This window comes from Chryseobacterium sp. PMSZPI, from assembly GCF_002835665.1.
In the GTDB taxonomy this organism is placed as follows: Bacteria; Bacteroidota; Bacteroidia; order Flavobacteriales; family Weeksellaceae; genus Chryseobacterium.
Genome location: NZ_PIZV01000070.1, coordinates 115,344 through 173,014 on the forward strand (window position 1 = coordinate 115,344; position 57,671 = coordinate 173,014).

At 34.4% G+C, this 57,671-nt stretch carries 54 protein-coding genes and 1 riboswitch (2 of these 55 cut by a window edge); of the genes, 29 read left to right on the forward strand and 25 right to left on the reverse strand.

The window, feature by feature from the left end; genetic code table 11:
* The 5 genes from CW752_RS14160 to CW752_RS14180 all read left to right on the forward strand — a co-directional run.
* A protein-coding gene (locus CW752_RS14160; RefSeq protein ID WP_133121694.1) for a helix-turn-helix domain-containing protein crosses the window boundary here: on the forward strand, positions 1-1,723 show its 3' portion. It extends 38 nt beyond the left edge of the window; 1,723 of the gene's 1,761 nt are visible here — the last part of the coding sequence; its start codon lies off the left edge, out of view; the stop codon is at positions 1,721-1,723.
* Positions 1,724-2,021: 298 nt separating this feature from the next.
* A complete protein-coding gene (locus CW752_RS16955) occupies positions 2,022-2,165 on the forward strand; it encodes a hypothetical protein (RefSeq protein WP_185117635.1) in 144 nt (47 codons plus the stop codon).
* A gap of 701 nt (positions 2,166-2,866) precedes the next feature.
* Complete coding sequence (locus CW752_RS14170) at positions 2,867-3,511, forward strand: hypothetical protein (protein ID WP_101240354.1); 645 nt, start codon at positions 2,867-2,869, stop codon at positions 3,509-3,511.
* A 1-nt stretch (position 3,512) separates the two neighbouring features.
* Positions 3,513-4,040 (forward strand): TlpA family protein disulfide reductase, encoded by a 528-nt coding sequence (locus CW752_RS14175; RefSeq protein WP_185117636.1) that lies wholly within the window; start codon positions 3,513-3,515, stop codon positions 4,038-4,040.
* Positions 4,027-6,150, forward strand: coding sequence for a peptidase domain-containing ABC transporter (locus CW752_RS14180; protein ID WP_101240356.1), 2,124 nt, complete (start codon positions 4,027-4,029; stop codon positions 6,148-6,150). Before CW752_RS14175 ends, CW752_RS14180 begins: the two co-directional genes overlap by 14 nt.
* A gap of 291 nt (positions 6,151-6,441) precedes the next feature.
* Here CW752_RS14180 and CW752_RS14185 read toward each other — a convergent pair whose 3' ends face one another.
* The 5 genes from CW752_RS14185 to CW752_RS14205 form a co-directional block, all read right to left on the reverse strand.
* Positions 6,442-7,146 (reverse strand): class I SAM-dependent methyltransferase, encoded by a 705-nt coding sequence (locus CW752_RS14185; RefSeq protein ID WP_101240357.1) that lies wholly within the window; start codon positions 7,144-7,146, stop codon positions 6,442-6,444.
* 186 nt (positions 7,147-7,332) lie between these two features.
* Positions 7,333-8,925 (reverse strand): MFS transporter, encoded by a 1,593-nt coding sequence (locus CW752_RS14190; protein WP_101240358.1) that lies wholly within the window; start codon positions 8,923-8,925, stop codon positions 7,333-7,335.
* 100 nt (positions 8,926-9,025) lie between these two features.
* Positions 9,026-10,144 carry an HlyD family secretion protein gene (locus CW752_RS14195; protein ID WP_101240359.1) on the reverse strand — a complete coding sequence of 373 codons (1,119 nt, stop codon included), beginning with the start codon at positions 10,142-10,144 and terminating at the stop codon, positions 9,026-9,028.
* 25 nt (positions 10,145-10,169) lie between these two features.
* Positions 10,170-11,480, reverse strand: coding sequence for a TolC family protein (locus CW752_RS14200; RefSeq protein ID WP_101240360.1), 1,311 nt, complete (start codon positions 11,478-11,480; stop codon positions 10,170-10,172).
* Positions 11,481-11,569: 89 nt separating this feature from the next.
* Complete coding sequence (locus tag CW752_RS14205; protein ID WP_101240361.1) at positions 11,570-12,415, reverse strand: helix-turn-helix domain-containing protein; 846 nt, start codon at positions 12,413-12,415, stop codon at positions 11,570-11,572.
* A gap of 72 nt (positions 12,416-12,487) precedes the next feature.
* Here CW752_RS14205 and CW752_RS14210 point away from each other — a divergent pair, with 72 nt between their 5' ends.
* Positions 12,488-12,961: a DUF962 domain-containing protein gene (locus tag CW752_RS14210; RefSeq protein ID WP_101240362.1), complete on the forward strand. Its 474-nt coding sequence runs from the start codon at positions 12,488-12,490 to the stop codon at positions 12,959-12,961.
* 85 nt (positions 12,962-13,046) lie between these two features.
* The gene (locus CW752_RS14215; protein WP_101240363.1) at positions 13,047-13,922 is read left to right on the forward strand and encodes a DUF4349 domain-containing protein; all 876 of its coding nucleotides are present in this window, start codon (positions 13,047-13,049) and stop codon (positions 13,920-13,922) included.
* A 502-nt stretch (positions 13,923-14,424) separates the two neighbouring features.
* Here CW752_RS14215 and CW752_RS14220 read toward each other — a convergent pair.
* From CW752_RS14220 to dnaA, 3 genes are all read right to left on the reverse strand, one after another.
* Complete coding sequence (locus CW752_RS14220; protein WP_101240364.1) at positions 14,425-15,123, reverse strand: SAM-dependent methyltransferase; 699 nt, start codon at positions 15,121-15,123, stop codon at positions 14,425-14,427.
* Between the two features lie 24 nt (positions 15,124-15,147).
* Positions 15,148-15,606 carry a low molecular weight protein-tyrosine-phosphatase gene (locus CW752_RS14225; RefSeq protein WP_101240365.1) on the reverse strand — a complete coding sequence of 153 codons (459 nt, stop codon included), beginning with the start codon at positions 15,604-15,606 and terminating at the stop codon, positions 15,148-15,150.
* Positions 15,607-15,743: 137 nt separating this feature from the next.
* Positions 15,744-17,198, reverse strand: a complete 1,455-nt coding sequence (gene dnaA / locus CW752_RS14230; protein WP_101240366.1) for a chromosomal replication initiator protein DnaA — start codon at positions 17,196-17,198, stop codon at positions 15,744-15,746.
* Between the two features lie 136 nt (positions 17,199-17,334).
* Between dnaA and CW752_RS14235 the strand changes: the two genes are divergently transcribed.
* From CW752_RS14235 to CW752_RS14260, 6 genes are all read left to right on the forward strand, one after another.
* Positions 17,335-17,742 (forward strand): acyl-CoA thioesterase, encoded by a 408-nt coding sequence (locus tag CW752_RS14235; RefSeq protein WP_101240414.1) that lies wholly within the window; start codon positions 17,335-17,337, stop codon positions 17,740-17,742.
* Between the two features lie 135 nt (positions 17,743-17,877).
* Positions 17,878-18,726 (forward strand): prephenate dehydratase, encoded by an 849-nt coding sequence (gene pheA, locus CW752_RS14240; RefSeq protein ID WP_101240367.1) that lies wholly within the window; start codon positions 17,878-17,880, stop codon positions 18,724-18,726.
* Positions 18,727-19,008: 282 nt separating this feature from the next.
* Complete coding sequence (locus tag CW752_RS14245; RefSeq protein WP_101240368.1) at positions 19,009-19,716, forward strand: hypothetical protein; 708 nt, start codon at positions 19,009-19,011, stop codon at positions 19,714-19,716.
* A gap of 546 nt (positions 19,717-20,262) precedes the next feature.
* Positions 20,263-20,970 (forward strand): hypothetical protein, encoded by a 708-nt coding sequence (locus CW752_RS14250; RefSeq protein ID WP_101240369.1) that lies wholly within the window; start codon positions 20,263-20,265, stop codon positions 20,968-20,970.
* 100 nt (positions 20,971-21,070) lie between these two features.
* Entirely contained in the window at positions 21,071-23,314 is a 2,244-nt protein-coding gene (locus CW752_RS14255) for a DUF2339 domain-containing protein (protein WP_101240370.1), read from the forward strand.
* Between the two features lie 113 nt (positions 23,315-23,427).
* Positions 23,428-23,859 (forward strand): hypothetical protein, encoded by a 432-nt coding sequence (locus tag CW752_RS14260; RefSeq protein WP_101240371.1) that lies wholly within the window; start codon positions 23,428-23,430, stop codon positions 23,857-23,859.
* Between the two features lie 46 nt (positions 23,860-23,905).
* Here the strand turns inward: CW752_RS14260 and CW752_RS14265 are convergent, their stop codons facing one another.
* Entirely contained in the window at positions 23,906-25,183 is a 1,278-nt protein-coding gene (locus CW752_RS14265; RefSeq protein WP_101240372.1) for a replication-associated recombination protein A, read from the reverse strand.
* A gap of 102 nt (positions 25,184-25,285) precedes the next feature.
* Between CW752_RS14265 and yidD the strand changes: the two genes are divergently transcribed.
* Entirely contained in the window at positions 25,286-25,537 is a 252-nt protein-coding gene (gene yidD / locus CW752_RS14270; protein WP_185117637.1) for a membrane protein insertion efficiency factor YidD, read from the forward strand.
* A gap of 423 nt (positions 25,538-25,960) precedes the next feature.
* On the forward strand, positions 25,961-26,833 hold the full coding sequence (gene lgt / locus CW752_RS14275) for a prolipoprotein diacylglyceryl transferase (RefSeq protein WP_101240416.1): 873 nt from the start codon (positions 25,961-25,963) through the stop codon (positions 26,831-26,833).
* Positions 26,834-26,927: 94 nt separating this feature from the next.
* Here the strand turns inward: lgt and CW752_RS14280 are convergent, their stop codons facing one another.
* The gene (locus CW752_RS14280; protein ID WP_101240373.1) at positions 26,928-28,445 is read right to left on the reverse strand and encodes an NAD(P)H-hydrate dehydratase; all 1,518 of its coding nucleotides are present in this window, start codon (positions 28,443-28,445) and stop codon (positions 26,928-26,930) included.
* Positions 28,446-28,693: 248 nt separating this feature from the next.
* Here CW752_RS14280 and mscL point away from each other — a divergent pair, with 248 nt between their 5' ends.
* Positions 28,694-29,071 (forward strand): large conductance mechanosensitive channel protein MscL, encoded by a 378-nt coding sequence (gene mscL / locus CW752_RS14285; RefSeq protein ID WP_101240374.1) that lies wholly within the window; start codon positions 28,694-28,696, stop codon positions 29,069-29,071.
* A gap of 83 nt (positions 29,072-29,154) precedes the next feature.
* Here the strand turns inward: mscL and CW752_RS14290 are convergent, their stop codons facing one another.
* Positions 29,155-30,114, reverse strand: coding sequence for a D-2-hydroxyacid dehydrogenase (locus CW752_RS14290; RefSeq protein ID WP_101240375.1), 960 nt, complete (start codon positions 30,112-30,114; stop codon positions 29,155-29,157).
* Between the two features lie 80 nt (positions 30,115-30,194).
* Positions 30,195-30,605 (reverse strand): phosphoheptose isomerase, encoded by a 411-nt coding sequence (locus tag CW752_RS14295; protein ID WP_101240376.1) that lies wholly within the window; start codon positions 30,603-30,605, stop codon positions 30,195-30,197.
* A 258-nt stretch (positions 30,606-30,863) separates the two neighbouring features.
* Here CW752_RS14295 and idi point away from each other — a divergent pair, with 258 nt between their 5' ends.
* The 4 genes from idi to CW752_RS14315 all read left to right on the forward strand — a co-directional run bounded on the left by idi (position 30,864) and on the right by CW752_RS14315 (position 33,757).
* A complete protein-coding gene (gene idi / locus CW752_RS14300) occupies positions 30,864-31,373 on the forward strand; it encodes an isopentenyl-diphosphate Delta-isomerase (RefSeq protein WP_101240417.1) in 510 nt (169 codons plus the stop codon).
* A 2-nt stretch (positions 31,374-31,375) separates the two neighbouring features.
* Entirely contained in the window at positions 31,376-31,846 is a 471-nt protein-coding gene (locus CW752_RS14305) for a hypothetical protein (RefSeq protein WP_101240377.1), read from the forward strand.
* Between the two features lie 9 nt (positions 31,847-31,855).
* Positions 31,856-32,932 (forward strand): glycine cleavage system aminomethyltransferase GcvT, encoded by a 1,077-nt coding sequence (gcvT, locus tag CW752_RS14310; protein WP_101240378.1) that lies wholly within the window; start codon positions 31,856-31,858, stop codon positions 32,930-32,932.
* A gap of 207 nt (positions 32,933-33,139) precedes the next feature.
* Positions 33,140-33,757 (forward strand): hypothetical protein, encoded by a 618-nt coding sequence (locus CW752_RS14315; protein ID WP_101240379.1) that lies wholly within the window; start codon positions 33,140-33,142, stop codon positions 33,755-33,757.
* Positions 33,758-34,116: 359 nt separating this feature from the next.
* On the opposite strand, the gene CW752_RS14320 is transcribed toward CW752_RS14315, so the two are convergent.
* Both CW752_RS14320 and CW752_RS14325 read right to left on the reverse strand, forming a co-directional pair.
* On the reverse strand, positions 34,117-34,488 hold the full coding sequence (locus tag CW752_RS14320) for a hypothetical protein (RefSeq protein ID WP_101240380.1): 372 nt from the start codon (positions 34,486-34,488) through the stop codon (positions 34,117-34,119).
* Between the two features lie 100 nt (positions 34,489-34,588).
* Positions 34,589-34,942, reverse strand: a complete 354-nt coding sequence (locus CW752_RS14325; RefSeq protein ID WP_101240381.1) for an arsenate reductase family protein — start codon at positions 34,940-34,942, stop codon at positions 34,589-34,591.
* A 114-nt stretch (positions 34,943-35,056) separates the two neighbouring features.
* Here CW752_RS14325 and CW752_RS14330 point away from each other — a divergent pair, with 114 nt between their 5' ends.
* The 5 genes from CW752_RS14330 (at position 35,057) to CW752_RS14350 (ending at position 40,400) form a co-directional block, all read left to right on the forward strand.
* Entirely contained in the window at positions 35,057-35,524 is a 468-nt protein-coding gene (locus CW752_RS14330) for an acyl-CoA thioesterase (RefSeq protein ID WP_101240382.1), read from the forward strand.
* A 157-nt stretch (positions 35,525-35,681) separates the two neighbouring features.
* The gene (locus CW752_RS14335; RefSeq protein ID WP_101240383.1) at positions 35,682-36,518 is read left to right on the forward strand and encodes a GLPGLI family protein; all 837 of its coding nucleotides are present in this window, start codon (positions 35,682-35,684) and stop codon (positions 36,516-36,518) included.
* Positions 36,519-36,717: 199 nt separating this feature from the next.
* Positions 36,718-36,785, forward strand: a riboswitch (Fluoride riboswitch).
* A gap of 32 nt (positions 36,786-36,817) precedes the next feature.
* Positions 36,818-38,125 (forward strand): voltage-gated chloride channel family protein, encoded by a 1,308-nt coding sequence (locus CW752_RS14340; RefSeq protein ID WP_185117639.1) that lies wholly within the window; start codon positions 36,818-36,820, stop codon positions 38,123-38,125.
* A 151-nt stretch (positions 38,126-38,276) separates the two neighbouring features.
* Positions 38,277-39,152, forward strand: coding sequence for a LysR family transcriptional regulator (locus tag CW752_RS14345; RefSeq protein ID WP_101240384.1), 876 nt, complete (start codon positions 38,277-38,279; stop codon positions 39,150-39,152).
* Between the two features lie 312 nt (positions 39,153-39,464).
* Complete coding sequence (locus CW752_RS14350) at positions 39,465-40,400, forward strand: YeiH family protein (protein ID WP_101240385.1); 936 nt, start codon at positions 39,465-39,467, stop codon at positions 40,398-40,400.
* 81 nt (positions 40,401-40,481) lie between these two features.
* Here the strand turns inward: CW752_RS14350 and CW752_RS14355 are convergent, their stop codons facing one another.
* From CW752_RS14355 to CW752_RS14390, 8 genes are all read right to left on the reverse strand, one after another.
* Complete coding sequence (locus CW752_RS14355) at positions 40,482-40,661, reverse strand: hypothetical protein (protein ID WP_101240386.1); 180 nt, start codon at positions 40,659-40,661, stop codon at positions 40,482-40,484.
* 178 nt (positions 40,662-40,839) lie between these two features.
* Positions 40,840-42,081: an MFS transporter gene (locus tag CW752_RS14360; protein WP_101240387.1), complete on the reverse strand. Its 1,242-nt coding sequence runs from the start codon at positions 42,079-42,081 to the stop codon at positions 40,840-40,842.
* Between the two features lie 73 nt (positions 42,082-42,154).
* On the reverse strand, positions 42,155-43,720 hold the full coding sequence (gene rny, locus CW752_RS14365) for a ribonuclease Y (RefSeq protein WP_185117640.1): 1,566 nt from the start codon (positions 43,718-43,720) through the stop codon (positions 42,155-42,157).
* A gap of 237 nt (positions 43,721-43,957) precedes the next feature.
* On the reverse strand, positions 43,958-44,245 hold the full coding sequence (locus CW752_RS14370; protein WP_101240389.1) for a cell division protein ZapA: 288 nt from the start codon (positions 44,243-44,245) through the stop codon (positions 43,958-43,960).
* On the reverse strand, positions 44,245-44,547 hold the full coding sequence (locus CW752_RS14375; protein ID WP_101240390.1) for a hypothetical protein: 303 nt from the start codon (positions 44,545-44,547) through the stop codon (positions 44,245-44,247). The genes CW752_RS14370 and CW752_RS14375 overlap by 1 nt, the downstream gene beginning before the upstream one ends.
* A gap of 138 nt (positions 44,548-44,685) precedes the next feature.
* Positions 44,686-45,468 carry a porin family protein gene (locus CW752_RS14380; protein WP_101240391.1) on the reverse strand — a complete coding sequence of 261 codons (783 nt, stop codon included), beginning with the start codon at positions 45,466-45,468 and terminating at the stop codon, positions 44,686-44,688.
* A gap of 3 nt (positions 45,469-45,471) precedes the next feature.
* Positions 45,472-46,203, reverse strand: coding sequence for a bifunctional demethylmenaquinone methyltransferase/2-methoxy-6-polyprenyl-1,4-benzoquinol methylase UbiE (gene ubiE / locus CW752_RS14385; protein ID WP_101240392.1), 732 nt, complete (start codon positions 46,201-46,203; stop codon positions 45,472-45,474).
* 3 nt (positions 46,204-46,206) lie between these two features.
* Positions 46,207-46,776, reverse strand: a complete 570-nt coding sequence (locus CW752_RS14390) for a hypothetical protein (protein WP_101240393.1) — start codon at positions 46,774-46,776, stop codon at positions 46,207-46,209.
* A 101-nt stretch (positions 46,777-46,877) separates the two neighbouring features.
* Between CW752_RS14390 and CW752_RS14395 the strand changes: the two genes are divergently transcribed.
* Together CW752_RS14395 and CW752_RS14400 are read left to right on the forward strand one after the other, a co-directional pair.
* Positions 46,878-47,945: a 3-oxoacyl-ACP synthase III family protein gene (locus CW752_RS14395; RefSeq protein WP_101240394.1), complete on the forward strand. Its 1,068-nt coding sequence runs from the start codon at positions 46,878-46,880 to the stop codon at positions 47,943-47,945.
* 72 nt (positions 47,946-48,017) lie between these two features.
* Positions 48,018-49,223 (forward strand): metallophosphoesterase, encoded by a 1,206-nt coding sequence (locus CW752_RS14400; protein WP_101240395.1) that lies wholly within the window; start codon positions 48,018-48,020, stop codon positions 49,221-49,223.
* A gap of 337 nt (positions 49,224-49,560) precedes the next feature.
* On the opposite strand, the gene CW752_RS14405 is transcribed toward CW752_RS14400, so the two are convergent.
* The 3 genes from CW752_RS14405 to CW752_RS14415 form a co-directional block, all read right to left on the reverse strand.
* The gene (locus CW752_RS14405; RefSeq protein ID WP_101240396.1) at positions 49,561-50,313 is read right to left on the reverse strand and encodes a polysaccharide deacetylase family protein; all 753 of its coding nucleotides are present in this window, start codon (positions 50,311-50,313) and stop codon (positions 49,561-49,563) included.
* A gap of 85 nt (positions 50,314-50,398) precedes the next feature.
* Entirely contained in the window at positions 50,399-51,364 is a 966-nt protein-coding gene (locus tag CW752_RS14410) for an NAD-dependent epimerase/dehydratase family protein (RefSeq protein ID WP_101240397.1), read from the reverse strand.
* Between the two features lie 164 nt (positions 51,365-51,528).
* Positions 51,529-54,381: a TonB-dependent receptor plug domain-containing protein gene (locus CW752_RS14415; RefSeq protein ID WP_101240398.1), complete on the reverse strand. Its 2,853-nt coding sequence runs from the start codon at positions 54,379-54,381 to the stop codon at positions 51,529-51,531.
* 230 nt (positions 54,382-54,611) lie between these two features.
* Between CW752_RS14415 and ggt the strand changes: the two genes are divergently transcribed.
* Together ggt and CW752_RS14425 are read left to right on the forward strand one after the other, a co-directional pair.
* Positions 54,612-56,300: a gamma-glutamyltransferase gene (gene ggt, locus CW752_RS14420; RefSeq protein ID WP_101240399.1), complete on the forward strand. Its 1,689-nt coding sequence runs from the start codon at positions 54,612-54,614 to the stop codon at positions 56,298-56,300.
* Positions 56,301-56,446: 146 nt separating this feature from the next.
* Positions 56,447-57,671 carry the 5' portion of a dicarboxylate/amino acid:cation symporter gene (locus tag CW752_RS14425; RefSeq protein ID WP_101240400.1) on the forward strand. The gene runs 65 nt beyond the window's last position, so the window shows 1,225 of its 1,290 coding nt (coding positions 1-1,225); the start codon lies at positions 56,447-56,449; its stop codon lies beyond the right edge, outside the window.

Here is a 57,671-nt window from a genome sequence, read left to right on the forward strand (position 1 = left end):
AATGATGAAATTAATATCCATAATTATAATAGTTTTATTCAGCAATTTAGCGAATGCCCAAAAACATAAAATTGATAGTTTATCTGAGCTTAAATATTCAGAGCTTAAAAATAAGTTTTACGATTATTATGATCATATTAAAATTCCACAATCTGAACACATAGCTAAATATTATCTTCAAAAAGCTAAAAAAGAAAAAAATTCGATCGAAATAGCAGAAGGCTATAACCTTATGCATTTTAATAAGGATTTCTCTACAGCCATAAAATATACTGATAGTCTAACTATAATTACAAAAAATATAAAAGGTAATTTATACCCTGCCAGAACCTATCTTATAAAAGGTAATCTATATTACAAGAACGATAATTTGAAATTAGCCCTGGATAATTATATTCTGGGACTAAAATATGCTAAAGAGCAAAACGACGAAAAACAAACCGCCTATGCCAATATGAATATTGCCTATATCAACAGCTATATAGGTAAAAATGCAGAAGCAGCAAAGATTTTTAGGTATTATGTATATAACAGAAACAATATAACAGATGATTATCAACATAATCAAATGCGTATAGCACTTATAAGCTGCTATATTTATATGAATAAATTAGACTCTGCTAATATACTAATTAAAGAAGGGCAAGAATATGCTTTCACCAACAAAAATAAATATAACTCTAACTTATACTCTTATCTATCTGGAGTTTATGACCTAAAGTTAAAGAAATATAACACTGCAATTACAAAACTATCAAATGTCTATCGTTATTTTACTAATTCTGATGAAAATAGCAATATCAATTATGTTCTTTATTATTTAGGTAAATCTTACGACGGATTAAAAAATAAAGAAAAAGCTGTAGAAAACTTTATCAAATTAGATTCTAATATACAAAAAACCGACATTACATTTCCTGAACTTCGAGAAGTTTACACCTATATTATTGATTACTACAAAGAAAAAAATAATAAAGAAAAACAATTGTATTATATTGATCGCTTTCTAAAAGTAGATAAAAAATTAGATGAGCAATTTGAATACTTAGCTACAGAACTCCCTAAGAAATATGATACCCCTAACCTTTTGCAAGAGAAGGAAGATATTATACAGGATTTAAAAAACAGAAAATTAGTTTTATATACTTCTATTGGTATATTATCGGTAGTACTATTATTGATAGTATATCTTTATTTTAAAGCCAAAAAAACAGCAAAAGAACACCGCAAAATAGCTCAGGAACTAATTCAAAGTATTGAAAAAAGAAATTTTGAATCAACAGATCGTAAAAAAGAAGTTCCTGAACTCCCAATACAAGAGCAGGCAGAAATGGAAAATAAAACCATTAAAACGGTTCCTGAAGATGTTACTGCATTTATTCTAAAAGAATTAGAAGCTTTTGAAAGCAAACAACTCTTTTTAAAAAATGGGATTACATTAGCCAACCTGGCAAAGAAAATAAAAACCAACACAGCTTATTTATCCGAAACGGTTAATAATCATAAAGAAAAAAATTTCAATTCCTATCTTAATGATCTACGTATTGATTATGTTTTGGAAAGACTTGTAAAGGATAAAAAATTTCGATCTTATAAATTACCGGCTATTGCGGAAGAAATTGGGTATAATAATGTCCAGGCATTTGCTGTTGCATTTAAGAAGAAAACAGGAACTACTCCTTCTATTTACATCAAAGAAATTGAAAATTCAATGATTACTTAGCACATCACCCGATTCAGTTAATTCCATTTTATTTCACTGAAAATAAATCAATTACATTTTAAATATTTATAAATTCATAAGCAGAATTTATAAATCCTGATATCTATTGTTTTTTTTTCGTTGAATTCTTATCTAAGTTTGACTCAGCTAAAAACACAAGTATTTTTTCTTTTCATAATGCGCAGTATGAAAAGTATAAATAAAGCTGATCGGCAAAATCCCATGTCAGGGGGTATATGACAAAAAAAATTACTAAATTTAAAATCTTAACAAAATGAAAAAATTAAATGTTTCGCAAATGGAAAATTTGCAAGGTGGAGAATTTCGATGGTCTTGTGCTTTAAATGCAGCAGCTATTGGCGCAAGTATTGCGTCAGGTCAATGGTATTTAACAGCGGCAGCAGGAGCAATGTTCTTTCAAAATGAATGTCACAAAGATTAATTAGTTTAATGCATGTTTTTATATCATGTCAATTTTTATTACGAATATAAATTTTAGTTATTATGAATAAAATTATTAAAGAAACAAAATACAAAACATTCTCAAATTTTATTTTATTAATCGTAATTATCTATTTGATATTTAAGTACTTTTTCTTTGAAATGAAATTTTATTCTATTGAAAAGATAATAGGTGTTGTATTATTTTTTCTGGTAATTTTAATAGAAGTATTAACTAGAAGAAATGATAATGATAAAATTTGAAAAATATAAAACTAATGCTTCAGCAGTAAAAAAGCTGTATAATTAAAATTTAACTAGGAGGAATATCCTCCTAGTTTTAAGATTAAAGTAGGACGAATTTTATAGAAAAGATTAAAAACAAAAATCATTTTTGGCAGATATTTTCTTCTGTTTTCTACAAATGAAGGGAATTAATTTTATTAGCTACTTTCTGATATTTTTAATTTTTGTTTTTATGGCTTTTATAAAGGATAATTTCAATACCGTTGTAACATTATCTTTTCTACATATCTCTTATTATTTTCACATAATATTTTCGCATAGATTTTTTAAACAAGTATAAAAGCAATTTAAGCTTTATTTTTTTTAAGCAAAAATCTTATCAAAAAACAGAATAAATTATTCTCAATAAGACAACTTATCTTCTGTTTTCTTAATATCAACTTATTTTTTACACAAATGAAAAACTTAATATTTTTCATAAGCATCGTCTTATGCTATTTTTTACTGGCTTATTTAGACAAAACTTTTATTACCACCAGTTCTAAAATCATAGATTTCCTTGCCAAAGACTATCCCAGTGAAGTAGTACAAAACTATATAGAAAGTCAAAAAAAATGGTGGTGGGTAAACTATGCTATAACACCATTACTTATAGGAATTAAGGTTTTATTAGTCGCTTTCTGTCTCAATTTTATTAAGCTTTTAGATTTACCGGGCTTGGACAATATTAAATTCTCAAATCTTATTTTTCTTACTTTAATAGCAGAGTCTGTATTTGTTATTGCAGGATTTTACAAATTTGTCAATTTCTATTGGATAGATACGGATTATTCAATGGAAACCTTACAAACTTATTATCCCATTTCTCTGCTTAATTTACGGGATTTCATTTCCACAGAAAAGTGGCTGGCGTACCCTTTACAATTAGTCAACTTGTTTGAGTTGTTTTACTGGGGAATTCTCGCCTGGGGAATCTGGGAACTTTCAGAAAATAAGATCAGTTTTCCGAAATCGTTAGCCTTAACTACTATTACCTATGGAGTTGGATTATTATTTTGGGTGGGTATAGTTTCATTTTTTATTTTAAATGCACAATATTAGAATGAAAAATAAAAAAAAATTAAAAATATTAGCTATTCTTATTTCTATCACATTAGTCGGAATAATAACCTATCTATTTTTAAACTTTCAGAAAAAGAAAGAAAAAATAGAAGCTTTGAAGAAGGTTCCTTCACTTAGTCTTACTACCATTGGTGGAACACTTTTCACTTCTACTAATTTAGACAATAATAAAATTAAAATATTGGTTTACTTCAGTCCCAGTTGTCATTTTTGCCAGGCAGAAACAGAAGAATTATCCAAAAGTTATCCGGATTATAAAAACATCCAATGGATTTGGGTGGCTAGTGAGTCTCTGAATGAGATTAAAGAATTTGCACAACAATATAATTTGAGCAACCAAAAGAATATCATTTGGTGCCATGATGAAAAGGCAATACTTTATCAAAAATTAGCAATGAATAGTATCCCATATTTCCTAGTATATGACAAAAACAACAATCTTATAAGAAGAAATTCCGGAGCTATAAAGCTGAACAAATTAATAAACACTGCTGATGAAAATAAATAAGCTGATACAAAATACATTTTCGCTTCAAAAGGATTTGACAGATTGTGGTGTGGGATGTTTACAATCTTTAGCTCGATACTATGATGGAAATATTTCATTGGAAACACTCCGCGAAAAAAGTGGAACAAGCAAAACAGGAACTACACTTCTTGGTTTATTCCAGTGTGCCCAAGCCATTGGTTTCGATGCCGAAGGTTGCGAAGCAGATATAGATGCACTCATAAAGCATGGGGAACCTATAATTTTACACGTTATTATAGATAAAAAATTTGAACATTATGTTATATGCTATTCTTACCATTTTAATGGAAATCATCAGTTTCTTATCGGAGATCCAGCCAAAGGTTTAGAATATTGGACAAAAGAATATTTGGAGGAAGTCTGGCAGTCTAAAACTTGCCTAACTTTAAAACCTAATGCGACATTTCAAAAAACAAATCAAACAAACTTAGAAAAAAGAAAGTGGTTAAAAGATCTTATCAAAGAAGATCAGGAAGCTATTTTCACTATAATATTTTTAGGAGTAATTTTTAGTTTATTGGGCATGTCAATGTCTGTTTTTTCTCAAAAACTCATAGATGATATTTTACCGAAAAAAAAAATATCCCTTTTATTGCTAAGCAAATCATTTCTCGGATTTTTACTTATTGCAAGAGTAATTATCCAGTCAATTAGAGAACTTTATATTATTAGACAAACAAAAGCATTTAACGAAAGGATCAATAAAAAATTCTATTCATCATTGCTCCATCTTCCAAAAATATTTTTTGACAGCCGAAAGATCGGAGATTTTGTGGCCAGATTGAATGACACTCAAAGAATACAAACCGTTATTAAGCAACTCATTACAAACTCCATCGTAGATGCTTTAAGCGTTCTTATGGCAATAGGGTTTCTTTTCTTTTACTTTTGGAAATTAGCCATAATTTGTATAGTCATTTCCCCGGTAATTTTCCTCCTTATCTTTCGTTTTAATAAAAAAATTGTAGAAGCTCAAAGAAGTGTAATGCATGCTTATAGTGCCAATGAAGCCAATTATATTGACAGTATAAGAGGAATAGATGTTATTAAAGGGTTTTCAAAACAACCATTGTTTATTGACAGGAACAAAAATATTTTTAGCTTTTTCCAATCCAGAATTTTTGAACTTGGGAAGCTGAATCTCACCATATCTTTATATTCTGGTTTAGCTGTTGTGGTTTTTCTTCTGCTTATTCTCGGTTTTTCTTCTTATAATGTTTTAAACAATGAAATAAAAACCGGGGAACTTATGGCAATCATAGGAATTTCCGGATCATTGCTTTCTTCCGTGACCAATCTGGCTTTGGTAAGCATTCCTATACAGGAAGCCAAAGTAGCTTTTGACAGGATGTTTGAATATTCTTCGTTGGAAAAGGAAAAAACAGACGGCATAAAAATAGGAAACATTACATCTATTGATATTAGAAATATAGATTTCAGGTTTAATGGAAGAAGCAGGTTGCTTAATCAAGTATCTTTTTCTCTACAGAAAGGGAACATCACTTGCCTTTTAGGGGAAAGTGGAAGTGGTAAGACAACTTTAACAGAAATACTGCAAAAAAATTACCTGCCTGAAAACGGAGAAATTATCATTAACAAAAATACTACCCTAAACAATATTTCTTTGGATGACTGGAGAAATCTAACAGGCTCCGTACCACAAAGTATTCAGTTATTCAATGGAAATATTTTGGACAATATTACTCTTGATGATCAGGTGGACGAAAAAAAATTACAGAAATTGATTATACTAGGCTTTGATAAGTTTATTAATTCTTTACCCCAAGGTTTTCTAACATTAGTAGGAGAAGAAGGTATTAATTTATCTGGAGGGCAAAAACAATTATTAGGTTGGATGAGGGCTTTATATCATGATCCACAATTTTTAATCTTAGACGAACCTACTTCTTCCCTGGATAAAGAAAACAAAGTATTTATTTATAGCTTGATACAAAAACTGAAATCCAAAAAAATAATCTTAATAATCAGTCATCAATTGGAAGATATAAAAGACATTTCTGATGAGATTTTATTTTTAGAAAATAGCCATATTTCTGATATACATTCAATTAAAATCTGTAGTATTTAATAAGTATTTCATTTAAAAACTCAAATTAAACTATGCTTGTTATTGGGAAAAACAAAGTGCAAATCTAATGTAAAAATGCAAAAATAATGATTGACATCATGCTACAATTATTTTGTATCATCTTTGAGTTACTGTATTCTGTTTCGTAAAATTTAGAATTATTGGCGGCATAGTTCTATCTGAGCGAGAAAGAAATACAAAACAAAAATTGTCATCCCGACTTACAGAATGACAACATATGGGTAATTGATGAGATTGCTTCGCTTTCAGCTCGCAATGACATGTATAAGGTTAGTTTTTGGTTAATTTTGCTAAATAAGAATCTTCGCTCTGCAAAATTTTTTCTATTGTAAACCCATTATTCTCAGCTGCATTTTTCAAGGTATTAAAATCAAGGTATAACCATGTAATTGGTTCTTCAGATTCTCCTTTGTAATGAACAACATAATCTAGTTCACCATAATATCCTCCGGCAGGTATATATACTCCTCCATCTTTATCCCGATCAAACATATAAAGAATATCTGTACTGTCAATCAGAATCTGACCATCTTCATTCAGTAACGTTCCTAATTTTTGAAGGTAAGTATCAATTTTATATAAACCTTCAAAGATCCCGGTTCCATTCATCAGCAATAAAATAGTATCGAAAGTCTCGCCTGAAAAATCAAGAATATTTTTACAGACAGCTTTTTTAATCCCTCTTAATTGGCAAATTTCAATAGATTTCGGAGAAATATCCAGTGCCGTCACCTCAAGATTAACTTCATTTTGAAGATACAAAGCATGTGAACCAGCACCAGCCCCTATGTCCAAAACTTTTCCTTTGGATAATTCCAGAGCTTTCTGTTCAATAGCATTCATTTCTTCAAAATCTCTGAATAAATAATCCACCGGAAGTTCATCCAGTTCAGAAATTGATGTTTCAGTTTGCAAATCTTCAGGATTTTCATTGTGATAATAATCCCAGATCGCTCTGCCCATTAAATCTTTCATAGTTGTTATCAAAAGTGCAAAGATACTGCTTCAGGGTTTAATGTTCAATGTTTAATGTTCAAAGTTTAATGATGGAGGTTAAAAATCAAAATTGGTTTAGTTTTACCGCAGCATTCCTATAAAAACGTAAAATCCCAGCAGCCAATAAAGGTCCGGGATTTTACAAATGAAAAACAAGGTTTATTTTTATACAGCAGGTCCTGCCGCGTCTTTGATATCTTCTAATAATTTTTTTCGTTCGCGAAGTCTTCTTCTTGCAATCACAGATTTCCCTCCAAGAACTCTCACAAATCTGAAATATTGGAAACGTTTTGCTCCAAAATGATGGGTAATTACATACAACAATACTCCGAACCCAACCAAAATAATATATCCGAAAATCTTTTTAGTAGCGATAATAATAGCATTTAATTGTATTAATTTCATATTTCCTGCCACATTCTGAGGGGTGACCGTCATCCCATCCATATAAACAGCGAGATCGCCAACAGCTACAATCTGAAATCTATATTGAAACCAGGCATACAAAGTTGAAAAAATCCCCACAGCCAGAAAGGTTCTCCACACCAAAATAAGACCAATAGCAGCAAGCATCTCATCCATTTCAAGTTTATCCAACGTATAAAACCACACGGAAATAAACAATGAACACGTCCCATACCCTTTTAAGATCATAGGCAAATACCAGTTGTCATAATTGAACTCCAACACCATGGAAAAATACATGATAATTGCATAGCCCATCATACTTGCAAACCCTGAAAAAATATACATTTTCAATGGTTTTTCTTTTTTAAACCAGTATATGGCAATAATTCCGGCAAGAATAATTCCGGGAATCATTAACATACTAAGCCCTGCATTTGTCAATTGATCATATCCCAAAACACCTACAGCAAAAGTATTCTGAATAGAAGCTGTTCCTAAAAACATTCCCAGCCAGAATAACATAAACAAGCCATGTTGTACATTATTCTTTGTAAAGATTTTAAATGATAAATAAGGTCGTTTTAAAGTAAGCTGGCGAATACTCAGCAACGCAAAACTCACAAACGCTGCAATACTGGCATTAATAATATTTTTTGAGTTCAACCAATCCTGTTGTCTTCCGAAAGCATAAACATAAGCAGAAAACATAAAGGTAGAGATAAACAACAAAATGCTTAACCAATCTATATAATGCAAAGGAACCTTCAAGGCAAAGTATTTATTATGCATAAAAATCCAGTGAATCAAGGCCAATGCAAAACATAAAACGGATGTCAGTATATAAAACTGCTGCCAATTATATAGTAAGGAAAATTTAGCGGCATAATAAGCGGCAACCTGATTCATAACTAAAACAAATGTATAGAATCCGCCATAAAATATTCCTCGGTTACCGATCATTACCATCAACGGCAGGAACAACTCTATGGTTACCATCATTTTCATAAAACCAATCATCAGAGAGGTAAATACAAAGACCATCGGTTCCAAGGTGGTTGCATTAATATAACTCAACAGACCTAAAAGAATCAACAAAGTTACCATCTTATCCCTTACTTTGAATCGCATTTTCATTCTGAGAACAACTGGCATACATGCCCCCATCCCAATTGTGGTGGCATAATTAGCCCACATAAAATATTCTGTCAACGCACCGGAACCACTCACCAGAGAACTGATATTTCCGGTATACACCCCACCGAGAGGCATTACCACCGCAAGCAGTAATACGATCAGCAGAAGTTGTATGGGTTTTGGTACCCAGTCGTTATATAATCCTTTATTGTACATATTTTTTAGATAATAGATTTCAGATATCAGATGACAGACTTTCAATATTCAATCTTAATGTTCCATTGCATTATGCCTGGAATCTGATATCTTCCATCTTTTAGTCTTTATTGATATTCACATTCATATTCATCCCTGCGCTCAACTTATCCAGATCTTCTTTTTTATTGGAAGCTGTAAATTCGATTCTTACAGGAATTCTTTGCTGGACTTTGATAAAGTTTCCGGTAGAATTATCTGTTGGCACACTTGAATATTTTGATCCGGTAGCTGCAGACACTGCTGTTACTACTCCTTCAAATTTTTGCCCTCCTAAAGCATCTGCGCTCATTGTGATCTTCTCTCCTATTTTAATATTTGGCATCTGACTTTCAAGGAAATTGGCTGTAACCCATTTTTGTCCATTTAAAACAATGGTAGCCACTTGTTGTCCCGGTTGAATCAATTGCCCCTCAGAGATTGTTCTTCTTCCCATCACCCCATCATAAGGCGCTGTAATAACGGTATACGAAAGATTAATCTTTGCCATATCCAATGCAGATTTTGTTCTTTTAATTTCCGCATCATTGATTCCTAATCTGCTTTTTACCTCTGTAGTGGAAAGATTTGCCGACTGTTTTTGATTGACTAATGTTTCGTAAGCCGCTTTTTGAGCATCATATTCAGTTTTTACCTGATCGTATTGTTGTCTGGTAACCGCTTCAGCAGCCAAAAGGTTTTTATATCTGTTTAAATTCTGTTCCGCATTCCACAATCTAGCTTTGGCTCCGGCAATATTAGACTGCATTACGTTGATGTTATTGGAAACCGTATTCACAGAAGAACCTGTCGCTGTTTTCTGAGCGATTGCATTTTGATAAGCCGCTTCAGCCTGTCCCAATTGAGTAAGGATTTCACGGTTATCAAGAATCACCAATGTGTCTCCTTTTTTTACCTTTTGGTGTTCAATAAACTTAATATCTTTAATATAAGCAGAGACCCTTGTATTGATCGGATTGATAAATTCTTCTACCTGAGCTGCCTCCGTATATGTTTTGTTTCCGATGTGGAAATATTCACGGATCAACCAAAATAATCCGAAACCTATCACCAGAAAAACGATGATATTGGAAATGATCGCTCTGATTTTATTTTTTTTATTTTGCTTCTTTTTCCCTTCTCCGCTTGGTCTTACCGGAGTTTGTGTTGTATTTTGAGTGGTTTGTTCCTTGTTTTCCATTGTGTTGATTTTCAGTTTAAAAAAATTAAAGTGTTCCTGTAGACTTCAAAAGGTTATAATATTGATATAAAACATTGATTTCCGCATTGGCATAATCCAGTTCTGATTGTAGTTTCTGGTTTTGTGCATCAATCATCTCCGCTTGTACTGCCAATTGATTCAGATATTTGGCTTCCGTAATTTTATAGTTTTCTTCGGCAAGTCTTTTGGAATCATTCAGTATCTCTGCCTGTTGGATAGCTTCCTGGTATTTGGTATACGCTGCATTTACTCCCATATCAATATTCTGCTGTACCAAAGTCATGGCGTCATTGGCCTGAGATTTTTGCATTTCCCCCAATTTTACCTTCTCTTTGGTCTTATACAGGTTATCTATATTGTAACTAAGAGAGACCCCTGTTTGCCATCCTCCTGAATACATATCTAAAACAGGAGTTCTGGTAGTAATTGGCCTTTGTAAAGTATATCCACCGAATCCTGCTACAGTAGGCATATTATCGGTCTTGATAATTTCGATGTTCTTATCCGCTACATCTATATTTTTCTTTGCTGATTTCAGAATTGGATTGCTGTCATGGGCAAGATTGCTATAATAATCCATCCCAATCCCTGCATCCTTATTCTCTAAACTTTCTGTCGGAACAATTTCCGTATCAGATGATAAACCTAGAGCAATGTTTAAATTATAATTAAGGATTTTTTTATTGTTCGTAAGTGTCAGGATACCCTGATCCAGGTTTTTGATCGCCAGTTCACCACGAATCACTTCGTTTCTGGTAACCATTCCTTGCTGATAAAATTTCTGAATATTTTTAAGACGTTCCTGAGCCAGTTTTTTATTATTTTGAAACACCTCTTCCTGATTCATGATTTTATATACATCCAGATAGTTTGAAATTACCAAAAATTTCACATCCTGTTTGTTTTTCTCCAAATCCAGTTCAGAAAGCTGTTCACGAAGTCCTGCCATTTCAATAGACTTATTTACTAATCCTCCCTTAAAGATCAGTTGAGTAGCCTGTACAGCATAAGAACTTCCATAATGAGGCATAGGAATTTTCGTAGAATTTGAAAAATCTTTATCAATAGCTAGTGCATCTCCCAAATAAAACTGACTTGTAGAAGCCGTAATGGTAGGTAGCTTTTGAAGCTTGGTAATATTGGTGTTCTGTTTCGCAATATCAATATTTTGAGCTGAAACTTTTAACTGCTGATGATTTCGGACTGCTAATTCGGCAACCTCACCTGCGGTCATCTGTTTGATTTGTTGCGAAAAAAACAGCGCAGGGAAAGCCGCTATCAGAATAGATAGTGCTGTTTTTATTTTCTTTGTCATTTTACCTTGTTTTACAGATGCAAAGTTAGGCCAACAACAAAATCAATCAAATGTTTGATTTTTGGAAAAAGATGTTCAAATGTAAGATTTTAATTTTCAAACTGACGTCTGTATTGTCTGGGACTTACTTCGAGATACTTTTTAAAAAAATGAGAAAACGAGTACTGATCACTGAATCCAAGGATAGATGAAATCTCAGAAACAGGTTTATTAGAAGAGTTTAAAAGCACTTTCGCTTCATTGATGACGATTAAAGCAATAATCTGGCTGGCAGATTTTCCCGTAATCGATTTCACAACAGATGAAAGATGTCTGGTTGTAATCGATTGTCGCTCGGCATAAAACTCGACCGTTCTTTCCGTAAGATGATATTCAGAAAGATCAGTAAGAAACACAAAAACGATTTCTTCCTGTCTGGACATTTGGTTCATGGAATTGTTATCTTCTTTAGAAATAATCCCCGCCATTTGATAGCAAAAAACAGAGAAAAGATGTTCCACCATTTCTTTTTTGTACAACATTTCCGTTTCGGAATCAAGAATATACTTCAGAAAATTGACGCTTTTCCAAACCACTTCCATTTCATTTTCAGGAAAAGGAACTCCTTTATTCATTTGCTGTCTGAAATAACGATAAGTGATCAGCCGATTAAACTTCAAAGATAAAGCCGAGATAAATTCTCTTTTATAAGAAACCATTCTGGATTGAAAATCGTCACTCACTCCCACTACTTCATAAATAGTCTGTGGGTCAGTTACCATAAACATATTGGCAGAGATTTCCAAATCACTGAAGTGCTGCCTCAGCTTTAAGGTTCCGGATTTAATAAAAATAAACGCCGGATTATCCGGTCGAAACGGTTTACCGACGGCAATTCGCTCAAAAATATTATGTTGTGTAAAAATTTCAACTCCGAATTTTTCTAAGGCAGACATAACACAAATGTAAGCAAACTTACCAGTGATTACAAAATTTTATTATTTTAGCATTTACCTAATCCTTATGATATGAGAAAGGTTGATTTATTATTTGCGGAATATAGTAAAAGTCATAGAAACGCAACCAACAAATTCATCCACTGGATTTGTGTGCCTTTAATTTTCTGGACGATTCTCGGTTTTGTATCCCTGATTCCGGCACCACACCTCTGTATTTCTTACTTCGGATGCATCAGTATGGTAAGTCTTATTACCATTGTATTGATCACCTTTTTTTATTTACGGCTTTCGTTACGAATGAGTATTATTATGGTCTTTATGATGCTTTTGATGGAACACTTTCTATATCTCACCAATATTCAATTTGGTAGACAATCATGGATCATCTACCTTGCTGTTTTTGTTATCACGTGGATCTTCCAGTTTATCGGGCATAAAATTGAAGGGAAAAAGCCTTCTTTTCTCAAAGATCTTCAATTTCTGTTAATAGGACCGATTTGGTTATTAGGTTTTATTCTAAAAAAAACTGGAATCAGATACTAGCCTTACACAGCTACCAGTCATCTGAAATAATCAAGTATTCATAGATTTTAAGCATACTTTTTGATGGTATCATAGAAAAACAACTATGAAGAATATTCTTTTACCTTTACTCTGTCTTATCCTTATCAATTGCAGCCAATCGGGACCGGCCCAACATGAAGCTAAAGCGGACCTGGTCGATATGATTTCTGAAGACAAAGTTCAGATTAGCAATCTATCGCCGCCAAGTTCAGTTTCTGAAAAGTTTCTCCCGGACGAGAAGTCAAATTCAAACTCTGTTTCACAGCATAAAACAGATACCATCTCCAGAAAAGTCATCAAAGATGGTGATATGAGAATTCAGGTGGGAGATCTTAAAAAAGCACAAAATCAGATCACTGATATTCTAAAGAACAATAATGCTTATATCCAGAAAGAAGATTTCCGGAATACAGACACGGATGAAAATCTTAATCTGGTCATCAGAGTCCCTTATAAAAGCTTTGATACTCTTATCAATTCCTTTTCGGACGGCGTAGGTTCTGTTCTATCAAAAAATATTTCATCCAACGATGTTACTGAAGAATACACCGACATTTCCATCAAACTAGCCAACAAAAAAATCTACCTTGAAAAATATCGAGACATGCTCAAAAATGCCTCCACGACAAAGGATATGCTAGAAATACAGGAGAAAATCCGAGGATTGGAAGACGAAATTGATGTAGCGGAAGGCAGGCTCCGTTTCATCAACGACAGGGTCAATTACAGTACCTTAAACCTCAGTTTATACAAAGAAAAAATCAGAAGTTCAACAACTTCAAAAATTGGTTTTGGAAGCCGCTTTATAGATTCTTTTACAGAAGGCTGGAACAGCTTTGTAAGTTTTTTCCTTGGTCTTATTTCTCTGTGGCCATTCTTTTTAATTTTTCCATTCCTTATCTTTCTTTGGAGAAAATGGAAGTCAAGAAAAAAGAAATAAATACCTATATCTTAAACTTCAACTCATTTTTAAATAAAAAATCCGGGCATCTACGATGCCCGGATTCTTATTGCATTATCAACAATTCAATATCTGAAAAGATCTTCAACGACCTTCTAAACTTGTTATTGTAAACCTATTCAAACAAGAATGGTGCAAAGCTAGCGTTAAAAGCTGTTAAATAGTAAGAGGAGTAAAAAACAACCTCATTCACCATAAAAAATTTTAAGATTGTCCTGCGCTCAAAAATTATTTAAATAACCTGAATTCGGGATAAGAATTTTCTATTTTAATCAGGCTGGAAGCTGGGAGCTGGAAGAAGTAAGTTATTCAGGTTATAAAGAACAGTTTTTCCCATATTTTCATCTTTTTTAAACAATGATGATATTAAATTTATGGTAACCATCTATAGATAATGGGACTGAAAATAACTTCCAGCCTCCCTCTTCCAGCTTCCAATAATCTAAATCTTAATTTCCTTAACCCGAACTCAGGTTAAATATTATTTTCCAAGTACAAAAACTGCAGGAATTTTATGAAGTTCAGGCTTTTGTTTTTGCCAGTCTTTAATGGTTTTTGTTTTAATAAATTCATGCTCTGCATCATTGATATTAGCAGCAATACAAAGTTTAGTATTGGGAGGCAGAAACTTCGTCAGGTCCTCAAAAAGCTGGTTATTTCTGTAAGGAGTTTCCATAAAAATTTGTGAATATCCTGTTTTCTGAACAAGGTTTTCCAAATGCAGAATTTGTTTTTTCTTTTCGCCCTTATCTATCGGTAGATACCCATGAAAAGTAAATTCCTGTCCATTAAATCCACTGGAAATTAATGCTAAAATAATGGAAGATGGCCCTGAAATAGGAATAACCCTAATGTCTTTTTCATGACACCATTTTACGATCAAATTCCCAGGATCAGCAATACAAGGTAGCCCAGCTTCTGAAAGTAACCCAAAATCCTGTCCTTTCAACATCAATTGTTGAGCCTCCTTAATATCTGCATTCTCTGTATATTTATCCAACAAAAACAGCTTCAAATCTGCCTGTTTTTTTTCAGGAGCAAAAAATTTGATCACCTTTCTTGCTGTTTTTTCATTTTCTACAAAGAAATAATCAGTTTGCATGATATAATCTTTTATAACAGGAGAAAAATGAGTGATAGCCGTATTTTCTGATAAATAAGCAGGAAGTAAAAAAAGCATAAAATAAAAATTATGGATTATACATTATGAATTGGATCGTTTCAGTTGGTCTATTATTGCATCACAACCTTTATCCAACAATTGAAAAACATTTTCAAAGTCTTTCATATCACCCCAATACGGGTCTGGAACCTCAGCATTTTTATGATCCCCAATAGCTTCTAAAAATAATGAAATCTTCTGACGTTCTTTCTCATTTTTAGATTTGGAAACCACATCTTCAAACACATCAATATCCATACAATAAATCTTATCGAAAATTTCGAAGTCTTTTGTGGTGATGGGCCTAGATCTTTGTTGGGAAATATCAATACCATGATTTGCAGCAGCCTTAATGGCTCTTTTATCGGGATGCTCTCCTTCATGTAAAGAAATTGTACCCGCAGAATCCACTAAAAAATCCGTTGGAACCTTCGCCTTCATAATTCCTTCTGCCAAAGAGCTTCTGCATATATTTCCTAAGCAGACCATCAATATTTTCATATTTTTTTATTTAAAAATTGAAAGATTAAAACCTTTTTATTCACCGATGTAGATTGTGATCTAATAACAAAACTAAATAAAAAATGAAGAATAAAAACTATTCTCCACTTTTCTTATTTCAACTAAACTATTATTTCTTAGCTTTTGATTCTTTCTGTAAGGTCTTTTACATACTTCTTGACTTCTTTATCAATTTTTGATACATCTTTGATGGTGTCGCAAGCATACATTACAGTAGAGTGATCTTTACCTCCCATTTCTTCTCCAATTTTAGAGAAGGTAGCATTGGTAAGTTCTTTTGAAAAATACATGGCCAATTGTCTTGGAAGTGCAATTTCTCTTTTTCTTGTTTTTGATAAAAGCTGTTCTTTTTTAATTCCAAAATAATCACATACCACATCCTGAATATAAGGGATATTGATGATTTTTTTCTGGTTGGCAGCAATCTTGTTGATGGTTTCTTTCAACAATTCCAAGCTTAGATCTGTCTTATAGATCGTAGAGTATGCAATTACAGAGTTGATAATTCCGATCAGCTCTCTTACATTGGTTTTAGCCTCAGAAGCAAGGAACTCAAGCATATCATCTGGAAGAACAATTCCGTCTCTGCTTAATTTATTCTCGATAATTCTTTTACGAGTTGTTAAATCCGGAGATTTAATTTCCGCAGAAAGTCCCCATTTAAAACGGGAAACAATCCTGTCCTGAATATCCATAATATCTGCCGGCGCTTTATCTGAAGTAAGGATGATTTGTTTTCCATTTTGATGTAAATGATCAAAGATATGGAAGAAGCTATCCTGAGTTGCCGATTTTCCTGATAAGAACTGAATATCATCGATAATCAATACATCTACCATTTGATAGAAATTGGCAAACTCTGTTTGTTTATGTGCTTTTGCCGCAGAAATAAACTGCTGGATAAATTTTTCTGAAGATAAATACAAAACTACTTTGTCCGGAAACTGATTCTTTACTTCAAGACCAACAGCCTGCCCTAAGTGTGTTTTTCCAACTCCATAACCACCATATAAAAACAATGGGTTAAAAGCAGTTGCTCCAGGCCTTTTTGCAATTGATCTGGCTACCGTAGCAGCAAATTTATTACTCTCTCCTTCTACGTAATTATCAAAAGAGAAATCAGCCTTCAAATTGGAATCAATATTTACTTTTTTGATTCCGGGAACTACAAACGGGTTTACAATATTAGAAGAGAAACCTTGCGGCATTGTTTCCTGTACTTTTGGAGTAGGAACACTCTTCCCTTTCATATTCATGGTAACAGGTTTTTCCAGTCCGCTTGGTCTGTTTTCCATTACTGAGTACCATAATTTCACTCCTTTTCCAATATTCTTTTTCAGGGCTGCTGAAAGAAGTGATAAGTAGTTATCTTCTATATATTCCTTGTAGAAATCACTAGGAACCATCAAGGTCAAATTGTTATCAACCAAAGAGAATGGTTGTACTTTATCAAACAATAAATCGAAAGATTTTTCAAGCTTTTTTAAATCAGAATTATCCTCAGCTGCGTTTAGATTATCACGCATAAACTGAAGACACCTCTGCCATATCATCATTAAATTTTCATCCATATTTAGCCCCGATTAATTGTTTGTTAGTACTGTTTTTTTGAAGGAAGACAAAGGTCCAATTTTTTCTTTTTAAAAAAAAATATTGCAGGTATTGATTATTTAAAAATATATTTGTATGCATAATTTAGAACCTAAAATGATACACACAACACACTCAATACGAGTACGTTACGGAGAGACTGATCCCATGAAATATGTATACTACGGAAACTATGCCGAGTACTTCGAAATTGGAAGAGTTGAGCTCTTCCGAAGCATAGGAATGTCATACGATGAAATTGAAAACCAAGGAATTTGGCTCCCTGTTTCCGAGTATAAAATCAAATATATCCGACCTGCTTTGTATGATCAAAAATTGGAAATCCATACTTACGTCAAAAAAATTCCGGGAGTAAGAATTGAATTTGAATATGAAATTTACAATGAAGAGCATACTAAAATCACCGAAGCTTCCACTACTCTTTTCTTTCTGGACGCAAAAACAAATAAAGTCATTAAATGTCCGGATTTTTTAATGGAACTTATTGAGGCGAATTGGAAATAAGCAACAGGATCAGATTTTAGAGACTAGAAATATGAGACCAGATAACTAGCGATCAACAACTTTAAACCTTGAACTTTAAACTTTAATTCGCACCTTTGTACCTTTATTATAACAACACCTTATATATTACTATTTATGAAGATTGCATTTTTGGGGCCTCACGCCAGTTTTACTCAGCTTGCGACAGCACAACTTTTTCCCAAGGAAGAGCTTTTACCACAAGCAAGTATTCTGGACTGTTTTAACGCGGTGGAAAATGGAGAAGCAGTAAAAGCAGTAGTGCCTTTAGAAAACTCTATTGAAGGGACTGTTTCTATGACGCTGGATTATTTATACAAAACCCCTTCCATTAAAATTGAAGCTGAAGCGGTAATGCCCATCGCACATCACCTGATGATCCATCCTGAGAATCAGGTAGAAAATATCGAAAGAATATATTCACACCCTCAAGCTTTAGCACAAAGCTTCCACTCTTTGGATACTCATTATAAAGGAATTCCAAGACAGGATTTTTCTTCCACAGCTGCAGCTGCAAAATTTGTTTCGGAGAATAAGGATATGAAAATTGCAGCAGTAGCCAATCAATATGCTGCCAATTTATATGGGTTAAAGATTGTAAATCGCAACATCCAGGATTTTGAACAAAACCATACCCGATTTATTATTATATCAAAACATCAGGATAGATATCAGAACGATAGTCTTGAAACGTTAAGTGAAAAGTCCGGCATGCTGATTACAATGCCTGAAGATCATCCGGGAGGGCTACATCAGGTATTGTCTGTGTTTGCATGGAGAAAGATGAATCTTAGTAAAATTGAATCCAGAACGCTTAAAACCGGGCTGGGAAATTATTTCTTCTTCATCAATGTTGTGGGTCCTTGGGAAGAAATACTTCACGGAAATGCATTAAAAGAGCTTGAATCCATCAACGCTGAAGTTGATTTTTTAGGAAACTATAAAGAATTTCTTTTGGAAAGTTAAAATATTACCTAAAAAAAACAAAAAACAAAAATAAAAGCCACCATTTTCCCTATTTCTAATAACAGTCAATAAAAAACGTTCGCTTATAAAATATTAATATTTTACATTTAATGGTTTCATTTACATATTAATGAAACCATTATTTAATTGTTTTGTAAAAAAGATAAATATTTTTTACAAAATTTCTAAAAATCAGACACATTTAAGCTAATAGTAAATCACTGAGATAATTCAAAAAAAAGTGAGTAATTATGTATTTTTGCATAAATTAAAATTAGCTCAATGAAAAAAACTTTACTATTAGTTTGCGTTCTTATTTTTACAATTAAATATGCACAAGTTGGGATTTCAACAAATGATCCTAAAGCAACTCTCGATGTAAATGGTAATGCTATGATAAGGCAGGCTCCTCAGACCAATACATTATCAGGATATCAATTTTTGCTTCTTAATCAAAACAACTCGGAAATATCACAAATAAGTACAAGCAACATAAACTTTTCGGATTCTGTAAACCCATCTATTTATTCTGCAAAAAAAAGTAGTGGAATCAATCTTTTAGATTTAGGACTTTTCCCATCAGGGTTTAGACCAATTAATTTTACAACAGCAGAAAAAATAACAGGTGACTCTGCATTGTTCTCAGATTCGGATAGCTCTTATCAGGTCCCATCAGACGGAATATATCTCATCAGCTATACATTTCGCTATGGTACAGGCTTACAAGCATCTTTACTGGCAAATACACCCGGTATTGGTATTGTTAGAACAAGAAATGATATTGCAACGTTAATAGATAATCGTAATTTTAGTGGTGTTAATTTATCCATAATACTCAGTTTAACAATATCTGAAACCTCCTTAAATTCATTGTATAACTTACAAAAAAATGATAAAGTTACCTTTGGTCTTACAGGGGCCGGTCTTCTCAATCTAGGTGTATTGGATTCCAGTGTATCTTCATTTTATATTTTAAAAATATCTAATTAGAAATTTCATTAGAATATTAACCTACTAGTTAATTTTTCTTTATCAAAATTTATGGAAGAAGTAATTCGCAAAAACATACTAAAAGAACCCGAATCCATCAACGCTGAAATTGACCTTTTAGCAAACTACAAAAAATTCTTTTCGAAAAGTTAAATATTAGCATCATATACATTATCGCTTACACTGCCGTCATGGCAGTGTTTTTTTGCTTTACACATGGGCATTTTATACATTATTCTTACAAATAATAAAACAATATTTAATATTGAATAATTATTATACTACATAAGCTAACAAAGACATTGAAATATTTTTTTATTAAAAATATTTCAATAAAAAGAGATTTACTATTATTTTTTATTACATTTGCCATATTAAGATTTTAAACATTATTAAACAGTAATAATATTATGCGATAATTAAACGCAAAATATAAACATATGTTTAAAAATATTACACAATATTAATATTAAAAATAAAAAATTTATAATAGAAAGCATAATTTTTGCTATCTTTATAATCTGAAACTAATTAAAAACTTTGATCATGAAAACTAAAATCTACGGCTTTATTTTAGCATGTGCAGCTTTACCTTTGTTTTCTCAAGTTGGAATTAACACTCCAAATCCCTCAGCTACTTTGGATGTTAATGGAACACTAAAAGTACGTGACACCCCAGCTGCCGCAGCTTTACCGGGTTATCAAATTCTTGCCCTTAATATGGGAAGCGATCAGGTATTCACAGTTGATCCTCAAATTATATTTAAAGGAGCCAATACTAATACGACCCTCTACGCAGCTAAAAAAACAGCTGGAATAAGCCTCTTAAGCCTTGGACTTTTCCCTTCAGGATTTAGAGCTGTTAATTTCTTAGCAGCAGAAAGAACAATAGGCTCCGGCAGTTTATTTTCAGATACAGACAACACTTATACCATCCCTTCTGACGGAGTGTATGCAATAGGATTTACCTTCCGTTACGGAACAGGTCTGCAAGCTTCAATATTAGCCAACTCACCCGGAGTAGGAATCGTAAGAACAAGAGGAGGTGTAGCAACTACCATTGATAGCCGTGCATTCAGTGGAGCTAACCTTATCCTTTTAAGCTTAACAATTTCTGAAAGTTCGCTTAACTCGATTTATTCGTTCCAGGCAGGGGATAAAGTTTCATTTGGACTTGTAGGATCGACAGCTTTAGATGTAGGATTATTAGGATCCAGTGTTGCATCATTCTACATCTACAAAATATCAGAATAGTAAAAACATATTGTTAGTTATCTATATCATTAATCCATCACATGTATTGTGGTGGATTAATTTTTTAATGGTATTTCTTATATTTGATAAAAACTAAAAAATGAATGAACTTCTTATTATCATATTACTCGTTGTCATCGCACTCATTTTCAATAATTTAAACAATAAAATTAAAAAACTTGAAAAAGAAGTTTCGGATCTTAATGCTAAAATCAGCCCTAATACAACAGAAACTACAGTAAAACAACAAGAAAGTTCATCACAAAAAATTACAATTTCTGAACAAGTTCCCTCCAATGAAAATCAGGAGAGAAATCTCCAACAAAAAAGAAACAATGAAGAACTTCCAATACCCGAACAAAAAGACTGGCTCAGTCCTGTATTTGAATTTTTAAAACAAAATATTCTCACCATCATTGGTATTTTCACATTAGTTCTCGGAATAGGTTACTTTGTAAAATATGCCATTGATAAAAACTGGATTGGTGAAACAGCAAGGGCAGGTATAGGATTTTGTACAGGAGCTACTATTATTCTCATAGGACATTTTCTTAGAAAAAACTATGCAACATTTTCTTCAATTATAACAGGTGGCGGTGTTGCCGTCCTATACTTTACAGCAACCATAGCTTTTCGGGAGTACCATCTCTTTTCTCAGAATACAGCTTTTATTATTACAATTTTAATCACTTTAGGATCTATCCTTCTCTCCTATTATTATAAGAGTGAAATATTAATGATCTTTTCATTATTGGGAGGTTTCTCTGCTCCTTTGATGATCAGTACAGGACAAAGCAATTATCCTTTTTTATTCATCTACCTTACTCTTTTAAATATAGGAATGCTGGCAATAACATTTCTTAAACAATGGAAAAGTGTGGGATGGACAGCTTATATTTTAACTACTCTTTATTTATTTTATTTATTTTCTTGGACAATTGATAAGCCTGAATTTCTAAGTGTTGTATTTTACATCATCAGTTATATTATTTTCTACATTTTTGCTTTACAGAATTATATCAGAAAAAATACAGTTTACACTCCGGATATATTAATGCTGGCGTTCATCAATTTCTCAAGTGTTACAGGACTTGTGTATACTTTCCATGAAATAAAATATGAACCCGTTATTGTTTTCCCTATTACTTTCGCTCTTGTTAATATGTTGTTTTTATTGAGAGAATATGGAAGAAAAGATTTCGGAACTTCTTTTTCCGTCTTTGCCGGGATAACAGTTAGCTTAATCACCATAGCCATAGCCATTCAGTGTAAAGCTCATCTTATTACCAGCATTTGGGCAGTAGAAGCCACTTTACTTCTTTTCATCTGGAAAAAAACAGGCCACAAAATTTTCAAAACCTGTTTCTACCTTCTTTTCCCGTTGGTAGTTATAGCTCAAATTTTCACCTGGACTGAATATTTCAATGCCAAGCAACTCAGCATTGTATTCAATCCTATATTCCTGACAAGTTTAGTGACTATTATTTCTATTATAATTAGTTTATATTTATTAAAAAACAATCAGGGAGCAACAACACAAAAGCAAGGGAGCTTTTTCGAAGATTCTATTCCCCTTATCGGATATGGAGTGATCTACGTTGCAATTCTCCTGGAGATCACCTATCATATTTCAGAAATGCCCTGGTCGGCAATTACTAATATTGGGATATTATTTACTTTATTCTATATCTTTATATTATTACTTTTTAAAAAACAACAAAACATTGGTAAAGATCTTGAAACAAGGCTAATCTATATTTTTCTTTTGCTATTGGTAGTTAATGCATCCGCTTCCACTTCAGCAGTCGTTACAAGTATTCTATCGAAAGAACTTAGTATCGGATTTTATTTCTGGCACCTGCTTCAGTGGCTTCCTTTTATATATGTATGCTTCGGAATAATCCCTTCATCTGATTTTCATAAAACAAAAATATCTTACTGGATTATTTCTTCAGTTTTTACTATTATGGTAAGCTGTGACTTATACCACTCTTATGTATTAGCCTATGCTCCGGACTTAATTCATTCATATGTAACAGAAGACCATTTCATCTCTCTTTATCTTCCTATTGTATGGACCATTCTTGCCAGCTTCTTTATTTACATTGGATTAAAAAGAAATATTCAGGAATACAATAAAATTGGATTTGCTCTCATTGGTATTATGGTCTTAAAACTTTACAGCTATGATGTATGGCAAATGGATAATATTTCCAGAATCAGCGCATTTATTGTTTTGGGATTAATTTTATTATTGAGCTCTTTTACTTTTCAACGCCTGAAGAATATTATTAAGAATATGGTTGATAAGAAAGACAAAAACAAAGAGGATTTGGAGGTATAATTTGAACAAATCTTTTTATTTATAAATAAAATGTAAAACATTTTGAAATTTTATTCACATTTTATAAAAAATAACTATATTTATCACGTTTTTAACAGCTATACATTCTGACTATGAAAAAATTACTCTACTCTTTTTTAATACTGTCATCTGCAACGTTATTTGCACAACAAAATTCTTCTGTAAAGTTTGCTGTTGCCAATAATATCATTGGAACAGTAGGTATGTTCAACCTAAGAAAAGATATTGTACAAAGTTCTAAAGCGTACACTACAGCAAATCTTCCTGCAAGTTTGAAAAAATACAGCTCTGTTTTTACAAATGGAGTTACTGAGTATAAAATTAAAACAGGTTATGAGGGTTTAGATAGGGTATCATTAGCTAATCTTAACGGACAAAATGATATTCCTGCAGACAATCCGGTTTTCATTGAAGGCTATGAATTTACTGATACCAATACAATGATCTACGGAGACATTCTTGGTAAAACGGAAGTTAAAGATCATAACGGTAAGAAAACCTTATTTATTTCTGCCTCCAGATAATAAAAAAATATAAAAAAGGATACTTCTAAACAGTATCCTTTTTATTTTAATATTTATTATTCCACTTTTTCTTAAGTTCCTCGTAAATTTTCTTTTCTGTAGCATTATTTCCGGGCTCATACAGTTTTACTTCCTTAATCTCCGCCGGAAGAAAATCCTGATCCACAAAATTATCTTCATAGGAGTGAGCGTATTTATACTCCTTACCATAATCCATATCTTTCATTAATTTTGTAGGAGCATTTCTTAAGTGAAGAGGTACCGGCAAATTCCCGGTTTGTTTTACTAAGGCTAATGCTTCATTAATAGCCATATATGCAGAATTGCTTTTAGGGGAAACAGCCAAATAGATAGCCGTTTCACTAAGTATAATCCTAGCTTCCGGATTTCCTATCACATTCACAGCCTGAAAACAATTATTGGCAATCGTTAATGCATTAGGATTTGCAAGACCAATATCTTCTGCAGCCAGGATAAGCATTCGTCTTGCTATAAATTTGATATCCTCTCCCCCGGCAATCATTCTTGCCAGCCAATAGACAGCTCCATTAGGATCACTACCCCGCATCGATTTAATAAAGGCGGAAATAATATCATAATGCTGCTCTCCATTTTTATCATAGAGCGCCATAGTTTCCTGAAGAACTTCCAGAACATCAGCATTAATAATCTCTTCCAGATTTGAATTTTTATATTGGTTGAGAACTAATTCTACAGAATTAATCAGTTTTCTGGCATCTCCCCCCGAATATTGAATAAATGCTTCTTTTTCTAAAATTTTAAAATGAGTTCCTTCATCTTTATTATACCTTTCAGAAGCAATATCAATTAGTTCTTCGAGTTTTTCATAGCTCAACGCTTTTAAAACATAAACCTGGCTTCGTGAAAGTAAAGCCGAAACCACTTCAAAACTGGGATTTTCTGTAGTCGCCCCGATTAAAACAATCCATCCCTTTTCTACAGCATGCAACAATGAATCTTGTTGAGACTTATTAAAACGATGAATTTCATCGATAAATAGAATGGGTGATTTTCCTGAAAACAGATTTTGTTTTTTAGCATCATCAATCACATCCCTAACATCTTTAACTCCTGAAGAAACCGCTGAAAGCTTATAAAACTTCCTACCCGATTGTTCGGAGATAATTTCTGCGAGAGTTGTCTTCCCTGTACCCGGAGGCCCCCAAAAAATCAGGGAATTCAAGGTATTATTCTCGATCATTTTTCGGATCGTCCCTTTTTCGCCGGTAAGATGTTCCTGCCCCAATACTTCGTCCAGGGTTTTAGGTCTTAATTTTTCGGCTAATGGAATATTTTGATTCAAGATAATTTTATTTTTAAAGATAAATACTTTAGATTTCAGCGTCCTGAAACTTATAACAAAATTAAACTAATTTTCATTTTTTTACCCTATTTTTGCATTGTTTTGAAACTTACATTCAATAAAATCATTACATTTCCGTTGGTAATTTTGATAAAATTTTACCAGTGGTTTATTTCGCCATTACTTCCCAAAAATTGCCGCTACGAACCTACTTGCTCACATTATATGATAGAGTCTCTTCAGATTCATGGTATATTTAAAGGTTTTTGGTTAGGATTCAAAAGGATTTTAAGATGCCATCCATGGGGAGGAAGTGGTTACGATCCTGTTCCACCAAAACATAAAAATCAGTAAACAAACTATTAAATAAAATAGAACATGAGTAATATTTTTTTCAGAGTTTACCTCGTAATATTTGCATTGGTTACCCAATGTCTTTTTGCACAGCAATATCCCGAAGGTTTATCTGACGGAACTTTAAAAGTAAACGGGAATAATGTTCCGGTAAAAATCTATTCCACTACAGAAATAGGTGATCTTAATGCTTTTCCGGATAAAGAAACCGACAATAACAATCTTTTGGTAATCCTGAATGAGTCTAACTTTGAGCCGGCTTATTTTAACTATGGAGCAACAACATTGACTAAATTCAAGGATTCTAAATACCAGTTGTTCGATAAAGATTTTAAATTAATTGATGCTGCAGTTACTAAAGATAATATTACAAAGTTTAAATATGCCGTAAAATCTACTAAACCTATTACAGCTTCTGATAAAGTGGAACTTGATACTCTTTTTAAAATCTGGGATCCGTCAAAAGGTCTAAAATTAGGTCCTATTACGCTGCATTTCTACAGTCTAATGTTTGTATTTGCCTTTGGTTTCGGTTATATTTTAATGACCAGAATTTTCAAAATCGACAATGTTAACCAAAAGTATTTAGAGCCTCTTTTCACCTGGACATTGATCGGAACGATCCTTGGAGCAAGATTAGGACATGTTATTTTTTACCAACCGGAACTTTTCAAAGAAGATTTCTGGAGTGTATTTTTACCCATCAGCACAAAAAACGGTTTAAAGTTTACAGGGTTTTCAGGGCTGGCCAGTCATGGCGCTACCATTGCTCTAATTTTCACAACTCTTTATTACTCTTTTAAAATCATCAAAAAGAATCCACTTTGGGTATACGACAGATTAGGTATTGTCATTGCTTTAGGTGGTGCATTTGTAAGAATGGGGAATTTCTTCAATTCTGAAATTATAGGAAAACCGGCAGATCCGAATTCTCCGTTTGCCTTACTTTTCCCTCAACAAAGCAGTGAATACGGACCTACTGTTCCTCGTTACCCAAGCCAACTGTTTGAAGCTATAGGATATGTTGCCCTTTTCGTTTTATTATGGATTTTATACAGAAAAACCAATAAAAAATATCAGCAGGGATGGTTATTTGGACTATTCTTTATTATTCTTTGGGCTATCAGATTCTTCGTTGAATTCCTTAAAGAACCACAGGGAGATGAATTTATTCAGATAGGAAGCCTAAATACAGGACAGGTTCTTTCTATTCCTTTTATGATTGCAGGTGTTGTTATCATGCTGGTTTCAAAGAAATTCAAAATTACTGAGGAAGAAAATGAAAAACCTGAATAATTTCTGGTAAAACAAGCTAGAATTTAACCATATAAAAAGGCAAATTTGTATACTACAGATTTGCCTTTTTCTTTTTCTAAACTTCCTTACCTCATTACAACTCCTTTATCGTATTCCGATTTAATTCTTTAAAAACCTCTCCAAATTCATTAATTACATCTGTAGGAAGCATTGCCTCTTTTGAATATTTCTCAGCAGCAAAATCTGCTGCTTTTCCATGTAGCCAAACTCCAAGAATACAGGTTTCTTTTTCAGAATATCCTTGAGCTAAAAGTGACACCAGAATTCCTGTCAAAACATCTCCACTTCCTCCTTTTGCCAACCCTGCATTACCCGTTATATTATAAAAAACATCTCCCTGAGGTGTAACAACTTGAGTATGATGATCTTTCAATATAATATAAATATCCAGTTCTTTCGCTTTCGCTTTTGCCAATTCTAATCTTTTAAAAGAGTTAGCCGTATTTCCAAATAACCTTTCAAATTCTTTTGGATGTGGAGTAATAATGGTCTTTGAGGGAATCAATCGGAGAGCTTCCTGGTCTGCGGCAATAATATTTAAAGCATCCGCATCGAGAATTAATGGATGTGAATAGGTTTTCAAAAATTCTAAAAAGTTTTTCCCTGTATCAGAATGAGTACCAAGCCCCGGACCTATGCCACATACCATGTCATTATCAACGACAAAATTATTTACATATTCCCCACCTCCTTTTATAAACATTGCTTCAGGGCACGAAGTCTGTATTATTTCATAACCACATTCGGGAGCCATTGTAAAAGTTAACCCTGCTCCGATCTTCAAAGCTGATCGAGTAGCCAATATTGCAGCTCCTATTTTTCCATAACTCCCTCCAATGATCAGCGATTTCCCATAACTTCCTTTGTGGGAAAACTCTTGTCTGGGATTAAAAATAGACTCCACCATTTTGTCATCTATTACAAAATTATGAGTTTCCGATGTCTCAGCATATTCCGGATGCAGATGAATATCTAATATTTCCACTTTTCCTGTAAACCGTCCTGTTTCCGGATGAAGGAAGCTTCTTTTCCAGCACTGAAAGCTCAACGTATAATCAGTTTTTAAAATAGTTGCATTCTCCTTAGGCAGACCGTCTGCAGGGAGTCCGGAAGGAATATCTATTGCGATCTTATAATTCTTTTTTTTGTTCAACTGCTCAACAAGAATTTCATATTCTCCCTCCAGATTCCCGGATAACCCTGTTCCAAAAAGAGCATCAATAATAATTGTTTTATCATCGAAATTATATTGATCAATCTCGTTAAACCTCCTTATTGATACCCCTGAAACATCACGAAGCCTTTTGAGATTCACAGAAGCATCTTCTGAGAACTTTCCTTTTGGATCGTTTACAAATACATCAACATCAAAGCCTTTTATATATAACATTCTTGCAATGGCTAATCCATCGCCGCCATTATTCCCGTTACCACAAAAAACAAACAATTTTTTATGAATTTTACAGTTTTCGCTAATCCAGTGACACACCTTCATTGAAGCTCTTTCCATAAGTTGGGTAGAAGAGATCGGTTCATTTAAAATGGTAAACTGGTCCCAATTGCGTATTTGTTCTGCTGTGAAGACTTTCATAAGGGTAGATCAAACTTTTAAGCAAATTACAAAAGATTTTTCATTACTATGGCGGCCTGATAACAAAAATACCATGTCATCATGAATGAGATAACGGATAAGAATAAAGCCTCTATTTTCAATAATCAAGAATATCATAAATTCCTGTGTATTTTCCTCTTTTTGGAATAAAAAACTATAAAAAGTACTGTTTTTTACATTTTTAAATCATATTTTTGTGTATATACTAATTAAAAAAAATATAAATTATGGGATTTGTCAAAGAATTTAAAGAGTTTGCCTTTAAAGGTAATGTAATGGACTTAGCTGTCGGTGTCATCATCGGTGCAGCATTTGGTAAAATTGTTTCGTCCTTAGTAGAAGATGTAATCACTCCTCTATTACTAAACCCTGCATTGAAAGCTGCTGGTGCTGAAAATATTTCCAAGCTTTCCTGGAATGGTGTAGCGTATGGAAACTTTATCTCTGCAGTAATCAGCTTCCTATGTATCGCAATGGTTCTTTTCTGGATCATTAAAGGTGCTAATAAAATCACTAAGAAGGAAGCTCCGGCTCCTGCAGGTCCTACAGAAGATCAAAAATTATTGACAGAAATCAGAGACCTTTTGAAAAACAAAAATATATAATAACTTAAGTGTTTAACAATTTATATACTGAAAAGCACCTCAATATTGAGGTGCTTTTACTATTTATTTTATTTCTATGAGTATTAGTGAATCTGTAAAATACTGGCAATCTGCTCCGCTAGAGAAAGCCCTATCCTGTCCTGAGCCTCAAGTGTGGAAGCTCCGGTGTGAGGTGTAAGAGAAATTTTAGCATGATTAAGAATTTTCTTAGACGGCGTAGGTTCATTAATGAAAACATCTAAACCGGCAAACTTCACTTTACCGGAGTCTAATGCTTCAATTAAAGCCACTTCATCAATTACTCCTCCTCTGGAACAGTTAACAATAGCCACTCCGTCTTTCATCATTTCAAATTCATTCTTGCCAATCATATATCCGTCTTTCTGTGCAGGAACATGTAAAGTAATAAAATCAGAATGCTTTAAAACATCTTGTAATGATTCTGTTTCAATATCCACATTGATAAACTGATTGTTATAGAATTTAACTTTAATGCTAGCCCTTCCAACATTGTTATCTGCAGCAATCACTCTCATGCCAAGTCCCAAAGCAATTCTCGCGACTTCCTGCCCGATTCTTCCCATACCGATAATCCCGATAGTTTTCCCTCTCAGTTCTATACCGGCAGCATAAGCTTTTTTAAGTCCTGCAAATTCAGTATCTCCTACTAAAGGCATTTTTCTGTTGGAATCCTGAAGAAATCTGGCACCCGAAAACAAATGGGCAAAAACAAGTTCAGCAACAGATTCCGATGAAGCTGCAGGGGTATTGATTACATGAATCCCTTTTTCTCTTGCATAATCTACATCGATATTATCCATTCCTACACCTCCTCTTCCAATAATTTCGATTGAGGGGCATCCGTCAATAATATCCTTTCTTACCTGTGTTGCACTTCTTACCAATAAAGTACGGATTTTGTGCTCATTAATGTAATCAACTAAAAACTCCTGTGGAACTTTTGTTGTAATCACCTCAAAACCTTTCTCTGTTAATGCATCAATTCCAGATTGGTCCAGGCCGTCGTTTGCTAAAACTTTCATAAATACAGCTATATTTAAAATTAAAAAAGATTCGAAAATTAAAGGGCTCCATTTAATCTTCAAATCTTTATATTATATTTTTATTCTTCGTCTTCTTTGAATACTTCAATCGTTACTTGTTTCTCCACCAAGTCAGTAAATCGCCCTTTATATCTTGTAGCTCTTACCAGGTGGTTATCTATCCAGTGATAATTTCCCCCTCTTGGTTTTCCACAGAGCACACTATGATACTTAAAGCCGTGTTTATCCAGCCAATCGATTGTAATTTGCTTCAGATTTTCGGTTCTTGAAGTGAAAAAACAGATCTGATGCCCTTCATCGTACCATTTGTTGATCGTCTCCAGTGCATCAGGATAAGGTTCACAGGTAGCCATTCTTTCCGGCTCTTCATTCGGAACATCATCTGTAATGGTTCCGTCTATGTCTATTAAGTAATTTTTTACTCCATCCTTTAGAATAGGACTGATGTGTTCTATATATTCTAATTCCATCAATGAAACATTAAGTAACAAAGTTAGCGTTTTTACAACTACAAGACCTATTAATCTTGGTTTATGTTGAAATTTTACTATAAAAACTGCTATTCAACGTATAATGTAAATATTATTTAACTATTTTACACATTCTAATTAAAATTTTTCGTTTTGAATTTCAAATTAGCGAAGAAAACTAAAAGAGTAAAAACTACAAAAGCACAATGTTCATCGAAAAATTTCCAAAATACATTTATTACGCTTACATTTGTAGAAATGGAAGAATTAGTAGTTTTAGTAAATCCTGAAGATAAAGTTTTGGGTTTGATGGAAAAGCAGCAGGCTCATGTTAACGGCTTATTACATCGTGCTTTTTCTGTATTTCTATTTAACAGCAAAGGCGAAATGCTTCTTCAAAAAAGAGCTTCAGGAAAATATCATTCTCCCAACCAGTGGACCAATGCTGTATGCTCACACCCAAGAGAAGGAGAAACTTATCTTTCCGGTGCAAGACGCAGACTTAAAGAAGAGCTGGGTATTGAAACAGAACTTTCAGAAAAATTCAGCTTTATTTACAAAGCAGATGTAGGTGGTGGTCTTTGGGAACATGAACTCGATCATGTATTCATAGGAAATTATGAATCCGATTTTAATTTAAATAAAGAAGAGGTAGAAGAAGTACGATTTATTTCCCTTGCTGACTTGGATAAAGAAATAGCCGAAACTCCGGAAAACTTCACGGAATGGTTTAAAATTATCCTTGAAGAATACAAACACCATTTTTAACGATGAAAAGAATATTTCTTGTAACCACTTTTTTAACGGGATGTCTTTTTTTTGCTCAAAAGGCACAGGTATATGATAGCCCGAATTACTCAATCAACATTCCGGAAGGTTGGAAATCTACCAACGACAACGATATTGTCAATATTTTCCCTACCAGTGAAATTGGAGCAATTACTATTTCAGAATATCATGACCTTGCTCTTCCAAAGGAGGAAATGAAAAAATTCATTTTAGCCCTTTACAAATCACAGGATGACGAAAATAAGATAAAAGAGAGCAAAAGCAAAAAAGGATACACCGAGTATTTTTACGAATACTTTGATACAAAAGAAAAACTATTCTGGATTACCAGAGCTTTTCAAAAAGACAAAAGTCTTTATCTGGTTAGCATCAATTGTGGCCAAAAGTTCTGGAACGGAAATTATATGACTCTTTTCAACGAGACTTTTAACAGTTTTAAAATAAAGAAATAAAAAGTAAATATGAAGAAAACAGCCTTGTACGACAAACATGTTTCTTTGGGAGCTAAGATCGTACCTTTCGCAGGTTTTGAAATGCCTGTACAATATTCAGGAGTAACAGAAGAGCATTTTGCTGTAAGAGAAAAAGCAGGATTATTTGATGTTTCCCACATGGGACAATTTTTCATTGAGGGTCCCGGATCAAAAGATCTTTTACAATTGGTAACTACCAATAATGTTGATGCTCTTGAAAATGGAAAAGCTCAATATTCATGTCTTCCTAACGAAAATGGAGGTATTGTAGATGACCTTATCGTTTACAAAATGGAAGATGATAAATATTTTGTAGTAGTAAATGCTTCCAATATTGAAAAAGACTGGAATCATATTTCAAAATATAATTCTTTCGGAGCTAAAATGACCAATGCTTCTGATGAGATGTCATTATTAGCTGTTCAAGGACCAAAAGCTACTGAAATTCTTCAAAAACTTACTGATGTAAACCTTTCTGAAATACCTTACTATCATTTTACTGTAGGAAGTGTAGCAGGAGAAAATGATGTGATCATTTCCAATACAGGATACACAGGAAGTGGAGGTTTTGAGATCTATTTCAACAACGGAAGTGCCGAAAAACTTTGGAATGCTGTAATGGAAGCCGGTACAGAAGAAGGAATCATCCCTTGCGGATTGGCCGCCAGAGATACTTTAAGATTAGAAAAAGGATTCTGCCTTTACGGAAATGATATAGATGACACGACTTCTCCTATCGAAGCAGGTTTAGGATGGATTACAAAATTCGATAAAGATTTTGTTTCTAAAGCTACTTTCGCAAAACAAAAAGAAGAAGGCGTTGGAAGAAAGCTGGTTGGCTTTGAATTGACAGACAAAGGAGTTCCAAGACACGATTACCCTGTGGTAGATGCTGAAGGAAATGTAATCGGAAAAGTAACTTCCGGAACTCAGTCACCAATGAAGAAAATCGGTTTAGGTCTTGCATATGTAGATAAGCCTCACTTCAAATTAGGTTCTGAAATCTTCATACAGGTAAGAAACAAAAATATTCCTGCAAAAGTGGTGAAAGCTCCTTTTGTTTAATGAAAAAATAATCATAAAACAACCCTGTAGAAATCTCTGCAGGGTTATTTTTTTTATAGAAGTGAGAATTTGAGTAATTACACGTACTTAAAAAGCTTTCTTAAACTGGTTTAAGATTTTCCCGAAAGTCACTATTTATTTTTGTACGGCAAATAAAAGTATAAAAAAACACTTTTAAAGCCCAACATGAAAATAAAGAAATCTATAATGAAAATCAAAAGTTTACACTATTTTTCAGGACTGACAATTTCAATATTTGTCGGACTTCATCTCTTCAATCATCTATGCAGTATTTTTAGTATTGACCAACATCTTGAAATGATGAAGGTATTCAGGAAAATATATCGTAATACGGCCTGTGAAAGTCTGTTACTCCTTACTGTTATTATCCAAATCATTTCAGGCCTCAGCCTTTTCAGAAACCTGCGAAAAACGGCGACTGGTAATTTTGAAAAGCTTCAGATCTGGTCCGGATTATATTTAGCATTCTTTCTCATCATTCATGTATCAGCAGTATTAATGGGTAGGTTTTATCTGCATTTGGATACTAATTTTTATTTTGGTGCTGCAGGAATCAATACATTTCCAATCAATTTATTTTTCATTCCTTATTATACCCTCGCCATTTTCTCCTTTTTCGGACATATAGCAGCCATTCACTACAAAAAAATGCAAACCACCTTTTTATCACTTTCCCCTGCTAAGCAATCTAAAGGCATTCTAATCACAGGTTTTTTGGTAATAATTCTCATTTTTTATGGTTTTACTAACCATTTTAAAGGTGTTCAAATTCCCAAAGCATACAAGATTTTGGTTGGAAGGTAACTAGAACTTAAAATGGAACTGCTTGGAACCATTAATTGCTTCACGCAGTTTATATCATATAATATTGTAAATTAATTCACTCTAAAGAAATAAAAACCGCAGAAATTCTGCGGTTTTTTATTAGTAAGCTTTTAATTAAATATCAAATTATTTATTATCTCCTTCTCCCTCCCTCCATCTTCTCATCTGAACTCTGTGAGCCGGGGTTTCTTCTATTCCGCCAGCCAGCGCATTTAAGATTTTATCCCAAAGATTTTTTCTTAGATTGAGATTCTTTTATTTCATTGTAAACGACCAGGCAAGGCATTCACGTTCGTACTTACATGCCTCATCATCCGGGTAATTCCAAGGAATAATTATTAACGATACACTAAAATATTCCTTATAATTTTAGCTCCATAATATCTTCTTTCAGAATCTGAAAAATAAAACTTATTTCTTTGATTATTAAAACTCACTGTCTTATAAGGCAATTCTGCTTCCCAAGTGATCAACATTTTAACCTCATTCACAATAGGATAATTGATATCGGAAAATCTGAATAAAGATTTTGTAACCAGCGTACTATCCATTGAACTCGGAACACTCCAAATGGTTCGTGGTTGTATTTTATCCATCTTTGACAGTAAATAAGAAAAACTCTTCCCTGCATATTCTTTCTTATTTGCTTCAAATGTTTTTAAGTATTGAAGAGTATCTATTACATCGTTAGCCTTAACAACCTTTGTCACTCTTTTATTTTGAGCACTACAATGAATGTTCAAAAGACAAAACACAATGATTAAAATATTAATATTCAATTATTTGACTTATAAAAAGTGGTTTCAAGAATTATTTTACTCCAAAAAGTTCCTGTAAAGCTTCTACATTCTTCTTATCATTTCCTACAAAAATTTCATTATCTGTAAGAAAGACAGGACGCTTCAGAAAGGTATAATGATCCAGCAGTAATTCTTTAAAATCCTTCTCTGTTAAAGACTTCACATCCAAACCTCTCAATTTAATCTGAGTAGATTTTTTACTGAATAAAGCTTCGTATGATTTGGTTTTCTTATACATTTCGGCCAATTCTTCTTTAGTAATAGGCTCTTTTTTGATTTCTCGAAGTTCCCATCCGGTAAGGTCAAATTGTGCTAAAATTTTTCTACAGGTATCACATGTGTTAAGGTGAAATACTTTCTTCATTATGGTCTCTATTTATTTGTTAAAATCTCTTTCATTATGATTTCGTCTTTCAAAAGTAGGATTTAATCTAAAACTTTGGAAATTATTAAATAACTTTATTCAAATTTTATAAAGATGGAGAACAAACCTATTACTTTTCAGTTCATTTCGGAACCTTCAGATGTCAATTACGGAGGAAATGTGCATGGTGGAAGTGTCATGAAATGGATTGACCAGGCGGGTTATGCCTGTGCTACTACCTGGAGCGGAAATTATTCTGTAACAGTTTATGTAGGCGGGATCCGGTTTTATGAGCCTATTAAAATCGGGGAAGTGGTAAAAGTAGATGCACAGGTTATCTATACAGGAACTTCCAGTATGCATATTGCCATCAATGTTTTTTCAAGAAATCTGAAACAGCCTACTTTTGACAAGAAAACCCATTGTATCATTGTATTCGTTGCAGTAGATGAAAATGGCAAAAAACTTCCCGTTCCTAAATGGATACCGGAAACTGAAGAAGAAAAACAACAGGAAATATATGCCAAACGCCTAATGGAATTGCGTACCCAGATTGAAGACGAGATGAAACCTTTTCTATAGGGGAGTTAGAGTTGGAGAGTCTGAGAGTTTTAGGGTGATACCTCGTGATTGAAGAAATCAATTTTAGAGCGAAGGAACAAAACCATATATACTTCTTATTATATTGCACACTAAATCAAGATTAACTAATTTAGTATCAACCCATTTCAAGTATAATATGAAAAATATCCTTATAATGACAGCCATTCTGTTGATGGTATTTCTTCAGGCACAAACGCATAGGTTTATTTATGAACTACAATACAAGATGGATTCTACAGACCCTCATCTTGAAAAGTTGAATATGGTATTGGACATCGGTCCCAAAGAAGTAAAGTTTTACGGACAAAATCTAGCCATTACAGATTCCTTAAATCAAAAATTCGGGATGGATTCTGACTATACCGACATGTCCGGACAGGTAGTAAAAAGAAAAATCAATTCTTTTGATAATGAAAACTACATCAATATCAAACAGGGATATTATTCTTTTAAAACCACCGATAAAATCAGTTGGACCATTTCTGGGGAAACTAAAAAGGTAAATCAATATACCCTACAAAAAGCAAGTACAAATTTTGGAGGCAGAAGCTGGACAGCCTGGTTTTGTAAAGATATTCCTTTTAATGAGGGACCATTTAAATTTCGGGGACTTCCGGGACTTATCTTCGAGTTGTCGGATGCTAAGAAAAACTTCATTTATAATCTTGTAAAAAGCCAGAAACTTCCGGAAAGCTATTCCACTGAAAACTTTGTAGAATCCAACTTTGGAAATAAAGCTGTTCCCATCAATGAAAAACAAAAATATAAATTGGTCATGGAATTTTACAACGATCCATTTGCTTTTGAAAGAAACAATTTCAGTAAAACCGATAATAACTTAAAAATCAATATCAATGGAAAGGAAATTCATAATGTTGACGAATTGAATACTCAGACTAAAAATATGCAGGAAGTCATCAGAAGATACAACAACCCTCTTGAAATTGATAAGGCAATGCACTATCCTCAATAATATAAACACAATAGGTTTTGGCTAAAGCCAATGGAATATTTAAAAATGTATTAGGGCGGGCTTCCTTCGTCTACGCTTAGGATCATAACCCACCTCTATTGATGTAGCCAAGCAAATATTGAAATTTAACGACAAGATCTTTTATCTTTTATCTTTTATCTTTTATCTTTTCTTTTAATCTTAATTCATATATTTGCAGTATCAAAAAGGAAATGGTGTTCTTCCTTCCCCAACCGCTTTACAAAAGCTGATGACGCCTGATTAAGAGATTATTAATAGATTAACTGATCAGGGATACTATGTCAAAAAATCAACCAACATTTGGAGAAAAAGCAATTTTTCACACTCAATTTTTCTTCAGAAAATTTCCGGCTCTGCCTTATATTGCAAAATGGCTTTGCATTAGTATCATTATTGGAGCATTAGTAGGAACAGCTTCTGCAGGTTTTCTGCAATCAATGGAATGGGTTACAAACTATAGAGAAAACCACTTATGGCTAATAGCTTTACTTCCAGTAGCTGGTTTTCTTATCGGACTTTTGTATTATTATTGGGGAAAGGATGTGGAGGCGGGAAATAATCTTCTAATTGATAATATCCATGATCCTAAAGGAATTATCCCGTTCAAAATGGCTCCTTTTGTTTATTTAGGAACAATTGCCACTCATTTTTTTGGAGGTTCTGCAGGACGTGAAGGTACAGCTCTTCAGATGGCCGGAGCCATTGCCGACCAGCTGACCAAACCTTTCAGACTTGATAGAAACGAAAGAAAAATATTAATTATTGCTGCCATTGCTGCAGGTTTTGGCTCTGTTTTCGGAACACCTTTGGCAGGTGCCGTTTTTGGATTGGAAGTCTTTTTGATCGGAAGAATCCGATACAACGCTATCTTTCCGGCTTTTGCTTCAGCAATATTGGCAGATTGGGCAACCAATTTATGGAACGTTAAACACACCCATTATCATATTGATTTCATTCCTAAGCTGGAGTTTTTACCTATCCTGTACAGTATTTTAGCCGGAGTTGCTTTCGGAATCTGCGCTGCTGCTTTCAGTAGAATTATCCATTGGGCAGGCTCTATTTTCAAATCCAAAATCAAATATCCTCCACTTCGTCCCGTAGCAGGTGGAGTGATTATTGCTTTAGCTGTTTTTGCAATGGGTACAACACGATATATAGGATTGGGTGTTCCGATTATTGTAGAGTCTTTTCAAAAACAACTTCCATTGTATGATTTCATCTTAAAAATGATTTTCACCATTATAACACTTTCTGCAGGATTCAAAGGTGGTGAAGTAACCCCTTTATTCTTTATTGGAGCTACTTTGGGAAGTGCTTTATCTTTATTTATACCTCTTCCATTCGGATTATTGGCAGGAATGGGTTTTGTCGCTGTATTTGCAGGAGCAACGAATACTCCTTTAGCCTGTATGCTGATGGGAATCGAATTATTTGGTGCAGAATCCGGGGTCTATGTGGCAATTGCCTGTGTCGTTTCTTATCTTCTCTCAGGGCATAATAGCATTTACACCCGACAGAAAATTGGAGAGGCAAAAAACAAAAGGTATGAGAGTCAGGAGGATCGGTCTATATCGGATTTTTTGTAGGTATGGTTAGCTGGTTGCTGGTTGTCTGGGTGCTAGTTGTTTGGGTGTTGGTTGTTTGGGTGTTGGTTATTGGTTCTACACTACACAGCATTGAACATCGAACCTGTTCCTATTTTTCGCCATTTCCAACTATAATTCGTAATTTTACGCCATGTTCGATTACAGATTAAAGGTTTTCCATACGGTAGCATCCAGATTAAGTTTTACAAAAGCGTCAGAAGAACTTCATATTTCACAACCTGCTGTTACCAAGCATATTAAAGAAATAGAAACTCAACTAAGTACTAAATTATTTGATCGTAAGGGCACTTCTATTCAGCTGACTCAAAGCGGAAAGATTTTATACGAATATGCTGAGAAGGTTAGAAATATTTATCGTGATCTGGAATTTGAGATCAGTCAAATCAATCAACAGCATAAAGGAAAATTAATTATTGGTGCCAGTACTACCGTAGCACAATATATTCTCCCTGAAATACTGGCCAAATTCAACGCTTATTATAAAGATATCAAGATTGAACTTCTTACGGGAAATACTGAAGCCATTTCATCTCTTTTAAAAGAAGAAAAGATAGATTTGGGAATCATTGAGGGAGAATCTCAATCTTCTTATTTTGATTATAAAACGTTCAAACCTGATGAAATTGTTCTTACTGCCAAAACAGATCATCCACTGGCGGGAAAAACTTTACAAGTCAAAGATCTCTATAACATTCCTTTTATCTTCCGCGAGCAAGGCTCAGGAACATTGGAGTTTATCCAAAACCGTTTAAAGGAAAAAGAAATCAATATCAATGAATTAAATACTGTGATTCAACTGGGAAGCAGTGAAAGCATTAAAAACTATCTACTCCATTCCGATTGCATGGCTTTTCTTTCCATAAGCACTATTTTAAGTGAACTGAAAAACAATACGCTAACCGTTATAGACATTAAAAACTTCAGTATCGAAAGAGATTTTCACTTTATTCTCCCAAAAGGTGAACAATCTGAATTAATAGAATTGTTTTTGAGATTTGCAGAGTAGTTTTTGCGCAACACCCAAACTGCTAATAAAACGAAAGCCTATCGTTTTACCAGCCTTACACTTATGAAGTAAGGACATTCTCTTGTAGGTTTTGGCTAAAGCCAATGGAATATTTAAAAATGTATTAGGGCGGGCTTCCTTCGTCTACGCTCAGGATCATAACCCACCTCTATTGATGCAGCTAAGCTAACATTGAAATTTAACGACAAGATCTTTTATCTTTTATAACTTATAGTTATCCATCATAACAAAATACAATTTATTTCGTAATACTATATTGCCGAATTTTGTCACATAATTAAAGTTCGCACTATGAAAGATTTCATTCAAAATGAAACAACACGAAAAATAGTTTTTATTGTATTGGCTATTATATGTTTAACTCCACTTATTTCCTCTCCTATAGCACTGGCTCTTGGTTTTGCATTAGCCGTTTTTATAGGAAATCCTTTTGAAAAACAGCTCCATCAATATATTCATTTGCTATTGCAGATTTCAATTGTCGGCTTAGGATTTGGATTGAAACTGGATGAAGCTTTACATGCGGGAAAAACAGGATTAATGTTAACTGTAGTCAGTATTGTAACGGTAATGGTTTTAGGATATATCTTAGGAAAGATATTTAAACTGGAAAGACCACTATCCTATCTTCTTTCGGCAGGAACTGCCATTTGTGGCGGCAGTGCCATCGCAGCTGTTTCTCCCATTATTAAGCCCAGCACCAAACAAATTTCTCTGGCTCTGGCTATTGTTTTTACTTTAAATTCTATTGCTTTATTTGTTTATCCTGCTATTGGACATCTATTACACCTTTCGCAAGAACAATTTGGACTATGGTGTGCTGTAGGAATCCACGACACGAGCTCTGTAGTGGGTGCAGCAGGTAAGTATGGTAATGAGGCCTTAAAAACAGCTACGACAGTAAAGCTGGCCCGTGCTTTATGGATTATTCCTGTTTCTCTGATTACCATGTTTATTTTTAAAAGCAAAGATTCAAAAATAAAGATTCCATGGTTCATTGGATATTTCATTGTGGCAATTCTTCTCAATACTTATTTTCCTTTCTTTGATCAGTTTAGTGTTCCCATAACTGTTTTAGCAAAATCAGGATTAAATCTTACCTTATTTTTTATTGGATCAACCCTTTCCATTCAAACATTAAAGACAATAGGCTTTAAACCTTTATTTACAGCTATCCTTCTTTGGGTAACCATTAGTGTCGGTAGTCTGCTTTATATTATTCACTAAAAGCAGCAGAACCCTTTTGAAAAATCAAAAGGGTTCTGCATATTAAATGTGGAAATGTTTATTTCATACTGAAATAGCTTCTTAAATAGCAGACTGACCACAAGTATAAACCTGCGGGCAACCTATATATTGCACACAGTACCATGGTCCTGTTACAGAACCGGAGCAACTGCATCCGCAAAGAGAAAGGTCAGGATTGCCACTGATTCCTCCTGTAATGTTTTTCAAATCTTCTTTTCTTAATTTTTTAGCGTTTTTCATAATGTGGTTGTGGTTTAGTTTTAATTAAACAATATAGTTTTAGTCACTTCCCAAAGTTAAACAAATATTAATTATTTGCAACAAAATTTATTAAAAATTACAATAATATTCTGATTTTAACCCTATTACTATGTTCAAAATCAGGAATAATACGCTACCATTTATTAAACAAAACAAATCATTCAGTAAATTCCAAATCTTTATTATGGGTTTCTGAAATTGTATATGAAGAATAAAAAGCAAGTCCAAACACCACTACTCCTACAATAGCAGCACTTTCTATCACAGAAAAGTTATGTTTAAGCGTATCAAATGCTAAAATCATAACCGGCACCAATCCTCTTACCATATTCGGCACTGTAGTCGTTGCCGTATTCCTGATATTGGTACCAAACTGTTCTGCAGCAAGCGTGACAAACATTGCCCAATATCCTGTCCCAAAGCCTAGCCAAACACAAAAAAGATAGTACTTTGTTTCTGTATTTGTATTTCCAAACAACATAACACCTACTCCTACTAAAGTGAACGCCAACATGTAAAATATTGCCATTTTCCTGGATTTCAAAGCATGCGAAATAAAGCCACTCATCAAATCTCCAACAGAAATCCCTACATAAGCCCACATAATTGCTTTTCCGGGGTTGAGATCCTTTATTCCCAATTCAGGGGCAAATTGGTTGGCTAAAACCGCCAGAATACCTATACAATACCAGGTAGGGAGTCCCACTGCAATACATTTCAAATATCGTATCAATCTGTCTTTATTGGTAAAAAAGGAAAGAAAATTCCCTTTAGCAACAGTCTTATGTTCAATATTTTTATAGATTCCGGACTCTGAAACACTTATCCTCAGGAGTAATAACAAGATTCCCATGATCCCGCCAATGATATAGGAAATATTCCAACCACCGGCTAATTCTACCGTTAACTGGGCAACCACTGCCCCCATTAATCCGAAACCGGCTACAACGGATGTTCCAATAGCTCTTAGATTCTTCGGAAGACTTTCAGAAACCAATGTAATTCCCGCTCCAAGTTCTCCGGCCAAACCAATTCCCGCAATGAACCTCAAAGCGGCATATTGATACACCAAATGCTCTTTTGGAAAATAGGGAAGAAAGCCACAGGCTATATTGGCTAAAGAATACACTAAAATAGAACCAAAGAGTACGGAAAGCCTTCCTTTCTTGTCTCCGAAAATCCCCCAGAAAACACCACCAATAAGGAGTCCTACCATCTGGCAATTCAGAATAAAGGTTCCGTCAGCATCAGGATTCAATCCGAGAGCTTTTAAGCTTGGAATTCTTACGATTCCAAATAAAAGGAGATCATAGATATCTACAAAATAGCCCAGGGCAGAAATAATAACGGGAATAGAAAAAATGTACTTCAATTTTGAAGACAGGGACAGTTCTTGCATTTTTAAGTTTTGATAAAAATAAAAAACCTTTCAATTTCTTGAAAGGTTTTTATAAAATATCTTTATGTGATTATTATCTTGCAATATTCACAGCTCTCGTTTCTCTGATTACTGTTACTTTTACTTGTCCCGGATAAGTAAGTTCATTCTGGATCTTTTCAGAAATATCGTAAGATAATTGAGAAGCCACTTCATCATTTACTTTTCCGCTTTCAACCATTACCCTTAATTCTCTACCTGCCTGGATAGCATAAGCACTTGATACTCCATCGAAGCTTAGTGCTGCAGATTCAAGATCTTTCAGTCTCTGGATATAAGATTCCAAAACCTGTCTTCTTGCTCCCGGTCTTGCTCCTGAAATAGCATCCGCTACCTGGATAATCGGAGATAATAATGACTTCATTTCAATTTCGTCGTGGTGAGCTCCAATAGCATTCACTACTTCAGGGTTTTCACCGTATTTCTCTGCCCACTGCATTCCTAATAATGCGTGTGGTAGTTCAGATTCCTGTTCAGGAACTTTACCGATATCGTGTAATAGACCTGCTCTCTTCGCTAGTTTTACGTTTAATCCTAATTCAGCAGCCATAGTTGCAGCGATGTTGGCTACTTCTCTAGAGTGCTGTAGTAAGTTTTGTCCGTATGAAGAACGATACTTCATTCTACCTACGATTTTGATTAATTCAGGATGTAATCCGTGGATTCCCAAATCAATGATGGTTCTTTTTCCGACTTCAATGATCTCCTCTTCGATTTGTTTTCTTGTTTTCTCAACAACTTCTTCGATTCTTGCCGGATGAATTCTTCCATCAGTTACCAATCTGTGAAGGGACAATCTTGCGATCTCTCTTCTTACCGGATCGAAGCAAGAAAGAAGAATTGCTTCCGGTGTATCGTCAACAATGATTTCTACTCCTGTTACCGCTTCTAAAGCACGGATATTTCTACCTTCTCTACCGATAATTCTACCTTTTACTTCATCAGATTCGATGTTGAAAACAGATACTGAGTTTTCAATAGCCTGCTCAGTACCAATTCTCTGAATGGTTTGAATAACGATTTTTCTCGCTTCATTTTTAGCATTCATCTGAGCTTCTTCCATGATACTCTGAACATGTGCCTGAGCTCTGGTTTTGGCTTCAGCCTTCATGGTCTCTACCAATTCTGCTTTTGCTTCATCAGCCGTATAATTAGAGATTTTCTCGAGTATTTCAACCTTTTTAGCTGTAGCTGTATCTAATTCCTGCTGTTTTCTTTCTAAAATTTCATTTTTCTTAGCATAATCTGCAATTTGTTTATCCAGATCTTTTTCCAGTTTCCCGGTCTTGCTAAGTTCGTCATTCAGTTTGTGTTCTTTGTCTTTGGTTCTTTTTTCAACTTCCTGCATTTTCTTTTCACGGGACTGAATATCAGCATCATGCTGTGATTTCAATTCCAGGAATTTCTCTTTAGCCTGAAGGTTCTTTTCTTTCTTTATGGATTCAGCTTGTACATTAGCTTTTTCTATAAGGTTTTCGGCATTTTTCTTGGCATCATCTATGATGAATTTCGCTTTAGTATTCAACGAGCTTTTGGAGAAAAATATCCCCACTACAGCCCCAATTACTAAGCAAACAACACCTACTATTACTTCTATCATAATATATATTGAGTTTTAATTGTATTCATATTCTTTTCAATTTAAATAAAAAAGCCTACAATAATTCAGCGATTGAGAGTAAACTCCTAATCAACACGATTTGAACTGATTTCCACTGTCTGTAATCCGGAAATCCGGCACGCCATTCAATGGACATTTGTTCGGTAATTGTTTAGCGTTGAGTTTACCTTTAATGTGTTAGAATTATTGTAGGCAGTCTGTTTCGGGAAAAGAATTCTATTTCCCGATTTCATTCAACGTCTGATTAATTTGTACTAATCTTTCGTTGGTAGAATTAATATTTTTTTCGTAGTTCAGAGATACAACCTCAGCATTGGTTCCCAATTTCAGGGCACACATCGCCAAAGCATCCTGTTTATCTCTTACATCGAAGTTTTGTTCAAAATCTTTAATCATATTTTCGATCTGCTTCCCGACTTTACGCAAAGTTTCCTCCTCTGCTGCCGGTACGTTCAGCGGATATACCCTTCCTGCAATGTTTATGGTTATTCTCCTTACCTCCATTATAATCCACTGTTTTGAAGCTGAGCAATACAGAAATCAATTTCTTTTACCAATCTGTTGATATGATTTTTCATTAACCTATTGTGTTCAGGATTTCCTGATATTGCTGAATAAAGTTTTATATTTTTTTGCTCTTCTGCTAATACCTGATTTCTTCTTCTTTCCTCGTCGTATTTCTTCTTCAGTTCCTCATGCTCAACACTTAGCTCTGATAACTTTTCAGTAAGATTCTTGTAATTCTTTTGGAGAGCTAAAATTTTTCTCTCTAATTCTGAAAAATTGTTTTCTAAATCTTGAAGCATTTCAGGTTTGTATATTCTAACTAGAAGCAAAAATAAAAAAATAATAACACTAACAAAAATAAAACGCTCTATATTTTGGTAAGTCAACAAAAAAGGAGATGCAGAAGCACCTCCTTTGTATTTTTTATGTGAGTATTTTTATTCAAATTTCAGAACAAACATTACCGCTCTCGTTTGTAATGTAGAGATCGCAGATGCCCAATAAGGAGGTGTAGTCGCATTATCTGCCACTTTTTCATTATTCATAAAGAATGTTCCTCTGATGGCAGGAGTCAGCTTAAATTTGTTGAAATAAAACTGAATTCCCATTTCTGCAGACCATGCAAAATTGTGTGTTGTTGATCTGAAAATTCCTTGCATATTGTCATCGGTTGATCCGGAATTAGACTGAAGATTCACGATATAGTTTACCCCGGCTGCAATATAAGGCCTTGAATTGTACCATCTCTGACCATGAAGCTCCACAAGAACCGGAATATCTATCAATGTAGATTTAATTTCTCTTACTCTATCTTTTTCCTGTAACGGAATTGGTGTAAAAGGAGGATTCGTTAAAGATCCGCCGGCATAGATATCGTTAGATTGGGTATTAAAAGTCAACTGCCTTTGGGCGAACTGTAAACCAGGCTCCATTCTTAAATCCAAATAATCATTCAGTCTCCATTTTGCGATAAGCCCCGCACCGAAACTATAACTTTCTTTAGATGTAACAAGATTCTGATTTTCATTCATACCGTACCTCGGGTGTAGTACGATACGGTAGTCCAGTTTATTCCCGTTCAAATAAAAACCCCAACTGAATTTTTGTTCGTCGAAATCTTCCAACTTATCCATTCTGTTTCGGGTTCTAAATTGCGCGTTTGCAAAAACGGCAACATTTACTGAGGTTAAAACCAGTGCTTTTAATAGAAATTTATTCATAGGTTACTTTGTTGCTTTATAAATTGTGGCTATACCTAAACTTAGTTTTTTATATTCAACTTTCTTAAATCCCGTATCTAAAAGAATTTGCTTCATCTTTTCCCCGAAAGGAAAAGCATTTACAGAATCCGGAAGGTATGTATATGCCCTATTATCTTTGGAAACCAGTCTGCCTATGGCAGGTAATATATTTTTAAAATAAAACATATATAATGGCCCCATGAAACCCTCAACCTTTGAAAACTCCAGTATGTAAACACTCTTGTTATCTTTAACTACTCTTCTTAACTCTGCTAAACCTTTGGTAAGGTTCTCAAAATTCCTTACTCCAAATGCAACGGAAACAGCATCAAATCTATTGTCCTCGAAAGGTAAATTTTCCGCATCTCCTTTTTGCATGGAAATTTTGCCGTCTAATTTAAGTTTTTTTATTTTAATAACGCCAACATTGAGCATTTGTTGTGATAAATCTAAACCAACTACCTTCGAACCGGTTCCTTTTTCAATCGTGATTGCCAGATCTCCCGTTCCTGTAGCCACATCCAGCACTTCTTGCGGGTTATCTTTTTTCATCCATTTTACCAATGTATTTCTCCATAAAACATCAATTTTCATAGATAAAACATGGTTCAGAAGGTCATATTTCGGCGCAATGTTGTCGAACATATCCTCTACCTGGCTCTTTTTTGTAGCCTCTGAATTGTAGGGAGTAACTTTAGTGATATCTTTTGTCAAAACTTAAAACTTGTAATATTCTTTATAATAATTTAGGTAATCCTGCTTTCTGAAGATTTTTGATCTCGATTCCACTTTCTGGATATTCTTGATCACTTTATCATAATCTTCATCTACATTGTAATAAAAATCTTCGGTGTACAGTTTATTGAAACGTTGCGCACCTCCCAGATATTCTTTTCCATCGATCTTCGTTTTATCAAGCGCCATCAATAACGAATCCTTCTTAAGGTTGTATCCGTAGTACTGATCATTCACATAATAATCCTGGTGAGCAATGTTGATTAAGCCTCGAAGTTTATTCACTTCAAACGCTGAATCGTAAAGCATCTTTTTATTTTTATCAAAAACCTGAATAGAGTTTTTCCCCTTATTCAAATCCACATGAACGTACTGCCCTGCTGAAATGATTCCCTCGGAACCATTATTGATTTTAAAATAAAACGTTTCGGGAGTAGGATTGTCTACCACATAATAATTCTTCTTGGCTAAAAAAAGGAAGTAGATCCCAAAGGCAACGATAAACGCCACAGCTGCAATAAGTAAGCCTTTTAAGGACGAGTTGTTTTTCATAGATTGTAAAGTACAATTTTTGCAAATTTAATAATATTTTTAATTCTCCGTTATTAATATTAATTATTAACTTTGCATCTTTAAAAAAATCATATAAACGAATGCCGAATACGATCATTATTGGCTCTGGATGTTATATTCCGAACAGAGTTATTGGTAGAGATTATTTTATGAACTCCGAGTTTTATACTGAGGATGGGGTGAAAATTGAAAAACCTGTGGAAGAAACGATTGCGAAATTTGTAGAAATTACAGAAATCGAAAACAGGAGGTTCATTGAGGATGATCTTTCTAACTCACAAATCGGGTATGAAGCCGCAAAAATTGCTCTTGCTGATGCAAAAGTAGACGGTGAAGAATTGGATTATATTATTTATGCCAGTAATTTCGGCGAAGTTACGGAGAACGGATACGCAGATTTCATGCCGACAATGGCTGCCAGAGTAAAAAATAAGCTAGGTATTAAAAACAGAAAATGTGTAACGTATGACATGATTTTCGGTTGCCCGGGATGGGTGGAAGGTATGATTTTAGCAGATAACCTGATTAAAGCCAAGGTTGCCAAAACCATCCTTATTATTGGAGCTGAAACGTTAAGCAGAGTAACAGATCCACACGACAGAAACAGAATGATCTTTGCTGACGGTGCCGGTGCGGTAGTGGTAAAAGCTACCGATGAAGAAAACGTAGGAATTATCGCCCACAATACGATCTGCGACAATGGCCCGGAATTAAACTATCTTGAAAACCAACCTTCTATCAACAAAGAAGTAGACCAAAAGCGTCTGTATGTAAGAATGTTGGGTAGAAAAATCTACGAATACGCTCTTAAAAATGTACCGGTTGCCATCAAAGACACCATTACTGATGCGGGACTTTCCATTGAAGATATCGATAAAATCTTAATCCACCAGGCTAATGCTAAAATGGACTACGCAATGATCGAAAGACTTCACAGACTTTATGACGTAAAAGAATATGATCACGCAATCTCTCCTATGACGATTCAGGATCTAGGAAACACCTCTGTAGCTACTATTCCTACCATGTATGATTTAATAATTAAAGGAAAAATGGAGGGTCAATCGTTTAAAGATAAAGGTAACATTGTAATGACTTCGGTAGGTGCCGGAATGAACATCAATGCTATCGTTTACAGATTTCCTTAAGATATAATTTTAATTAAAAATAGATAAAAAGCACAAAGGAAGTCTTCTTTTGTGCTTTTTTTACACCAGAATATGCAAAAGAATCTTTTAATTATTGCCGGAATCTTCCTTTTTTTGGAGATTTACATTTATCAGGCTATAAGAACGCTCACAGATAATTCATGGATAAAAATAGGCTACTGCATTTTATCTTTACTTATCTATGGAATTTTCGCTTATGAAGTCATGCATTTTCAAAGATCGGACCGAAGCACACTCAGAGCCCAGGTCATGATCTCGTTATTTCTGATCTTCATTCTTCCAAAAATCTTTGTGGTTTTATTTCTATTAATTGATGACATTATCCGAACCGGCGGCTACCTGATCGGATTCACCAAACCATCCGAAAATTTCTTCCCGGAAAGAAGAAAGTTCCTCAGCCTGGTTGGTTTAGGAATGAGCGGAGTCCTTTCTGCCTTATTCATTGATGGGATTACTTTTGGAAAATACCGTCATAAAGTAAGAAAGGTGAAAGTTAAGCTATCTAATCTTCCAAAAAGCTTTAAAGGATATAAAATCATTCAAATTTCCGACGTTCATAGTGGGAGCTTTTCTGATCCAGGTAAATTACAACATGCAGTTGATTTAATTAACGAACAAAAACCTGATCTTGTTTTATTTACAGGAGATATGGTTAATAATATAGCGGATGAATTCAAACCTTTCATCCCGTTATTCTCACAAATTAAAGCTAAAGATGGTAAACTTGCAGTACTGGGAAATCACGATTATGGAGATTACGTGACCTGGGACTCCCCTGCTGCCAAAAAGAAAAACCTCGACACTCTCATCGACTATGAGAGACAAGCCGGCTTCGATATGCTGAGAAACGAAAACAGGATCATTGAAAAGAATGGAGAAAAACTATACATCCTTGGTGTTGAGAACTGGGGATTAAAACCTTTTCCACAATTCGGAAAAATAGATGAGGCATTAAAAGACGTGCCGGAATCCGCTGCAAAAATCTTAATGAGCCACGATCCTACCCACTTTGATCAAATTGTCAAAAAACATCCTGGAAACATCCAATTAACACTTTCTGGACATACGCACGGAATGCAGTTCGGTCTTGATCTTAAAAATGTAAAATGGTCGCCTGTACAATATCGTTATCCAAAATGGGCAGATTTGTATGAAAGTGAAGGGAAACTATTGTATGTAAACAGAGGATTCGGGGTCCTTGGATACCCGGGAAGAGTGGGTGTGCTGCCGGAGATTACTCTTTTTGAATTGGGTTAGTTCTTAGTTGCTGGTTGGATAGTTGTTGGTTGCTTACTAGTTGGCTGGTTGCTGGTTACTAGTTGGATAGTTGCTAGTTGGGTAGTTGCTAGTTGGGTAGTTGCTGGTTGAACAGTTCCTGGTTGCTAGTTACTAGTTGGGTGGTTACTGGTTGGGTGGTTGTTGGTTGCTGGATGTTTTATTGTTGCAAGTTAGTTGAGAATGGGCTATGAATATTTTGATTCCTGATTCCACAATTTACTTGTGAAGCAAAATTCATTGATATTGATGAGCATCCATTACTATTCCACAAAGCATTCTCCCTAATCCCTAATCCCTAATCTCGACAACCTATCACCTAAAAAATATAATCTTTCATGCGGGAAGTAGCCATTTCCCTGTCATTGAGAAAAGTAAGGAGGGCATCTAGTTTGTCCTCCATTTTTTTACCCGAAAATAGACTTCTGTAAAAAGGAATATCAAAACGGTATTTTTTAAAGTCTGTAAACTGCCAGGTATTTAGGTAAATCAAAACAAATTCTTCATTCTGCAACGTTTCTAAAACCATATTCTGGTAATACTTCATAGGCAAGATCTGAAATACAAAATCATTATAGGGTAATTGACTGTAAGGAGAGATACTTTCCGGGACAATACTTAATCCGTCTTCCTCGGTAATTTCAGTGTCTCTTTTTAAGCGTTTGAAAGGAAAAAGAATATTTGCATTGTCGATATTAGAGACGTAATTAAATTCCAACAATTTCAAATTTTCCTGTGAGATTTTTACATCTTTTTGGCGAATTCCCCGGATCTGTTTTTCCAAAAGATCCTGAATATTTTTTTTGGCGTTTTCAATTTCTTCCAGATTTGACCCTTTATTATAAAAAGCAATTTCATGCCCTTTGGATGAAATTGCTTTTATAAGATTCTGCAGTTTTTGAGTCAGGGAAATCTCAACAAAAAAACTTGCTTTGACATCATGAATATCTAAAATTCTGAGAATCGCTTTGGTATTCTCTTCTGTGATTTTCAATCTTTCTTCATCGTTGATTCGAGAGCCATTTTTACATTCAGCCTCCATATTCATTATGTTGAAAGTTAATAAAATCATATTAAATTAAATTTTAGATAAAAATTATAACAAATTAAAAATCAGACGTTAAAATACTTTTAAATTAAAGTATTACTTTACATTATTAATCCTTCGCTAATTTTACTTTTAAATTCTTGATCATGTCTTTCGTCATTTCAGAAATTCCAAAATCATAAGACAATCCCCAATCTTTTTTAGCGACAGAATCGTCGATCGAAGCCGGCCAGGAATCCGCAATTGCCTGTCTGAAATCCGGGTTATAATCGATTGAAAAATCCGGAATCTCTTTCTTGATTTCTTCTGCCAATTCTTTTGGCGTAAATGACATTCCACCCAAATTATAAGAGGAACGAACAGTCAAACTTTCTTTTGGAGCTTCCATTAATTTCAATGTTGCATTGATGGCATCATCCATGTATAACATTGGCATTCCTGTATTCTCAGAAATGAAACTTGTATACTTTCCATCTTCAATAGCTTTGTAGAAAATTTCCACTGCATAATCAGTTGTTCCGCCCCCAGCAGGAGTCTTCCAGGAAATCAATCCGGGGTATCTGATACTTCTTACATCTACTCCATGTTTATCGAAATAATATTCGCACCACTTCTCTCCTGCCATTTTAGAGATTCCATAAACCGTTGTCGGATTCAAAACAACATCCTGTCCAACATCATGTTTTGGAATTCCTTTTCCAAACACCGCGATAGAACTTGGCCAGAAGATCTTTTTAATAAACCCTTCTTTTGCCATTTCACAAAAATGAAGCAAAGGCTCGAGATTTAATTTCCAAGCGAAAATTGGCTGCTTTTCTGAAGTCCCCGACAAAAGCGAAGCAAGGTGATACACTGTAGTGATGTCGTAATCCTGAATCACCTGTCTTACTAATTGCGTATTAGTAACGTCCATTCTTTCATAGTGTCCGGCAGCGGTAATTCCTTCCTGCCATCTGTCCAATCCTGAAGCGACCACATTTTCCGCTCCGTGAATTTCAACAAGTCTATTGGTAAGTTCGGTGCCAATTTGTCCCAAAGCACCCGTAATCAGTATTCTTTCCGTATAGGATTCCATTTTTCAGATTTTTTTAGAATTGTACAAAAGTAAAAAAAACATGTCAACCATAATAAAAAAGGTGTATTTAAAAAAACACACCTTTAAAATCATTGTAGTAATTTATTTTATTATTTACCGGAAAGTGTAAATCTTATTCAATTTTAACATCCGAGTTTCTTCATTTACAATGTCAGATTCAATCTCACAAAAAGAAATCTTCCGTTCATCCCAAACTGAGAAACGTTTCTGGAATACACAAACTGATCCTGATAAGAGAGATCAACCAGAGAGGTATTGGTGTATATTAAATTTCCGGAAGCATCTAAAGAAGGTGTTTTTACGGTTTTGGGACCATAATTTTTATCAGGATAAATATCAAACAGGTTATTTGCTCCAATAGTCAGTTTAATTTTGTTTGTAAATTTATAACCAATAGACAAGTCCGTTATTACTTTTGCTCCCCAAACCGGATGTTCTGTAGCTACCGCTTGTCCGTTGATGATACTTCCTTCTACAATCCCGTCATTATTTACATCCATTGTGTTTGGGTCGGTAACTTTTCCAAAATAAACGTTTCTCAAAAGAACACTAAAGTTATTAAATTCTAAAGCATTATTCAACGAAGCCTTAAACCTTGGCACTGCTTCTTCCAGATAAACACGACTCGCTTCGGAATAATAGCGATTGATTTGGCCTGCTTTAATTAAAATATCAGAACCATGAATCTCACCTACTCTATTCGTTTTTGAAACTGTTACGGCTAAATCTGAGTTCAAAGAAACCTTTTCAGAAAATTTAAGTCTATGCGAAACTACAGCTTCTATCCCTTTTGTCTGGGTATCAATGGCATTCGCAAAAAAAGTTGCAGCATTGGCGTTAGCTTTATCAAAACCTTGCTGAAGATTATATTCAGGACTGCCTACAGGAAACGTTCCTACCGGTCTTGAAAACTGATCGGTTAAAACCACTCTGTTTTTTATCTTAATATAATATCCGTCCACTGTAAATGTTAAGTTTGCACTTGGTATTTTAGCAGTAAAACCGGCTGAAAAACTCTGAGATTCCTCCTGCTTCAATTGCGGAATACCCAAAATCTGCGCTACATTGGAATCATTGGAAAACGTACCCACTTCAAAAGCAGTACCTCCCACAAACTGGGTAGCCGTTGCATTATAGTAAATCTGCTGCAAAGAAGGTGCCCTAAACCCGGTAGAATGAGCAGCCCGTATGTTGATATTATTCGTAAGCTTATATCGGGTTGCTACTTTATAGTTAAAAGTAGATCCAAAATCCGAATAATTCTCATACCTCAATGCTGCACTTAGCAACCAACGGTCTGTAACATCTAATTCTGTATCAAGGTAAGCTGCTACTGAACTTCTACCTTTCTTTAAAGCATTTTCCGGTCTGAAACCAGGAAACACCTGCGATCCTCCCGGCCTTGTGGCTCCCATAAAATCTGTAGGCTTCAGTAACGCCGGTGTCCCCGGAGTCTGAATACTTCCATTAATATCATAAAGTGCCCAGGAAGACTCTTCTCCACTCTCAATTTTATACCGTTCTAATCTTACTTCTCCTCCAAACGCTACGTTGAAACCCTTTAGCCAATCGAATTTTGTATCAAAATCCGCATTGATGGTATTTTGTAAAAACCCTAGTCCTCCTGCCCTAAATTCTCTTTGTTGAGAACCCTGCATAGAAGCATTGGCCGTATTTTTTATGGTATAATCGAAAGTATTCTGTCCAAAAGTATTGCTGATATCATAACTCACCTTTCCCACTTTCCCCTTAAAACCGGCTGCCAATGAAAGATCAATTACATCGGAAGCAATTTCAGGTAAAAATCCATTAGGATAAAGAGAGGTTGAAGTTCTGCTTTGATTTGGTCTTCTGTAAAATCCTGCAGCATTTCCCATTCTGTAAGAAATCCCTCCAAATGCATATCCTCTTACCGACGGGGAAATATCAAATTCAGAATTAACAAAAAGCTGTCCTGAACCTAGTTTAGACTGCCCTACTCTCATATTAAAATCATTTCTCTCCAGCCCTCTGTAAGCCAATTCATTATTGGTAACATCAGCTTTTAAAATGGATTGTAATTCAGGAATTGTATTGGCATTCTGAATACTGGTCAACATTGCCGGGCTAAAGTAATTGACATAAGGCGCATATTGATGGATATAATTAACAATCTGCTGTGTATTAGATGTATTATTAATATTTCCAAAAAGAGAGGAAAGGTTTACTCCGTTTTCAAGTGCTCTTTGTTCGATGGCATTATAAGCATTAAAGATATCACCTGTCGCTGTACCCGCTCTTCCGGTAGCAGCTCTATTCAGAAAGCTGGCCGTAACATTAACGAATCCGGTTGACCCCAGTTTTGCGCCATAATTAAGATCGAACTGAAACTTCCCACCATCCCAGCCTCCACGATGATCATTAGCTCCTTTAGAATTAAACCCACCGCCTGTAATTGCTGCAGTAAGACTATTTGTGTTCTTTTTCATAATGACATTAATAACTCCTGCAATGGCGTCAGAACCATATTGTGCAGAAGCTCCATCTCTTAATACTTCCAATCTTTCAATAGCGAAAGCCGGAATTGCGTTAAGATCCGTCCCCACAGAACCTCTACCCGGCGAGCCATTAATATTAACTAGTGATGAAGTATGTCTTCTTTTTCCGTTTAACAAAACCAAAACCTGATCCGGTCCCAACCCTCTTAATTGCGCTGGGTCAACATGATCCGTACCGTCAGCCACGGTTGTTGAGTTGGAAGTAAAAGAAGGCGCCGCATAATTTAAAATCTGGTTAAGATCCGTCTGCGGGCTTAGCACCGATTGTGATCCAATATTGATAACATCTACAGGAACCGGTGTATCCGTAGCTACACGGCTTTTATTCCTCGATCCTACGGTAATTTTTACTTCATCTACTGATTTTACTTTGATAGAATCTTTTGTTTGCGCATATACATTGACAGAAACAAAAAACAAAATTCCTAAAGAGGTAATTTTCTGGTATTTTTTCCTCATGTGTTTTTTTTTCAAATGTAACAAATCAAGCCGAAACAAAACATAAATACATCACAAAAAGACTCAATTTATTAAAAATTATTTAACAAAAATTATTATTTACTAAACAAAATAGAATTAAATTTAAATTTTATTGAAAATCAAAAACAAACAAGAACATTTTTCACATCCTCATCACTAGCAATCATTTACACAAAAAAATTCTATATTTTTGTTTCAAAGAAAATCACATGAAGAAGTTATTAATCGCGTCGATCTTATTAACAAGTCAATTCAGCTGGGCTCAATTTACAGATATCAACATTGTAAAAGAGGTAAAAGTAAAGAATAAGGGTGTTGTTGTTTCGGCACATCCATTAGCCAGTGAAGCAGGGGCCAAAATCTTAAAAATAGGTGGAAATGCCTATGATGCTATTACCGCTACACAATATGCATTGGCAGTAGTATATCCCCAGGCAGGAAATATTGGCGGCGGCGGATTTTTGGTAGGAGTGAAAAATAATGGTGAAAGATTCACCTTAGATTACAGGGAGACAGCCCCTAGAAAGGCATCCAGGGATATGTATATCGATAAAAAAGGAAAAGCTAATACCGACTTGTCGCAAAATGGCAGGCTGGCAGTAGGTATTCCGGGAAGTGTTGCAGGTTTCTTTGCTACGCTAAAGTATTGTAAACTACCAATGGAGCAAATCATCCAGCCCGCAATCGATCTGGCTGAACAAGGATTTGCCATCACAGATCAGGAAGCAGATATGTTGAATAACAACAGAGAGCATTTTAAGAAACACAATACCTCTTCTATTGTATTCGTTAAAGAAACTCCTTGGAAAGCCGGAGATATATTGGTTCAAAAGGATTTGGCAGAAACCTTAAAGTTAATCCAAAAATTAGGCGCTAAAGGCTTCTATGAAGGCAAAACCGCAGATCTTTTAATTGCAGAAATGAAAAGAGGCAATGGTATTATCACTCTGGAGGATCTTAAAAATTATAAGGTTGCCGAAAGAAAAGCTTTAGAATTTGATTATAAAGGAAATAATATCGTCACAATGCCTTTACCTTCAAGCGGTGGAGTCCTTCTTGCGCAAATGTTAAGAATGGCAAGCTTTGAAAATCTTGAAAAATACCAACAAAACTCTACGAAAGCTGTTCAGATTATGACTGAGGCAGAAAGAAGGGCCTTCGCAGACAGAGCAGAATACATGGGTGATCCTGACTTTATACAAGACAAAACCTCTTATCTTATCTCTGATGAATATTTAAAAAACAGATGGAAAAGTTTCAGCTTTAATAAAGCAACACCAAGCTCAGAGGTTGGTAAAATTGTTGAGCAACCGAAAGAGTCTACTCAAACGACTCATATTTCTGTACTTGATAAAGATGGAAATGCTGCATCCGTAACCACTACTCTTAACGGATATTACGGAAGTAAAGTACTTGTTACAGGAGCCGGTTTCTTTTTAAATAATGAAATGGATGATTTCTCTATCAAACCGGGTGTTCCCAATATGTTTGGAGCTGTAGGAGGAGAAGCTAATTCTATACAACCTAATAAAAGAATGCTTTCTTCCATGACTCCCACTATTCTTCTTAAAAACGGAAAACCTTATATGGTTGTAGGAACGCCGGGAGGAACAACGATTCCAACCTCAGTTTACCAATCTATTGTGAATGTTGTTGATTTTAAATTGAATGCCAATATTTCTGTTAATGCTCCTAAATTCCACCATCAATGGCTTCCGGAAACAATAAAAGTAGAAAATAACTTCCCTCAAAGTACGATTTCCGAACTGGAAAGCAAAAATTACACTATTGAGAAAGTAAAACAAATCGGAAAAACAGAAATGATTGTCCTTGATGAAAATGGAAATATCCATGCAGTAGCAGACGGACGCGGAGACGATTCTGTTGCTACGGAATAAAAATATATTCGAGATTCTTTTTCACCAAAAGAACAAATCGAACTTAATAGGATTAGTTTCGGCGGGGCTTTCAGCCCCGCCGAAACTTTTTAATGACTTTTATCATGTTTTTATAAAAAATTCATAATTTCGCCCTTTCAGAAGTCATGTCATTAAAAGTAAAAAAATTCTATCAGCAACTTTATTTTCAGGTGATTGTTGCGATCATTGCAGGTATTCTTTTAGGAAAATTTTACCCTGAAATAGGTAAGAAAATGAAACCTCTGGGTGATGGTTTCATCAAGTTGGTAAAAATGATTATTGCTCCTGTCATTTTCATCACCCTTACTTTGGGAATTGCCCATATGACGGACCTTAAAAAAGTGGGTAGAATTGCTATCAAAGCAATGATTTACTTTTTTATATTTTCAACATTTGCACTCATCGTTGGATTGATTGTCGGCAACTTATTGCAACCAGGCCATGGTTTGAATATTGATCCTATCAGCCTGACTGGAGATGTTTCTCAATATAAAGAGAAAGCTCATGAATCTACACTCACAGGCTTCATCATGAACATTATTCCGGAAACCCTTTTCAGTCCTTTGGTGGGTGACAATATACTGCAGGTACTTCTTGTAGCTATTTTAATGGGAGTTGCATTGGTTTTAACAAGAGAGAAAAGTCAACGGATAACAGATTTTCTTCAGGACTTATCCTCTCCTATTTTTAAAATCGTTCATATCTTAATGAAACTTGCTCCTATAGGTGCTTTTGGAGCAATGGCATTTACTATCGGAAAATACGGACTTCATTCTGTGCTGAATTTGATATTTTTGGTGGCTACCTTCTATATCACTTCGATATTGTTTGTTGTATTAGTTTTAGGAGCTGTGGCGTGGTATAACGGATTTAATATTTTCAAATTGTTATATTATCTTAAGGAAGAGCTCCTTCTTGTATTGGGAACAAGCTCTTCAGAATCTGCTCTTCCGGGGCTTATGCAAAAAATGGAGAAGGCAGGTTGTTCAAAAGCTATTGTTGGATTGGTGATTCCAACCGGTTATTCTTTTAATTTAGACGGAACCAATATTTATATGACATTGGCTTCTCTTTTCATAGCTCAAGCTTTAAATATCCAATTACCTCTTGAAAAGCAGTTGATGCTTCTCCTTGTTGCCATGTTGAGTTCCAAAGGAGCTGCAGGCGTTACCGGTGCCGGCTTTGTCACATTAGCAGCGACTTTGGCGGTAGTTCCTGAAATTCCTCTTGCCGGAATGACTTTGATTTTAGGAATCGATAAATTCATGAGTGAATGCAGAGCCTTAACCAACGTTATTGGAAATTCCGTAGCTACCATAGTTGTGGCCAATTGGGAGAAACAATTAGATA

What these genes read in the sequence shown, in the direction of transcription:
- CW752_RS14185 (WP_101240357.1), bottom strand. Translation starts at nt 7,146, where the DNA reads ATGAAAGATTTAATGGGCAGAGCGATCTGGGATTATTATCACAATGAA.
- CW752_RS14395 (WP_101240394.1), top strand. Translation starts at nt 46,878, where the DNA reads ATGCCGAATACGATCATTATTGGCTCTGGATGTTATATTCCGAACAGA.
- CW752_RS14195 (WP_101240359.1), bottom strand. Translation starts at nt 10,144, where the DNA reads ATGGAAAACAAGGAACAAACCACTCAAAATACAACACAAACTCCGGTA.
- rny (WP_185117640.1), bottom strand. Translation starts at nt 43,720, where the DNA reads ATGATAGAAGTAATAGTAGGTGTTGTTTGCTTAGTAATTGGGGCTGTA.
- CW752_RS14370 (WP_101240389.1), bottom strand. Translation starts at nt 44,245, where the DNA reads ATGGAGGTAAGGAGAATAACCATAAACATTGCAGGAAGGGTATATCCG.
- CW752_RS14375 (WP_101240390.1), bottom strand. Translation starts at nt 44,547, where the DNA reads ATGCTTCAAGATTTAGAAAACAATTTTTCAGAATTAGAGAGAAAAATT.
- CW752_RS14190 (WP_101240358.1), bottom strand. Translation starts at nt 8,925, where the DNA reads ATGTACAATAAAGGATTATATAACGACTGGGTACCAAAACCCATACAA.
- CW752_RS14345 (WP_101240384.1), top strand. Translation starts at nt 38,277, where the DNA reads ATGTTCGATTACAGATTAAAGGTTTTCCATACGGTAGCATCCAGATTA.
- CW752_RS14290 (WP_101240375.1), bottom strand. Translation starts at nt 30,114, where the DNA reads ATGAAAGTTTTAGCAAACGACGGCCTGGACCAATCTGGAATTGATGCA.
- CW752_RS14245 (WP_101240368.1), top strand. Translation starts at nt 19,009, where the DNA reads ATGAAAAAAACTTTACTATTAGTTTGCGTTCTTATTTTTACAATTAAA.
- CW752_RS14260 (WP_101240371.1), top strand. Translation starts at nt 23,428, where the DNA reads ATGAAAAAATTACTCTACTCTTTTTTAATACTGTCATCTGCAACGTTA.
- idi (WP_101240417.1), top strand. Translation starts at nt 30,864, where the DNA reads ATGGAAGAATTAGTAGTTTTAGTAAATCCTGAAGATAAAGTTTTGGGT.
- CW752_RS14215 (WP_101240363.1), top strand. Translation starts at nt 13,047, where the DNA reads ATGAAGAATATTCTTTTACCTTTACTCTGTCTTATCCTTATCAATTGC.
- CW752_RS14325 (WP_101240381.1), bottom strand. Translation starts at nt 34,942, where the DNA reads ATGAAGAAAGTATTTCACCTTAACACATGTGATACCTGTAGAAAAATT.
- CW752_RS14225 (WP_101240365.1), bottom strand. Translation starts at nt 15,606, where the DNA reads ATGAAAATATTGATGGTCTGCTTAGGAAATATATGCAGAAGCTCTTTG.
- CW752_RS14305 (WP_101240377.1), top strand. Translation starts at nt 31,376, where the DNA reads ATGAAAAGAATATTTCTTGTAACCACTTTTTTAACGGGATGTCTTTTT.
- dnaA (WP_101240366.1), bottom strand. Translation starts at nt 17,198, where the DNA reads ATGGATGAAAATTTAATGATGATATGGCAGAGGTGTCTTCAGTTTATG.
- CW752_RS14405 (WP_101240396.1), bottom strand. Translation starts at nt 50,313, where the DNA reads ATGATTTTATTAACTTTCAACATAATGAATATGGAGGCTGAATGTAAA.
- CW752_RS14415 (WP_101240398.1), bottom strand. Translation starts at nt 54,381, where the DNA reads ATGAGGAAAAAATACCAGAAAATTACCTCTTTAGGAATTTTGTTTTTT.
- CW752_RS14280 (WP_101240373.1), bottom strand. Translation starts at nt 28,445, where the DNA reads ATGAAAGTCTTCACAGCAGAACAAATACGCAATTGGGACCAGTTTACC.
- CW752_RS14180 (WP_101240356.1), top strand. Translation starts at nt 4,027, where the DNA reads ATGAAAATAAATAAGCTGATACAAAATACATTTTCGCTTCAAAAGGAT.
- CW752_RS14350 (WP_101240385.1), top strand. Translation starts at nt 39,465, where the DNA reads ATGAAAGATTTCATTCAAAATGAAACAACACGAAAAATAGTTTTTATT.
- CW752_RS14380 (WP_101240391.1), bottom strand. Translation starts at nt 45,468, where the DNA reads ATGAATAAATTTCTATTAAAAGCACTGGTTTTAACCTCAGTAAATGTT.
- pheA (WP_101240367.1), top strand. Translation starts at nt 17,878, where the DNA reads ATGAAGATTGCATTTTTGGGGCCTCACGCCAGTTTTACTCAGCTTGCG.
- CW752_RS14200 (WP_101240360.1), bottom strand. Translation starts at nt 11,480, where the DNA reads ATGACAAAGAAAATAAAAACAGCACTATCTATTCTGATAGCGGCTTTC.
- CW752_RS14355 (WP_101240386.1), bottom strand. Translation starts at nt 40,661, where the DNA reads ATGAAAAACGCTAAAAAATTAAGAAAAGAAGATTTGAAAAACATTACA.
- CW752_RS14315 (WP_101240379.1), top strand. Translation starts at nt 33,140, where the DNA reads ATGAAAATCAAAAGTTTACACTATTTTTCAGGACTGACAATTTCAATA.
- CW752_RS14330 (WP_101240382.1), top strand. Translation starts at nt 35,057, where the DNA reads ATGGAGAACAAACCTATTACTTTTCAGTTCATTTCGGAACCTTCAGAT.
- CW752_RS14295 (WP_101240376.1), bottom strand. Translation starts at nt 30,605, where the DNA reads ATGGAATTAGAATATATAGAACACATCAGTCCTATTCTAAAGGATGGA.
- mscL (WP_101240374.1), top strand. Translation starts at nt 28,694, where the DNA reads ATGGGATTTGTCAAAGAATTTAAAGAGTTTGCCTTTAAAGGTAATGTA.
- ggt (WP_101240399.1), top strand. Translation starts at nt 54,612, where the DNA reads ATGAAGAAGTTATTAATCGCGTCGATCTTATTAACAAGTCAATTCAGC.
- CW752_RS14340 (WP_185117639.1), top strand. Translation starts at nt 36,818, where the DNA reads ATGTCAAAAAATCAACCAACATTTGGAGAAAAAGCAATTTTTCACACT.
- CW752_RS14205 (WP_101240361.1), bottom strand. Translation starts at nt 12,415, where the DNA reads ATGTCTGCCTTAGAAAAATTCGGAGTTGAAATTTTTACACAACATAAT.
- CW752_RS14255 (WP_101240370.1), top strand. Translation starts at nt 21,071, where the DNA reads ATGAATGAACTTCTTATTATCATATTACTCGTTGTCATCGCACTCATT.
- CW752_RS14335 (WP_101240383.1), top strand. Translation starts at nt 35,682, where the DNA reads ATGAAAAATATCCTTATAATGACAGCCATTCTGTTGATGGTATTTCTT.
- gcvT (WP_101240378.1), top strand. Translation starts at nt 31,856, where the DNA reads ATGAAGAAAACAGCCTTGTACGACAAACATGTTTCTTTGGGAGCTAAG.
- CW752_RS14220 (WP_101240364.1), bottom strand. Translation starts at nt 15,123, where the DNA reads ATGCTTTTTTTACTTCCTGCTTATTTATCAGAAAATACGGCTATCACT.
- CW752_RS14210 (WP_101240362.1), top strand. Translation starts at nt 12,488, where the DNA reads ATGAGAAAGGTTGATTTATTATTTGCGGAATATAGTAAAAGTCATAGA.
- CW752_RS14410 (WP_101240397.1), bottom strand. Translation starts at nt 51,364, where the DNA reads ATGGAATCCTATACGGAAAGAATACTGATTACGGGTGCTTTGGGACAA.
- CW752_RS16955 (WP_185117635.1), top strand. Translation starts at nt 2,022, where the DNA reads ATGGAAAATTTGCAAGGTGGAGAATTTCGATGGTCTTGTGCTTTAAAT.
- CW752_RS14250 (WP_101240369.1), top strand. Translation starts at nt 20,263, where the DNA reads ATGAAAACTAAAATCTACGGCTTTATTTTAGCATGTGCAGCTTTACCT.
- CW752_RS14170 (WP_101240354.1), top strand. Translation starts at nt 2,867, where the DNA reads ATGAAAAACTTAATATTTTTCATAAGCATCGTCTTATGCTATTTTTTA.
- CW752_RS14235 (WP_101240414.1), top strand. Translation starts at nt 17,335, where the DNA reads ATGATACACACAACACACTCAATACGAGTACGTTACGGAGAGACTGAT.
- CW752_RS14390 (WP_101240393.1), bottom strand. Translation starts at nt 46,776, where the DNA reads ATGAAAAACAACTCGTCCTTAAAAGGCTTACTTATTGCAGCTGTGGCG.
- CW752_RS14400 (WP_101240395.1), top strand. Translation starts at nt 48,018, where the DNA reads ATGCAAAAGAATCTTTTAATTATTGCCGGAATCTTCCTTTTTTTGGAG.
- CW752_RS14175 (WP_185117636.1), top strand. Translation starts at nt 3,513, where the DNA reads ATGAAAAATAAAAAAAAATTAAAAATATTAGCTATTCTTATTTCTATC.
- CW752_RS14360 (WP_101240387.1), bottom strand. Translation starts at nt 42,081, where the DNA reads ATGCAAGAACTGTCCCTGTCTTCAAAATTGAAGTACATTTTTTCTATT.